Here is a 57,671-nt window from a genome sequence, read left to right as displayed (position 1 = left end):
AACGTGACAGTTGCTTCAAGTGTGACAACTGTATCCGCTTCACCAATCACCGGACGTGTCACCGTCCCGTCTGAACTAATAACGGCAGCATTTGACGATGCCCAAGTAATCATCGCCCCTTTGGTCCCCGTTGTTGGTAAGGTCACGTTTGAAATCGTCTCACGTGGTAAATCAAGCGCTAATAACGTTTCTGTTACACTCTCTTCGTCTGTAAGAGCACTCGCTGGATGCATGATGCCCCATAACGATTCCCCGTTTTCACTTAACGCCGTAAACGTCGTCAGCCACTGGGCGCTCGTTTCATCCCATTGCGTTAAGACGACACCTTTTGCTGTTAGTTCCTGTGTATCAATCGTTAAGTAAGCGCCGTCCAATGACCATGTACCCGTAAGCGTACCGGTTACCGTATAATCATCATGAAGTTCAATCAATGTTGATTCAACGATCTCGACTGCATTGTTTTTACCGTGATTCAAATATTTATATGTGCCCACAATTTCCTCTACACTGATTGATGTGTCTAATACTTCCCCAGCATAACGCAGAGGCGCCATTACACGCCAACTATCTTCATTATTAAAGAGTTGGTGCACACGCAGTTCATGTTGCTCACCACGATTCGGGAAACGCGTATGAAACACATTAAATTGTTGATTGGTCGCCTGATCGGTATAGATGGAATTATGTCCCGGTGACACATACCCATACCCTGTTCCTTCACCCGTCTCACCTGTCTCACGCGTAAATAAAAAGTTTCCTGTGAGTTTGTTTCCATACGCTGCATTACCGACACCCACGGGTAACACCGCAGGTTCACCTGCTTTATCTACATAAGGACCGGTAGGGTTTTCGGAACGGAATTGCCGCATATGATAAGCACCATCTGCGCCTAACCAACCGTACGTGACATATAAGTAATAATAACCATCATTAGCATTATACTCGACATAAGGACCTTCACCAGACTTCGTATAACCACCTGAGATTTTCGTTCCGAAATAACGGTCAATCATTCGACCATCCGCGGTTGTTCCATCCTCTCCTGGATGAATCACTTTCCCGGTTGTTTGATCTACTTCTAGCATAAAGATGCCGCCTGACCACGAACCGTACGTCATCCATAGGTTGCCATCCGCATCATAAAAGAGGTTCGCATCAATCGCATTGGTAAAAAGCGTGTTCTTGTAGCCACCAGAACTATTAAACCAACCGTCTCTTACCCCACTGATGACGCCTTGTTCAATCAGTTCAGGGATATTTGTTCCGTCTACATGTTTATTGATCTCACTCTTATCATCATACGCTTCTTTATCAGTGAAGCCTGAATAAATAAGCGTATCCACATGTTCATACGGTCCTTCAATTGTCTTTGATACGGCATAGCCAATCACAGAACGAATATAAGTAGAAGAAGCACTATAATAGATCATATAAGCACCCGTTGTGCCATCTTCCCACTGATAATCTTTATTGAAGAACGCCTCCGGTGCCCATACTGCATAACCGCCAGCACTATCGGCATCATCTTCACCTGCCCATAAGAACGCTTCAGCTAAATTCTCACTTAAGTCCCCGTACAAAGCATTACCCGGTGTTTGATAGCCGTTAGTAAACGTCTCCCAGTTCATTAAATCAGTTGATTTAGCTGCTTCGCCGTGCGTCCCGAACGCATAGAAATAACCATCACTAGCGATAATGGATGGGTCATGCACACTGACATTCGTAAATGTTGGGACGTTTTGTTTTTCTGGTAATGACGGTATGTCCTCATTTGATATAGTGACATCACCCGGTTGTTCCGGCGTCTCTTCTGGTTCTTCTATACTATCATGACCAAAGCTAGGCGCGGTTGTTGCATAATACGATTGAATCATTGACTCGGTCACGTTCGTGCCATCATAGAATACCAACTCATCCATTAATCCATGATAATAAGCATCTGGAAAGGGATTAAATCCGAGTAAAAATTCATTGTGTCTCCCCGTAAATAAGTCGGGTATACCTGACATTGTTCCTATTGCTTCACCATTAACATAGACGGTTGTGACACCACTATCTGATGCGATAAAGAAGTGATTCCATTCATCATGGTTAAGCTCTGGTAAAGGCTGATAGTGATAACTAGCTGGTAAAGGATCTGTTTCACCTACTTGAAAAATGTACTCACCCTTACCACCAATGGCTGGCGACAAGCCCATTCGTGATAGACCCATGCCTGCATAAAAAGCACTCGTGTAATCAGAAATCTCACCGGTTTGCTTAAGCCAGAAGCCTACGCTATAAGTATCTGATGTAAGCAAATTATCCGGCAGCTTGATCCCGGTTGTGCCGTCAAATCGTACAGATTGATTCACCCCATTCTCCTCATACGTGAATGTATAATCTGATTGTTCTCCCCATTCCGACACACCCTCTTCATAACGTGTCCAAGCTGTGCCTGTTTTTTGACTATCGGTTTGATCGGCTAAATTCCCATCAAACGGGAAATAAGCCGTCGGTGAGACGGTTTGTCCACCCTCTTCATCTGGTACTGTCGTTTCTGCGATTAACCTTAAAGTTGACGTTGGAAGCAACAAAGAGATAATTAAAATCATCGACATTAAACGCTTCATCTAACATTCCTCCTGTGAGTGATCTATACGTATAAGAAAATGAGAACACACACTAAAAAAATCCAGCTCCTTTCCTCGATAGTTCAATCGTTTTAATCAAGTCGATTCGAGTAGTAAGCGTTTTCATTTTACTTAATTATACGTACATAATTATAATTATAATATACTCTATAAAAGTTATCAGTACAAGTTGTTTAGCATTTATACAAGTTCAATCAATATTAATATAAACATCAATATGACATATGTATAATACAATAACATTTACTTTTTAGTTAACAAAAGTGACAATCATTGATCCATCCTAAGATACCCAGCCACAGATGTATGTCCATGTCTGAAATCGATAAAAAAACAACCTACTAAACACTGCTTATGCAGCTTAGTAGGTTGTTTAAAAGTTATTTATTGCTCAATAACTTAGGCGGTCACAAACGCGTCCACTCTTTTCATGACGGCTTGTTCAATCGCATTGAGTTTTGATTTTGTTTCAAGTTCTGCTTTACCAGTCACACCGAAATAAAACTTCACTTTCGGCTCTGTACCAGATGGACGCACACAGAACCAAGACCCATCATTTAAGAAATATTTCAATACGTTTGATTTTGGTAGATCAATCGTAGACGCTTGATCTGTTTTTACTTCTTTTCGTTGACTTGTCTGATAATCTTCAATCGCCGCAACAGTAAACTCACTTACCTCAGTAGGAGGTGTTTCTCTAAAATCACGGATTAATGCGTCAATTTTTTCAGAGCCTTCTTTACCTTTTAACGTGAGTGATCGCAGTGATTCATAGTAAAAACCATACTTTTCAAATAGTGCTTCTAGCCCTTGGTAAAGCGTCTTACCTTGTTGTTTATAGTAAGCAGCGACTTCAGCCGCTAGCATCGCTGCTTGGACGGCATCTTTATCACGGACAAAGTCACCAACTAAATAGCCATAGCTTTCTTCATAACCGAATAAGAATTCACGCTCATCTGATTCAAAGTTATAAATTTGTTCACCAATAAATTTAAAACCTGTTAAGGTATCGATTGTCGTTAGTCCATGATATTCAGCAATATCACGGCCAATTTCACTCGTGACGATTGTTTTTAACACCGTTAAGTTTTTATTGAAATGGTTCGTTTTCTTTTTCGCTTCAATTAAGTAATCAAGCATTAGCGCACCGACTTGGTTACCCGTTAAGACGACAAACTCACCGTCATTATTTTTAGTCGCCACACCCACACGGTCAGCATCTGGATCCGTTCCTATTAAAATATCCGCATCCGTTTCCATTCCTTGTTTAATAGCTAAAGTGAACGCTTCACTTTCTTCTGGGTTAGGTGATTTTACGGTACTAAACATTGGATCAGGTAATTCTTGTTCTTTTACGACATCAACATGGGTAAAGCCCATATTTTGAAGCGCTTCTCTAACCGGTAAATTACCTGTCCCGTGAAGAGGTGTGAAAATAATTTTCAATTCATCCTGGACAGATGCAATCATATCTTTATCTTGTACAATCGATAATAAAGCCGCTTGATAAGCACGGTCAATATTTTCTCCTACCATCTCAATCAAGTTTGCTGCCTTCAGTTCCGCTTCGTTACCTGCTGAAATCGTTAGTTCATTTTCAACCGCATTTACTTCAGCAACGATTTGTTCTGCCTCATCAAGTAACACTTGGCATCCCTGGTCGTTGTAACTTTAAAACCGTTATATTCTGGTGGATTATGACTGGCAGTTACCATGATGCCGCTAAAGCAATTGAGATGACGTACCGCATACGATAACTCTGGTGTTGGTCTGAGTGCATCAAACACATAAGCCTTAATCCCGTGGGTTGCGAGTACTTTTGCTGCTTCCATAGAAAATTCCGGCGATTTAAACCGTGAATCATAAGCAATCACGACGCCGCGTTTTTTCGCTTCTTCACCATTTTTCTCAATGTAGTTACTTAAACCTTTCGCCGCTTTACGGATTGTATAAATATTTAAGCGATTCGTTCCTGGTCCTAATTCCCCGCGCATACCGCCGGTACCAAATTCAAGGTTTTTGTAGAAACTGTCTTCTAACTTCTTCTCATCATCTTTCATTTCATCTAACTGTTGTTTTAATTCTGCGTCAAGCTGTTCTGCTTGTAGCCATTTTTCATAAGCTTGTTTATAGCTCATTTGTTTCGCCCCCTAAACAATTGATAGTGCTTACACGTCTTTATTATACCAGAAATAGCTAACTTGTGAATAAAAAAACGAAAAGAGTTACCGATAAGGTAAATTCTTTTCGTTTTTACTTTATTTGATGATCAACATGCATGATTGTTCGTGTTTTTTTACTTTTCTTGTTTCAATACCGCAACACCAAATGGTGCGAGGTTTAAGTTGTCTGTTACTGTTTCATCCGTCAACAGCTCCACATACGCTTGGTCGAGTCTGACTGTCACCGCAGTAGGGTTAAAGTTCATCACAAAAATATAAGCCGCTTCATTACTTTCACGTTTACTTACCTGAACACCCTCAGGTAGCTCACCTGAAAAAGCAGGTGTGATATTCAGTCTATCGATTAACGACCGGTAAAAATCTTGTTGGAACCTAAGCTCAAATCGAGCCGCTTGATAATAAGCTTGACCTTCACCGAGCGTATTAACCGTCAGTGCTGGGTAGCCTTGGTAAAAGTCTTGATCATACGTCATCAACGTAGCTGCTGTTTCAGTATGGGCCAGGTCACATAATTCTTTAATGCGATATGTGCCATTTAAAGCTAACGCATTACCGACTAGTGTCGTAGCAGCATTGTATTCCCCGTCACTTAACGCATCGATTTCTTCTGACCAAATACCTAACGTCGTTCTTAGTGGTCCTGGGAACCCGCCTAAATGGGTCAAGTCTGTTTCATTCACAATCCCTGACCAGTAAGTGGAGACAAATGTGCCACCCTTTCTTACATAGTCTTCAATTTTCTCACCGACTCCACTTCGAACCATATACAACATCGGAGCAACAACGAGTGTATAAGGCGATAAATCACGTTCTTCGCTAATCACGTCAACATTAATGCCAAGCGCGTGTAAAGCACGGTAATGTTCTAATACAGTTTCCTCATAGTGGACGCCGATATTACGCGGACCTTGACTGTCGTTAATAGCCCAGCGGTTTTCCGTATCAAAAATAAGCGCCACTTTCGCATGAATCCGTGTGCCAACCACTTCTTTTAAAGCTTCAAGTGAGTGGCCCACTTCCGTCACTTCTTTAAACACACGGGTATGTTCATGACCCACGTGGTCAACGACCGCCCCGTGGAATTTTTCACTGGATCCTCTACTTTTACGCCACTGGAAATATTGGACCGAATCAGACCCATGGGCGACTGCTTGAAGTGAACTTAAGTGATGCATGCCTGGCTTCTTTAGCTTACTAATGTCTTGCCAGTTCGTTAGACTCGGTGTAGATTCCATTAATAAGAACGGTTTCCCATCTTTTAATGACCGGAACCAATCATGATTCATTGCCGTATAGCTCGCCACCGTTAAATCATCTTTAGCCTCGTGCCAAGTAGGATAAGAATCCCATGACACGATATCTAAATCATCTTTAAATCGGTCATAGTTTAAGCCATCAAATAATTCCATAAAGTTTGCGGTGACTGGAATCTCTGGATTTTTCGCCTTAAGCGGTTTGACTTCATGACGATAAAAATCTAGCGTTTGATCGGTGACAAATCGCTTCCAATCAAGATTTTGGCCGTGGACAAAGGTTTCGCCGTGCGGCGCTGGTGATTCGACTTGAGTAAATGATGTATACGTATGACTCCAAAACGTTGTCCACCATGCTTCGTTCAACTGATCAAGTGTGCTATATTTTTCTTCAACCCACTCGCGGAAGGCTTGTTGGCAATAATCGCAATGACAATCGCCACCATACTCATTGGAAATATGCCAGCCTAACACTGCCGGGTGGTTGCTATAGCGTTCTGCTAACTTTGTATTCATGATCGTTGTTTTCTCGCGGTACACAGGTGAGGTGTAACAATGATTATGACGCATGCCGTGTAAGTTACGCTTACGGTGTTCGTTTACCCGCAACACTTCTGGATATTTTTCTGACATCCACGTTGGACGAGCACCGGTCGGTGTCGCTAAAAAGACGGACACGCCATTGTCGTATAACCGGTTAATCACTTCATCTAACCACTCAAAATCAAATACCCCTTCTGTCGGTTCTAATTTAGCCCATGAGAAAATCCCGACCGACATGACATTGACTTTTGCTTGTTTCATTAAGCGTAAATCTTCCTCAAATATTTGCGGATCATGGGCCCATTGTTCTGGGTTATAATCCGCCCCGTGTAACATCACAGGTTTTTTTGTTACTGATTGACACATATTATTCACCTTCATTTTCTTATATAATTAACTCATTGACAAAACGTCAGTTATTCCGTTCACTTTTAGTATAAAGCGCTTCCTAACTGATTAATAGGGGGAAAATAATCTACTCAAGGTTCAGATTATTAAACTTTTTCATCCCATTAATCTTTTTTGTGTGTATCACGGTACTGTTTCGGTGTCATCCCCGTCTTCGTTTTAAAGGTTGAGACAAAATGACTGACCGCATTATAACCGACCATCTCGGCAATTTCTCTTAACGTGAGCGTGACATCCGTCAATAAGAGTCGTTTGGCTTCACGCATGCGCAGTTGAACTAAAAAGGCATACGGACTAAGACCGAAGGTCTCGTGAAATAACTTATTGATATGTTGCGGACTTAAATGCGCATGGGCACTCATTTCTTGCAGGCCGATATTGTCCTGGAAGTGCGCTTCTAAAAAGTCAACAATTGGCCTGACCCGGCTAAACGATTGATTCTTTGTTAGAGCTGATTCAATCTCTCCGTATTGTTTAATGGTCATTAAAATGTCATACATATAACTCGAGCGAATAAAACTTTCACTGATCGTCTCTTCATGTTGATCCTTTAAAAAGCGAAACACGCGGTCAATACTTGTTTTAAAGACACCGGGAGTCTTTTCTTGATAAACGGCCGCTTGATTCATGGCAAGTACGTCTAAAATTTTATCAACAGCTTCACCACCAAACGTTGCATACACGGTTGACCACGTCTCTGTTTTATCATAATTCGGATGATAACTATGCGCTGTATACGGCGGCAGCAACAACCCTTCTCCTGGTTTTAGCGTAATCGTTTGATCGATACACGTAATGACCCCTTCACCTTCAATTGTTTGAAGCCAGTGATAGTAGGGGTAACCTTCCGGGCGTTCAAAGTCCAGTTCTTTCGGGTTATACCCAATCGAATCTAGATAAATCGGTACGTTATGATGATCGGTATACGTATACCTAATTTTCTTCTCCATCGTTCACATCCTCATCCCTCTATTAGGTTGACCCATACTGTCTATTTTTTAAATTTTGCTAGATGGGGGTCACATAGATGCCCCTTATGTTCTTAGTATAACTTATTAAGTTATTTTAACAAAGACCTTTGGCTCTAATCGCTTGTTTCAACACCATTTGACCATTAATTCGATAATCTTCTTAAAACAGCCTAGTCAAACGTGTGAATATGTTTTAAAATAGACATGTTAAAGACCGAAACATAAAGGGAGCGAATGTGGTGACAAATAATCAATTGAAAGATGAAGTAAAAGTATTTAGTTTAAGTTCAAATAAGCCATTAGCTGAGGCGATTGTTAAAGAACTAGGCATTGACTTAGGGGATTGCACAATTAAGACGTTCAGCGACGGCGAAATACAAATCAATATTGAGGAAACCGTACGTGGATACGATACTTACATCATTCAATCTACTAATGATCCGTCGGATCAGCATTTAATGGAAACGTTAATTATGTTAGATGCCTTTAAGCGCGCATCAGCCAAAACCATTAACGTTGTTATGCCTTACTTTGGTTACGCGAGACAAGACCGTAAAACGCGCTCACGTGAACCGATTACCGCTAAATTGATTGCTGATTTAATCGAAAAAGCAGGCGCTACTCGTGTAATGGCGATGGATTTACATGCGACACAAGTACAAGGCTTTTTCGATATTCCAGTGGACCACTTAAATGGGCAACCGATTTTAGCTGATTATTTTATTGAGAAAAACTTAGAAGATGTCGTTGTCGTGGCACCGGATCATGGCAGTGTTAAACGTGCGCGCTCATTTGCGGAAAGACTCAACGCACCAATTGCGATTCTTGACCGCCGTGGACCACGTGACACAGTTGAACATGGTCACTTATCGGTCGTAGGTGACGTTGAAAACCAAACGTGTATCCTAATTGATGACATTGTCGATACTGGCCGACGCATTTCTACTGGCGCTGAAGTCCTGATCAAAACAGGCGCAAAAGAAGTCTATGCGACCTGTACGCATGCTGTTCTATCAGGTATTGCCAAACAAAATATTGAGTTGTCTCCGATTAAAGAACTCGTTGCAACAGATACGATTAATATCTCAGAAGACAAACGCTTTGATAAACTAACCGTTCTTTCAACCGCTGAACTATTCGCCGAAGCGATTCGTCGCGTACACTTTGAAGAACCTGTTAGTCCATTATTTAATTACTAATTCATTTTAAGAGAAGATGCCCCAGCATCTTCTCTTTATTTAACTATATTGTAAGCGCTCTATTATTTGTTTGTATGTTTATTTTTTTATTCTTGTCCAACTTTTTTATCGCCCACCACTTAAGCCGTCGCACACGTCTCAATAATACAATTATATCCAAAATGTTATATATGATTTCTTTACTTTTTCATACTGAGAATCCTTTTTGTTCTTATTTTATCGCTTTCATGTTAGAATGACATTAAGACATAATACGAGGAGAGATTACATGGACAAGAAACGTTTAATTATTTATCCGCTATTATTTTTAATTACCCTCGCCATTGCCACCCTTGGCTTTACTCGCTTTGGTTTCGATGGTCTGATTCTACCGATGGGGGTTACCTATCTCTATTTCACAATGATCTTCCTCATTGCGACCGCTATTAAAAACAACTCCATCGTTGATATCGGTTGGGGTATGGGTTTTGTGATTGGAAGTTGGGTAACATTACTTACGACAGAGTCTCCCACAACGTTATCTTATATCGTCGTTGCTTTTATCACATTCTGGGGCTTAAGGCTAAGTATTAGATTGTTACGTCGTAACTACGGGAAACCTGAAGATTTCCGCTATCGTCAGTGGCGCGAGGAATGGGGAGACAATGTTGTCCTGATTGCCTTCTTCCGGGTATTCATGGTTCAAGGCATTATTAATTTCGTCGTTGGCTCTGCCGGTTACGCGGTTATAAAATATAATACGTTTGATTTTACTGGTGTTGGTCAGTGGCTTGTTTATATTGGCTTAGCCATTGCTTTTACCGGACTATTCTTTGAAGTTGTTGGCGATGAACAGTTACGTCAACATATTAAAAAGGGCACACGGACGTTGTTACAGTCTGGCCTTTGGTCAGTGACCCGACACCCGAACTATTTCGGCGAGATTCTCATTTGGATTGGCCTTTACATCGCTGGTCTGTCCATGCTTGTGGCGGATGAGATTTCCGTTATCTTCTATGTTTCACTCATTCTTTCACCTGTGATTATGAGTACGGTTCTAATTAAAATCTCGACACCGCTCCTAGAAAAAAACATGGAAAAATATGATGGCTGGGAAGACTATAAAAAACGCGTACCAATGATTTTCCCTTGGGGGAAAACGGACGCTTAAATACGATGACAACAGATGACGGTCACAGTGCCGTCATCTTTTTTTGTCTACCTTCGTCTGTTTATAATGCGGGAACATTAACGACATAATACCTTGCCTATTTTTTCACATTTTAAACAGGTTACTTTTTTGCTTGAAAATCAGCGTGAATCCGATATAATAGGAACGTTGCACAAAAATGTGTACACGTGGTTCGCAATCATCCCACGTAAAAAAACTAGCAGGAGGAATAAAAATGTTGAAAACAAAATCTTTAGTCACCAATGCGGTGATCGCAGCTCTTTATATAGCGATCTCGCTCGTACTCGAACCACTCAGTTTCATGAGTGTTCAGTTTCGTGTACCAGAAATGTTTAACCATTTGGTCATCTTTAGTCCAAGATACTTTTTTGGGATTGTTATGGGGGTTTTTATCACCAACCTCTTTAGCCCACTTGGCGTGTATGACCTGTTCTTTGGCGTGGGTCATTCCATCATATCACTCGGCTTACTCATTCTCATTCGCCGTTCAGTGAAAAACGTGAAAGCTTTGCTTGTCATTAATACGGTGATTTTTACTGCGACGATGGCGATTATCGCGCTTGAGTTATATCTCGCACTAGAATTACCTTTCTGGGCTACTTATTTAACGACAGCCCTTGGCGAATTTGGTGTAATGGCGATTGGTGCACCAGTGATGTACACCTTAAATAAATCACTAAACTTCAACAAAATTATCGAACAACCCTAATGATTGCCTTGTTTCTATAATAGAAATGAAGATTGGCTTGATGATGATCATAAAACCATCCGTTTTTTAAGTTAAAGCGGGTGGTTTTTACTGTTTATAAACAAAAAAAGCCTCCCCTGGCACAATACCATCACCGATCACCTCTTGTTAATCGGATGACGACATGTTAAGTACCTAGGGAGACTTCTTTAATGATTATACAATTTTTTTCAATGGGACCACTTAATTGCTGTTAAAAAACAAGGCATTAATCCACTTTTGAAAAATCCCCTCGTCTTCTGGTTCTAAATCTTCTAACCCTTCGTGATACACCTGGTAATGATTTTTCCCATCATGCTTAGCCGCATACATCGCCTGGTCTGCCCGGCGAATGAGAGCTTCTTTCGTTTCACCATGTTCAGGATATAGACTGATGCCAATGCTGGCGGACACTTTTAGTTCATGTGATCGAATAAATACCGGTGATTGTAAGCTGTCAAGAATGCGTTCGGCAATGGTTTCGATTTCTTGTTGTTCTGTCTCTTCAAACACAACGATAAACTCATCTCCACCGAAACGCGCAATCAAGTCTTCTTCCCTGACACAGTCATCCAGTCGCTTAGTAATCTCGACGAGATACAAATCACCCACCTCATGGCCAAGTTCGTCATTAATCGCTTTAAAATCATCTAAATCTAAAAACATCATAGAGAATGGATGACCGTGACGTTTAGAGCGTGCGAGGGCTTTTTTAATATGACGATCCAACATTTTACGATTCGGTAAATCCGTTAAATCATCAAAATACGCCATTTTTCTTAACTGATGTTCTAACGTTTTTTGTGCCGTCACATCAACAAACTTCCCGTAAATTTTAATAATCCTACCTTTGTCATCGGCGATCGGCTTGGCGATTTTTTGAATCCACTTCTCTCCCTCGGTCGGATGAGTGATCCGGAAAGTGTGATCAACACTGACGCCTTGAAATAATAACCGGTGATGGTCGACAACATCAGCTAAGTCATCTGGATGAACAAGCTGATGCCATAAGCGCCCATCTTGGTTAAACTGTGCTTGCGTATAACCAAATAACCCTTCGACACCAAGCGAGTAGTAAAACGCGAGTTGTTTAACATCTTCAATATAAAGCGTTGCCCCGTCAAACGCATCAAAGAAAGCTTCATACTCCGCTTTATCGCGTTCTGCTTCTGATAAAGTTTCCCTTAAGAGAGCAACATCGTTCGTTTTTGCACTAAGGGCTTGACTCATGTCATCGATCTGCTTCGTCTTTTCACGGTGATAATAACCGCTTAAACCCAAAACAATGAGTGATAGTATCACGGTGACAATTGATGATATAAATGTTGATATCGCGATGAAACAAACTAACCCGATGATACTTTTGTAAGCGTATTGATTTAACCATGGTTTCATGATGTCTATCTCCTTCATCGTATATAAAATGAACAGGTTAAATAAGAAAAGTTTCCTTTCTTTTCTCTCTTTCTTTTGTCAATATTAAAATTTTATCAGCAAATAATGAAAATGCAAACAAAATCGTTAAAAAAGTCCCCATTATTTTAAAGATTATTCTTTTTAGCCGTTTGGATCACAATAAGCCCTTTCATCCCATTTACAATTGTGTTTAAACTCGCTACAATAGGGAACGTTAAAAGTATAAACATCCATACGATAACGGCAAAATATTTGAAAAAGTATGACGCAAAGCTACGGATCTAAGGAGTCTCCCACTCTATGACCGCCGAGCTACCTATGGAATGGTAGGATGATTTATCTTTTGAATCACATTATCGGAAGAAGGGATTCAAATGCCAACGATTTTAATCGTTGATGACTCTCGTTTTATGCGACAATGGCTAAGGCGAATCATTCAACAACAGAAAGCGTACACCATCATTGAAGCTAGTAACGGAAACGCAGCCGTTCAACTATACAAAGACAATCATCCCGATCTTGTCTTAATGGATATGATCATGCCACAGATGACAGGACTCGTTGCTTTACAAGCCATCATTGATTATGACCCTAAGGCAAAAGTAATGATGTGTTCCTCTATGGGGACAAAACAGCACGTACGAGAGGCCCTTCATATCGGTGCTAAAGACTTTGTCGTTAAGCCCTTTTTTGATGCCCTCCCGAACGGGTTCATAAACTTCTTTATCACTCAAGTCATTAATTTTTTCCACTAATCGCTAAGATTAGTGGTTTTTTACACATAACAATTAGTCATATCCACCTATCTGTAGTATACTTATACGTAACTATTCTAACGAGATGCGAGGTGATACCCATGCCGAGTCAACGTTTTCACTCCCTTACTAAACATGAACTGTTAGCGCTTTATGATTTAAAAGATTTTGCGATTATTATTTTTGACGAGACACTCACTTTAACATCTATTTCACATACAAGTCCACCAATTAAACAGTGGTTCTTAAAACATAACCTGTCGAGCCCTATCCATATTCAGGAGGTGCTTGACTTAAATGATACGGCTTACGATATGTTAACGACTTCTCTACATACAGATGGTAAGTACACCTTAACAGCTCCAGCCATACATGAACATGACACATGGGTGACGGTTCAATTGGAAACGGTCCAATTAAAAAATACCGTCGCTATTATCGGTACTTTCCATCTCTATCAAGACGTGATGACACTTCATTCACTCGCTAAAAATGTGCTCTATCACGAAACACCTAACGGTGTATTCACTTTGAATAATGAGGGTCACTTGATTTATGCGAATGCGATTTCGAAAGAACTTTTTCATCATACCGACGCATCAAGTGAAGGGTTACATTTTCTTGATATCATTAGTACCAAGGACCATAAAAAAGCACAGTTAGCTTTTAATAAAGTGATAAGTGGTAATACAACGGAACTTGAATTAACTGGTCTTACGAAAGACCACCAACAAAAACAGCTGCACATAAAAGCCATGCCACTGTCAAAACACGGTGAGATCTATGGTATCGTTGGACTGTTACGTGATACGACCGAAACGTATCGTATGAAAGAGCGATTAAAACAGTCAGAAGTCGAGTACCAATCGTTGTTTAAAGAAAACGTGGATGCGGTGATGACCTTTGACTTAGACGGACATTTTACTGCCTTAAATGAAGCTACCACTAAACTCACCGGTTATCACCGAAGCGATTTACTTGGTCGAACATTTAACTTTCTTATTGAACCAGACTTACTTGCCCGAACACTCACGAACTTCCATGCGACCGCAAACGGTCACTCGATTGAATATGAAACAGTCATTCAAACAAAACAAGGCACAAAACGGACGTTGAATATCACCTTGATTCCGATGGTGATTGATGATCATGTGCACGGCATTAACTGTATCGCTAAAGACGTGAGCGAAAAGAAACGTCTGAATGAAGAGTTACGTTATTTCGCCTATCATGATCATTTAACGGGGTTAAAAAATCAAATCGCTCTCTCCAAAGATATTGATCAACTCATTAATGATCCTATCATCACATCCTTTGGGCTTTTGTTCATTGATTTGGATCGCTTTAAACTGATTAATGACACCCTCGGTCATGCGAAGGGTGATGAGTTATTAAAGAAAATCGCGAAGCGGATTCTCACGACTCAAGTAGACATGCGCCAATTTTACCGCTATGGTGGTGATGAATTTATTATTGTCTATCAAAACGCACACATAAAAGATGTCGAGCGCTATGCGAACGAGTTGATTCACTTAATGAGTCAGCCGTATGTGATTGATGGCATTGATATCGTCAACACACCCACCATCGGTGTGAGCTTTTATCCAGACGATGCATTAACTTCTGAACAACTCGTGAAAAAAGCTGATCAAGCGATGTATCATGCCAAAAATATTGAACGGGGCACGGTTCAGTTCTATCAAACGAATCTTCCCGTTCAAATGGAAGGGATATTAGAAATAGAATCATCTTTGCGTAAAGCGATTGAACACGATGAGTTTGTCTTACATTATCAACCACAAATCGAAACAAAAACAGGTGTCATCCACGGGGCGGAAGCTCTTATTCGCTGGGAATCACCAACACGTGGATTAATTCCACCGAACGTCTTTATTCCACTGGCGGAAGAAACAGGACTGATTATCCCAATTGGGGAATGGGTGATTGAAGAAGTTGCCCGAACGATCCGTTCATTAAAAAAAGCTGACATTATCCTTCCCATCAGTATAAACTTATCTATTCGTCAGTTTTACCAGCGTAACCTTGTCGAACGGATAGAAACAATTTTAAAACGTTACGACGTGGACCCTTCACTGATTACGATTGAAATTACTGAATCGATGGCGATGGATGCCGCAACGGCCCTTGTGATTTTACAAGAGTTAAAAGCGCTTGGTGTAAAGATTGCCATTGATGATTTTGGGACTGGTTATAGTTCATTAAATTACTTGAAGCAATTTCCGATTGATTATTTAAAAATTGATCAGTCGTTTATCTTTGATATTTTAGATGACCGTGACGACCGGGATATTACTGATTCGATTATTTTACTTGGTCATCGTCTCAATATGTCACTTGTCGCTGAAGGCGTCGAGACCAAAGCCCATGTTGAATTATTACGCGGGATGCACTGTGATATACTGCAAGGCTATTACTTTAGTAAGCCAGTACCTAAAGATGCCTGATCGACTTTATCACAACCTATGAACACACTTAACCATCCCCCTCTTTTTTTATCATTTTAAACGATTTTAAAAGCACTGCCTGAGTCATCAGACAGTGCTTTTTGTTTGGGTTATTTTAAGCTTTTTCTGTCATTGTTTTTTAACGTGCTACTCGATCTTAATAGAAGAGTTCATCAAGTGCTTGTTGGTGATATTGATTGATTTTTTCTGTTAAGTCAGCAGAAATATCATATGGATTCACATCACCATTAATTGCTGCAGCTTCAATATCTCCATATTCACCACCGAAGTAAACTTCATCTAAGAACGTTTGGAATCCTGCATCGCCGCGCCACCTAATGGAACCGGTGATTTCGCACGTGCTAAGAAATCATCATAATATTGTTCTTCAGGAAGTAATTGACGTAAGCGATCCCATGTTGCGGCATCATCAACGATTGGTAAGCCGTCTGGATGAGTAAATACTTTCGTACCGTCTTCTCGCGTTAACGTTTCAAATGCTTCTAACTTCGCATCCCAACCTTCTAGACCCCAACCGAAGAATTTAAGTAATTCATAAGCTTCACGTGGGTGTTCTGTCGCGGCTGAAATCGAACCAAAGTCAACAAAGGCTGGTTTGTTTTCTGTTGAAGCTTCGTCACCTTTTGGCACAACGTAAGGGACCCATTTGATCCCTTTATCGACAAACTCATCTGTCTTAAAGAGGTCCACTGTCCACCATGCATCCATTTGCATCGCTACGCGACCTGATGAGGCAGCCCATAGTAAACGGTCACCAAAAGCAGCTTCTGCTTCATCTGTATCAAAGAATGGCGAGTGGTTACCATTACGCACAAGTTCAGCATGGAGCGCTAAAGAATCATCCACCAACCAGTGAGGTCATACTTTTCTCCGTCCCAACCAAATTCACCAATATTGTCACCGTTCACAATCGGTCCCATTGTGACAAGTTTAGTGAAAGTATTGTATCCAAAGATGCCTTCTTCAGGCACGGTCATTGTTTTAATTAAGTCAATCATTTCATTCCATGTCCAATCCGGTGATGGCATCTCAACGTTTTGTGCTTTGAAGAGATTTTCATCTAAGAAGATTGTGTACGGTAAGTAACCGGCAGGTGCGGCCATTTTACGTTCACCATCAAAATATCCTTGATCTTTCAATGTATCTAAGATCATATCACTTTCTGGATCACTTTCAAATAACTCAGTAAAGTCACCTAACCACATGTTTCTAATGGGCACATCGACGTTACCTAAGTACCAGAACACATCTGGTAAGTCACCTGTTGATGCGAGGTTTGTTAAATGGTCATTCCAACCTTCTTGTTCAAGTTGATGCAATTCTACTGTGATGTTTGGATATTTTTCCATAAACTTCTCAGCTAAGAATTGTTGCAGTTCAAAGTTTTGCCATGACGCATACGTTAACGTAATGTCCTCTTCTGTCATTGGCGGTAAGCCAGCTGGTTCATCTGTTCCTTCATCGTTACCTTCATCACTGCCACCATCTGTTTCAGCATTCGAATCGTTACCACCATCATCGGCAGCACCATCATCTCCACACCCTGAAACTACTAACACTAAAGCCATCAATACCGACAAGATCAAAAGCCATGATTTTCTCGTCATTTTTACTTCCCCCATTCTTTAATGGAATTTAATTTATATCACAGGGCGAAATTATTCGCCCGTAATACCAGTGTTGTCGACACTTTCAACGAAGTATCGCTGTAAAAAGAAATACGTAATAAGGAGTGGTAAAATGCTGACCATCGTACCGGCCATCTTAATCCCCTCATTAATCTTGTTTGGTCCTGCTTCTGTGGCAGGATAGAGTGTTTCATAGTTTTGACTAAACGACTGTAACTGTAATAAAATCGTCGTTATATCTGTGCTCGAACTCGTTAAATACAGCGAGGTTAAATACGTTTCATTCCAATACCAGACAAATGAGAATAAGAACGAGACGATAAAGCTGGTACAGCCATTGGAATCGCAATTTTAAAGAAGTTAGTAAATTGACTCGCCCCGTCAACTTCAGCCGCTTCATAGAGCGACTTCGGTGTTTGTTTAAAGAACTGATAAAAAATCAGAATGAAAATGGTACTGTTTAACCCTTGCCCAAGTCCGGCGGGAATAATAAAGGCTAAGATTGAACCCGTTAAACCTAAATCACTAAATAACCGGTAAGTCGGCATCATGGTAATTTGCGGCGGGACGATAAAGCTAAAAATCATCAGTCCAAACCAAAACTTTTTAAGCGGAAAGTCAAAACGACTAAATCCGTATCCAACAAGGGACGCAATCATCACTTGTAAGATGGTTGGAAACAGCGCAATCTGTAAACTTCCAAGTAAAGCCGGTCTAACGTTTAAGACTTCATACGCTTGTTTATAGTTAGTCATGTAGACGCTGGAAGGAATCCAGTTAATCGCCGTATCAAGTAAATCATTTAATGACTTCATACTCGTCACAAACATATAGAGAATCGGATATAAGTACACAAAGCCAATCCCAAGCAGTAACGTATAAATCACAAATTTTAGTAAGAAACCTTTACGATCATTAAACCCGAGGAAGAAGTGTTCCATTCTCAGTTTAATTAAGCGCAGTTTTTGTTTGGTGTTTAGTGTGTCATTCTTAAGAATAGTGACAACACTGGTTGCGTTTTTTGCTGACAAGTGAATCTCCTCCTCACGCTCGTGTTGATTTCTTTTCTCTAAAGACTAAGAATATAATCAGTAACATTAACGCAATAATCACCGCATACATCCAAGCCATCGCAGAAGCAAAGCCATACCCTCTTGTTGCATTAAACATATTGGCATAAATCAAATCAATGATCGGATTCTGCCCACTGTTCGCCAGTGAAATAAGTGTATACACAAGATTAATTAATATAATCGGCTTGATTGTTGGTAAGGTAATCTTCCAGAAACATTCCCAACTCGAGCCCCCATCGATCTTCGCTGCTTCATAAAGATTCGGATCGATTTTTTGTAGCGAGGCTAAGAATAACAGAATCTGTACTCCTGAATACCAAAGAATCGTAATGATTTGATTAAACAAGTTACCAACGACTTCCGCAAAGAAGTTTGGTAAGAAACTTGTTAGAATGCTCATAATCACGTCTTGGTCTAACATCGGTATCGCAGTAGCTCCCTGATCAACCAGTTGGTTGATCACCGGGCCACTAGCGACAATAACCGGTAAGAAAAAGATGGTTCTAAATAGTCCTTTAAATTTCACGTCTTGATTCAGTAACATCGCAATGACTAACGCAAAGACGACGATGACAGGAATCCGAATCAATGTATCCACACCAAAGCTAAATAATTCCGTAATGAAAAACATATCTTGTAGCCACACATCACGGTAGTTATTAAAGCCGACATAAATGAACTTTAATCCGAGTGGGGTAATTCGCATATTGTTGAGACTATAGTAGAAACTTTGAATCATTGGGTACAAGACTAAGACTAAAAACCCGACGAGCCAAGGTAAAATAAAGAGATACCCATAAATTGTTTCACGTTTTAATTTCATTGTCCTGTCACCACCTTGTAACTCATTGCTTCAATCGTTTCTGATCCACTGTTTAAGGTTTGATCCGCATAGTTCACATAAACAATGGTGCCGTTATCATACGTCACTGTTGTTAATTTACCTTCACGTGTGTAATCATCAATCATCGCGCCACTTGTCGCGTCATGTACCGCACTTAATTCATCATAATAGTGTTCAATCGTTTCTTTATAACGATCATACTGCGAACTATAAATCCATGATGAATTTGTATTAATCAATGCTTGCGGTGACTCTGCCGTTAATAAGAAAGATGGATTCAAGCCTTGTTCAACTAACTGTAAGAAGAATTCATCTTGATTCGCTTGGAAGTTAACATACTCTGAGTAGAGCGGCATCGTTCCACTTAACACGAGTGACAAGAACGGGATATCTTCGTCTGTGAACACATAGTTTGACGATTGGACCGGTGTATTCATAAACGCATCCGTGCTACCCCACAGGTAACTAAACGGTTGATCTAATACTAAGTCAAGTGATGCACTATAATCTTCTACAACCGGTTGATACGTATTTTTCGTCGTCATTCGGTCGAATTCTTTGCTGCCTTCACTGTAGCTAAATAATGTATGGGTAATGCCTGACAACATCACACCGCTTAATTCTTGATCAAGATAATCCTCTTTTAAATCGGTTAGTAAGTCAGCACTTGTTTCTGGATGTAAGTAATGGAAGATATCGTACACATTGCCGTAGACTTCTTCTTCATACCGACGTTTATTGAATTTACGCATGACTTTAAGCTGCGTATTTGACAACTCTTCTGTATTAATGCGTAACCCGTCGTGTTTCAAGTACAACGCAATCCCTTTATCCTCGAGTGATTGCTGAAAGGCGGTAAGTGATAGATCATCATCTAACGCATTGTTTGCTGCTACATGTCGAATCGGTAAGCCGCCATAAGGGCCACCGTCTTGCCAACCAGTAAAGACAGACATCAATTGATCGCGACCGTTCGCCTGAATATCTGAAAGAATCTCTTCTGCCTGTTTAAACGTCGTCATCGGAATGGTTTTCTTAAACAGTAAGCCGTCTTCAAGTTCGGCACCTAAAAAATCGGTACGCAGTTTAAAGTCACTTTCTGTCACGTTAAGTAAATCATTTTCTAGTAAATACTCACGGTATTCTTTCGCCAGTCCGACATAATCAGCCGCATCACCAGAGACAAAATTAAAATGCACTTTAACATTAAAGTCATTACGCGTCCGTTGACGGACGACCATCGTCCCCGACTCTTGTGAAGTCGGTTGGTTGTAGACTTGACGGTAAATGAATTTTGACGTGATCCAGTTGTACGGTAAAATGGCGCCGTTTGGATAACTTTCAAGCTTGGCACTATATTGACCTTCTTCAATAATGCCGATATAACCCATTTCAGTATCGGTGTGTACCATACCATAAACTGGCATCAAGATTTTTTCGGTATCGTTAAATGGGTTCATCCCATTAAAGAGCGATAACACAAACGGATCGTCTATTCCCACATTTTCACCATAAATCATTTTTGAGTACGGTTGAGAGAACTTTCCGTTGTTATCATCCAAGTGAATCAGCGCCCCGGAACCATCCGGAATCATCATGTATCCTTCACGTTCTCCGAGAAGACTAGACCCTAGAAACGGATACACATAGATACTTGAGATTTTATATTGATCGGAAGACTCAGTAATGGATTCTTTCGGAATATCAACGGTAATACCTTTATCTGTTAAGGTAACTGACACGTCAAAACCAATCTCTAAATCAGGGTAATCTACTGAAGCCGTAAAGCCATCGGCCCTTGTTTCAACTGTTTTCTCTGGATTTTCAGAGTACATGTCGGCTTGATAAACGACAATGTTTGTCCCAACTAAATACTCCATGACGATGCCGGACTTCATAAAGTTCGTCCAAGACTCATTCCCACCAATGGGTTCTTCTACGGTTGAGTACATCACCGCACCTGTTTGTTTGTCTCTTAAAATAACCGAGAGATTTTCTTTCTTTTAAATACAATTCATAGTAATTATTTTCTGTTAAGACTGATGTCCTTGAATCGTTGCTTGTTTTTTTTCGTAAACATGTTGAAGTTCTTTTACTTCATCCAGTTCCTCATCATCCACCTCAACAGCAGGTGGTGGCGTATTTTCTCCTGGCGGTGCTGGTTCTTCTGTCGGTGCTTCTGTATCAGGTTCAGCAACAGGTGGTACACCAGGGGACGCGACATCCCCACCCGGCGCATCACTTGAGAGGAAGGTGTACAGTAACCCGCCGAAAATGACGAGAAACAACACGAGCTTGATGATTGTTTTTATTTTCATTTCTTTTAAACGTTTACCTATTTTCAAAGCGATACACCCCCTCATTAAAGACTGACACGACGAACTGAATCATTTGGACAACAAGGATATAAATGATAAACAGTGAGAGCAACGTAATGATCATCATAAAGATCGTAATAAAGATAATCTTAATCGTTTCTCTAATCGTATAGTCATTCATTTCTTTAATCATCATAAAGATTAATACCGCGACCCACGCATAAATGAGCGTGTTAGCTAAGCTAAGTAAATACTGTTCATTCAAGGTTAAGACATTGCTGATCAAAATCGTCCACGGTTTGAATAAGAAGTATGGCATAAAGCTATAAACAAAACCGATAAAGACGTGTTTGAATTTCCCTTCCCCGTCATTGATTGTTGTAATTAAATAATTCGATCCAACAACGAGTGCAAACAATCCAAAGAATAGAGCAGTATCCATCCCTAATGCATATTCACCTTCGATAACATTACGGAAAATAAACCCAGTATAGTAACGATCGATAATATATATCACATAAAGAATGATTAACCAAAAGCTGGCCGAGAACACACTCCCTTTATTTTCATACTGAATACTATAAAGTGTATCTAAAGGATGTTTGATCATATGGCGAATAAACGCGACATCTTGGAAGAATTTCAATCGATACTTTTGTGTTAACTTATCCAACAATGTTTTCACAGTTTTCGTCTTACATTCAAAGTATCCATAGACTTTGACGAGAACAACGATCAGACAATGATAAAATCAAGGTCATAATATGTTCTCTCATCCATAAATTCCGCACTTCCCAAAAAGCATTACTGTAACCGGTAATATACTTAGCCTGACGGAAAGCGGTCAGCGCTTCACTGTATTGTTCTTCTTTATACAAAGCTTCGCCAAGTCCCTGATAGGCAAAGTCAAACAAACCATTTAACCGAATAACTTCTTCCCACGGACCTTTACTCGCTTCATAATCCCCGTTTTGATATAAGTACAAGGCTTCATGAACTAAGTCCGCAAATTCCGTCGGTCTAAACAATTGAATTTGATTACGATCACTATCAAGGCATAAAGATGGTCATTGTCATCCACCGCAAGGGCTGATAAGCGTCTGAATAAACCGACGCGCTGCCGACCATCATCTTGGCCACCAAAAACAAAGAGTAAATTTCCTTCGGATGTGTATTCATAAATAAAGCCATCTTCAGCCCCAACAAAGATATTTTCTAGACTGCCGATTTCAACTGAGACCGGAAAATCATCTTGGACCCGTGTGTCAAGAATATTACGTCCGGCGACGTTTAATTTACGCAAGGCTTGTACACGCTCACCTTGTGAGACATTGTAGACGAGGCCTTTCTCATCGATGTTAATATTTGTTGATGTGGACGGGACAACATCTAACATTTTATCTAACTGTTCTTCTGTAAAGATTAATTTTCTAAAGGCGGTTAGCGGGGAGACCGCTGTGGCATTCGGTGCATAGTACCCTAAAAATTGACCCGTATTCGCATTAATTTGAATGATCCCATTCGCATTTCCGCGTGAAATAATATAGACATTATCACGCCGGTCAACGGCAACTTTTTGCGGAACAAAGTTTGCTGTTTCACCGAATAGAATCCCTTCTGGTCGACCAAATTCATTGACGAGTTCACCGTTTTCAGTAAAGACAAACACTTTCATTTTGTTTTCGTCTGCGACATACACGAGGTCATCATGCGAAATAAATAACCCGGTCGGTTTTTGTAAAACATCTTCACCGAACGCACGAACAAACTCACCTGATTTGGTACCGACTAATATTCGGCCATTACCGGTATCGGCGACGTAGATAAAACCACTTCGACTAATTTTCATATCTTGTGCTTGTGTAAATAACTCATCACCAAACCGCACGATTGTTTCACTCACGGTATAGGCTGTTTGCGTTTCAACATAACGACCGTATCCGTCTTCGGTGAATGTTTTATAAGCTGTATTCGCCTGTAAAACATCAGCTGATTGAATGAAAACAATGAGACTAAGGAGAATGAGCGCTACTATCTTTTTCATCGTCATCATCTCCTTTATTTTAGTCCTGAGTGCGCCATCGTGTTCATAACCTTACTTTGTAAGAACACAAAGAGAATGAGGTTTGGAACAAACATAATCATCGAAGCAACAGCTGCCATCCCTTGACCAACGACCACGTTTGTCTGTGCCGCTAGCGTATTCATGAAAAAGGCCAGTGTCCGCATATTTTCACTTGTCGTATAAAGATTTGATGTCTCCATATCGTTCCATACAAGTTGAAAGGCTAAAATCGCCGCTGTAGCGATGGCCGGCTTAATCAATGGTAAGATGACGCGCCAGTAAATTTTAAAATCGGTGGCCCCGTCAATAACCGCCGCTTCAATCAATGAATCTGGGATTTGATCAATAAATTGTTTGATCAAAAACAATCCGACCGGCATCGCGACAAGTGGTAACACATGTGCAAAATACGTATCTTCAATGCCAATCGTTGTGACAGTTAGAAAACGCGGAATCATCACGCAATCGGCACAAACATGAGCGCCGTGTTATTCACTTCTAACAACATCTTCTTCCCGCGAAACTGTTTTTTTGATAACGCGTAACCCGCAAGGGTTGATAGTGCCAGTGATAAAAACACGACAATGACGGTAACAAAAAGACTGTTAAACACATAACGTGACAACGGAATGCCAGACTGTTCAGCGAGTTGTGCCAAGTTTTGAAAGTTTTCCAAGGTTGGATTACTTACAAAGAACCTTGGTGGGAATGCATATAATTCATCGAGCGGTTTAAAGGCATGATTAAAGATAAATATAATCGGCAAGGCCATAAAAATCGCAAAAGGTACTAAGAATATATAGAACTTCAATTGACTGACGTCAAATTTTTGTGGGTTAATCCCACTGCTTTTAAATGCCATACTATCCTTCCTTTCCTATGCCTCACTAAAGAGTTTTTTCGAGATGGTCGCAAACAGATAAATGATGAGTAAGAGCACGACCGATAAGGCAGCCGCATAACCCATTTCAAATCGAATGAAACCATAATCTTCAATGTGGTTAACCATTAACTGACCGGCATAAGACGGTGTTGGATTGGCGCCCGTCAACTGGACCCCAATCGCACCAGCATTAAATGTACCAACGATCGCCATCACTGCCCCAAACAACATTTGCGGTTTCATCGATGGAATCGTAATATAAATGAGTTCTTGAAAACGATTTTTAATCCCATCAATCGCCCCTGCTTCATATAAGGTTTGATCAATGTTTAAGACACCGGACATCATCGCTAAGAATCCGACACCCATACTACTCCACAAAGCAACGACAATCATAATGACTAAAATATAACGGGTGTCTTGTAACCAAATAATCGGTTCATTAATGACACCTAACGTCATTAAAATATGATTCGCATAGCCTGATTGGTTCCCACTAAAAATGACCCGCCAAACAACAGCCATCGCAATCCCCGCCGTCATAGATGGCGAGTAAAAAATAAGCGCAAATACTGTCCGTGGTAATTTCGGCAATTGGGCTAACACCCAGGCAAGGAGGAACGATAAAATGTAGCCGCCAGGCCCGACAATCACCGCAAATAAAATCGTATTAGGAAGCACATACTGCATAAAGATTTCATCTTGTGTTAATAAGTTAATGTAATTCATAAACCCTACAAAATTAGGTGTTTCAATCGTGTTAAAGTTCGTAAACGATAGAAAGATCGCCATCACAACTGGCACGACAATAAACAAAGTAAATAGTGTAAGGTAAGGTGCTAAAAATAGATAGGGACTTTTTTTATTTCCTTTCATATCTTAGATCCTCCTCCCTTAGTCTCGAATCGAAAGTTCTGGATTGGGATAAGGTTCAACAATAACCCCATCCACCATAAAGCCGAACTCCTCGAGTTTTCTTTCTGTTTCACGATTTACCCGTTTACTCGCAAGGTCGATCGCGGTTCTTAAATTCTCACCATCAAGAACGATGGCATTGTAAGCATTACTTAGTTCACGTTCGAGTAAATAACTACCTGGTACACGTGGTACTTCGGCAATCCACTCGGCTTGGTCTAAAATCACTTGTTTATGATCATGTTTCCACGGCAATTCTTGATAAGCTGAAAGATTCGCTGTATTCCACATATATTCTGGTCCGTAAGTGGTCTGAAGCGTATTACCAAAGGCGACTTGCGTATCCGCATTTGCCCACCATTTCATAAAGGCCCAGGCGTCATCAGTTTTTCCAGTATCTTTAAACATGATGTTACTTTCAGCGCCACCCGTTGACCAGCGCTCGATGTCACCCGATTCATTTTCAATTCCCGGAATAAGGCAATATCCCAGACGTTCTTAATTTCTGGTGCCGCATTTAAAATTAAGTTATACATATAGTAATCACTGATCCCAATCGGAATTGAACCATCTCTAAACTGTTGATAAAAACTTGGCACATCATACGGGACGTTATAAATGGTAAACATTTCGGTTAATAAGCGTACCCCTTCAATCGTTTGGTTATTATTCAATTCCGTTCTGTGAATCGTATCACCATAGAGTTGTCCACCGCTTTGATAGATGAGCGGCATTGTTCCCGCAAAGATTTTCATCCCCGGCATACCGGCCGTTGGATAGAAGAAGTTCATGCCTAAACGTTGCAGTCTGGTAAGTACGAACGTACGTCACTAATCGTATTTGGAATCGGTAAGCCCATGTCTGATAAAATATCTTCCCGGTAGAACATGACCCAGAAGTTCATTGTATCTGGAAGCGCATAAACCCCACCTTGAATTGTCGCTGGGACAAGCATACCTGGCGCAAAATCACTGGCCACGTCCTCGTAACCTTCTAACTGCGATAAATCTTCTAGTGCCCCGCGGATCCCTATTTCAAATGGTAACGCGTAGTTCACACCAAGCGCGACATCTGGTGCTTCACCTGCGGCATTAGCCAAGATGAGTTTATTTTGGTCAGGCATCATCGATAGGTCAACTTTCACACCGGTTTCTGATGTGAATGTTTCATCAATCAGTCGCTGCATAATTTCTACATATTGACGCGGACGATTGACCCATACTTGTAAGTTTTCATCATCTGTATTTGATACGTCATAGTCTTGTTCCCCAAAGGTATTCACAAATCGTTTAATACTGCCCCATGTTTTTTCAAACCACGAAGCCGATTGAGGTATCTCAACATCTTCTTGATAGAAGTAGAAACGATCAATGCCCATTCCGTTGTTATTCATCTCTTGCATCAAGTTTCCTAAGTAAGCGGTCACCGAGTTTGTTCCGGTGGCGAGCTCACCTTTTCGTTGAGCGAGTTCTCTTGGGTTAGCGATGAGACTTCTTAATTGTTCTTCTGCTACGCGTAAACCACTAAAGGCACCGACCTCTCCTGATGACGGGTTATACGACTTCATCTCTTCGTATAGGTTATTCATCCGATCAGCCCAGTCAGTCATTAATTCAAACACACCAGGAATGTAGTCATTAACATCAATATCACGGAACCGGTCAACATCTGGTCCGACGAGATTGGTGAGTTCTAATGATAACGCTTGAATTTCACGCGTAAGTTTCTCAATTTCTTCAAGCGCTGATTTAATCGGCGCAATCGAAATTTGAAAACTGACATCATTGACGCCTTCTTCTAAGTACACCGTTAACAACTCATCCGCATCATCGACTAATGAGACATGTTGATAATTATTTTGATAAAAGAACGGATAATCTTTTAGTAACTCATGTGGGAATTCACCGTTAATCTGAATATTCATGAATACGGGAAAGTCCGCTTTTGCATCTTGTTGATAATTTAGTCCTAGATGATAAAACCCTGCTTCTTCAACCTCAACTTTGTAGTGAATCGTATCACCCGGTGTTTTAAATGAATCCGGATCGATATGATTTAGCACCCGTTTATCGCTGCTATAAGGAATTAAATTAACATTATAAGAACTGTTAGCACGTATAGCCGAATTGTTGCGTAAGTCAAGTTCATTGGCCGCTTCTACTTCGATAAAAGCATCACCTGTGACCGTCCCTCGTTCATACGATGGGACTTCTATTTGACTACTGATTTCAACTGATTTAATTAACAGGTTCCCCTCTGAAATGGTTAAAGCTAAATCATTGTTACCTCGTTCAAGTTTTACCATTAATGGTAAACTTGTCCGATAACTTGAATCAATCACGTATTTCATTTGCCAATCCTCGTATTTCATTGGCTGTGGAATAATCTCATTCCCGTATTTATCAAGTGGAATCTCCTCTGGATTTTTCCAGCCGTGTTCAAAAATAAGATTTTGCATTTCATAAAAGGGTGTCTCACCATTGACTGTCATCGAGAGCTGCGTAGGTAACACATTCTCTCCCTTAATTTTGTATTCGAAACCGATAATATAATACGCGGTTTCTGGTACGTCAACGGTCAGGGTACCGGTCTGGTCTTGATCAATAAAAATCACCGGTTCACCTTCGTAAGTGTCTTGTTGCTCACTGTTAAGCGCACTGACGTCATCAATGATAATTGGTGCCCCGCTATAATGCTCGCTTTCCGTTCCTTCTATATAACGGCTATAACGACCTTCTCTTACATCTTCTGTGATTAACGACTCCGCCGACGCGTCCCCCTCAGCTTCTACATGATGGATCGGTTGTAGTAAACCAAGGCCTAACCACACCATCAAGACACTACTGATGATGACACGGCTATCTCTTCTTCTTTTCAAAACCATCACCTCTAACTCATTCATAGTCTTTTACGATAATTCCGATAGGTTATCCGTATCTTTTTTTTCTATCGCTTATTCACTTATAAATATATACGTATATGTAAGCGGTGTCAATGATATATTAATAAATTATCTTAATTTTTTTTGATTTTAATTAACCTTTATGTTAATATGTTGGTGAAATAACTTATATAAAGTACACAATCACCCCATATTCAATTTTTTTATGTTAACTCACTTATTAACTAACTAAAAACGTAAGGAGAATAATTCTATGCAGGCTCAAATTGATTCCACCTCTTTACCGCTGTATGAAGCGCTGGCCAGTGAGGTTCGTTTAAACATTATTCGCTACTTATCCGAACAGCAACTGAATATTAAACAACTTGCCGAACGCTTAGACCTATCAAGTGCCATCGTTACCCGTCACGTCAGTAAGCTCGAAGAAGCTGGCCTTATCCGGACGGAAAAAACCAAAGGGAAATCAGGCATTCAAAAAATCTCAACGCTTGTCGTTGAGGATATTTATATTAGTTTCCCTAAGAAAGTGCAGGCCGCTTATGCTACCCATGTTGTCTCAGTCCCGGTCGGACACTTTACTGATTTTAACGTCTCACCGTCATGTGGTCTTGCCTCTACAAAAGACTTCATCGGACCGGTTGATCAACCGAAATACTTTTTATCACCGGACCGAATGGATGCGGGAATCCTTTGGTTCACCAAAGGTTTTGTTGAATACAAACTACCGAATTATTTAGAAGCGCATCAATCGCTCCAACAAATTGATATTTCATTTGAAATATCGTCTGAGTTTCCATTCGCTAATCCGCACTGGCCAAGTGATATTACTTTTTCACTAAACGGCATTGAACTAGGTGAATGGCAAAGTCCCGGTGACTTTAATGATGAACGCGGCCGACTGACACCAGACTGGTGGCCAGAGACAATTAATCAATATGGTTTACTGAAAACGTTACGGATTACCTCACACGGGACGTATATTGACGGAGATCCGATTTCTGAGATTACCACCAAAGCTTTTATGGACATCTCCGATGCGTGGTCCTTAAAATTCGAAGTCAAAGAAGAGGCGAATCACGTGGGTGGGTTAACGTTGTTCGGGAAATCTTTTGGTCATTTTGAACAAGATATCGTTGTTAAAACCTATTATCTCTAAAGAAAAACGATTAATCGGGCAACTTGTCTATACTTGTACGGTTAAGTCCTCCTAATAAAGTTGACTATGATGCTCGGTCCATACTACCCTATTCAAATCGTGACTGAGACGAAGGAAAATAATCCACTAAAAAACGTACAGCGAGTCGATCGCGGTACGTTTTTCTCATTGTTAAAGGTTACTCAAAATAGTCATTCAGTTCATTTTTAAATTGACGAATGCCCTCATCACTTAAGATCACTTTGCCATCAAAGAACACATGATTATCTTCGCTTACTTCGCCGGTAATCATACATTGCTTCGTTGGTTTGTATTTACTTAAGATCACACGTTCACCATCAATAAAAATTTCTAGCGGATCTTTCGGCTCAATATCCAACGACCGTCTTAATTCTTTTGGTAAAACAATTCGACCTAAATGGTCTGTCTTACGGACAATACCTGTACTTTTCACATCGATCACTCCACTTCTTTTGTTTGTTTTTCATATGTTTGAGCATTTTTTAACAATGTTTACAGTTAGTTTTTCCCTTTTCCTCATTTTTAAAACCTTTATCTCAAATTTAAGATATTTTTTTATTTTTTGCTTTTTCTATCTCTCCTATATCGTTTCATTCATGACTTATCCTAACTGGACACGCGCGCCTTGATGGGATAGTCTATCTATGTTACAGTTATTTTATGAACATGTTCATAAAACAAACACGTTTTTTAGGAGTGGATGGCAGGTGGATAAAAAAGCACTACAAAGAAAACGCATGTGGCAATATTTCATTGATGCGGCTGTCGATATTATTGAAGAGGATGGATTAGAATCATTAACGATCCGTAGAGTCGCTGATTTGGCTGGTTATACGTCATCTACAGCTTATAACTACTTCGATGATTTAAGTCATCTGAAGTTTTTTGCGTCACTTAAATTTACTAAGCCTTATATTGATGACATTCCAAACTACATTAATAAGAAACAACCGACACTCATCCAATGGCTTGGGTTATGGGAATGCTTTTTAAAGCATAGTTTTAATGACCCTCACATTTATTACATGGTCTTTGTCGGAGATTTAGGCGACACAGCAAAAGATTTATTTAAAAAATATTACACAATGTACCCAGAAGAACTTCTGGCTGTGCCAGATGAATTAAAGGGCATTCTTCAAGAAGAAAGCTTTTCAAAACGTAGTGCCGACTTTTTATCAAAAAGCGTGACCGAAGGCTATCTAGATGAAGCAGACCTCTCCACACTGACAGAAGTGACGCATATGATTTGGGTAGGAGCTCTTGTTCATTATTTAAATCATCGGCGCAGTTGGACAAAAGACGATGCGATTCACTATGTTTACCGTGAGGTTGAAAATGTGGTTATGCGCTACGTTAAAGAGGAGAAAAGAACAAAACTAAAAAAACAGCTGCTGAAGAAAAAATAAAACAAAACTAAGTGATACCGCTCATATAAGTGAGCAATACAATAGAGATAAAGGATGAGAGAACATGGTTTTTAACATACAAGATTCAGACACACGACGGGTAAAGACAGATTTTGACCGCAAGGTCAAAAAACTGGAGCACGTCAAAATTCCTATGCCTGACGGTAAAACACTAAGGCCCATATTTGGTTACCTGAGGACGCTTTAGAAAATCCAGTACCCGCCTTATTAGAATACTTACCGTATCGTAAGAATGATTTTACCGCGATTCGCGACTCGGCTCGGCACCCTTATTTTGCGGGCCATGGTTACGCCAGCATTCGCGTCGATATTCGTGGGTCAGGTGACTCGGATGGGATTTTACTTGATGAGTACTTAAAACAAGAACAAGACGACGCGCTTTCAGTTATTGACTGGATCACCAGTCAACCGTGGTCGACTGGTCGTGTCGGTATGTTCGGAAAGTCTTGGGGCGGCTTTAATAGTTTACAAGTCGCCGCACGTGAACATCCAGCCTTACAAGCCATTATTACTTTATGTTCGACAGACGATCGTTACCAAGATGACGTCCATTACCGCGGGGGCAATATTTTAGCTTCTGATATGTTGTGGTGGGCATCAACAATGTTTACGTATAACGCTCGCCCGCAAGATCCATCAGTCGTTGGTGACTCGTGGCGTGACAACTGGCTACAACGTGTAATGGAAACACCGCCGTTTGCGATTGAATGGTTATCTCACCAACGACGTGATGATTACTGGAAACATGGGTCGATTAATGAAGATTACAGTAAAGTGAATATCCCTGTCTTTGCGGTCGGTGGTTGGCAAGACGCTTATACGGACGCGATTTTTAGAATGGTGGAACATTTGCCAAACGCCAAAGGCTTGATTGGTCCATGGGCTCATGAATACCCAGAAGTCGCAACACCAGAGCCGACGATTGGTTTTCTTCAAGAAGCCGTTCGCTTCTTTGATCATTGGTTAAAAGACACAGATACCGGTATGTATGAGGAACCAAAATTTCAAGCTTGGATTCAAGAACCTGAAAAGCCTCAAGTGACTTACGATAAAAGACCAGGTCGGTGGATTGGGATGGATCACTGGCCAAGTGAGGACGTTACCAGTGAGAAATGGTATCCGAATAAGCAGTCGCTTACCGAGGCAATGAAAGACACCAACACTATACTTATACCAAGTGTTCAAGAACATGGATTTTATGCGGGGACGTTTTGTCCATTCGGTCAGCCTGGGGACTTACCCGCTGACCAACGTCTAGAAAACGGTAAAGCGGTTGTTTTTACATCTGACGCTTTGACAGAAGATCGTGATTACTTCGGTGAACCTGTCTTTCATGCGCGACTATCAACCGATCAAGACAATGCAATGGTCGTTGTCCGTCTGATGGATAAAGCACCGACCGGTGAGTCCACGTTAATAAGCTGGGGCATGTTGAACCTCAATCACTATAAATCGCATGAACACCCAGAAGCACTTGTTCCAGGAAACATCTATGACGTGAAGGTTAAACTGGATAGTCTTGGACAGAGGTTAACGAAAGGTCATCGATTAGAAGTTGCGATTGCACCAACCTACTGGACTAAAGCTTGGCCATCGCAAAAACCAGTGAATTTAACCCTTCATACAGGGATGGGTACGTATCTCGACCTGCCTGTTAGACAGCCGAATGAAAGAGACGAGGACGTGCGGGTGTTTGATATGGCAGAAACCGCCTCTATTATTGAGCGAGAAGTCTTGCGCAAAGAAGAGCGGTCATTCGATATCGTTCATCGTCCCATTGATTCAACGTGGCAAGTGATTGATTATTCTGATGAGGGTAGCCGTAAGCTCATGCACAATGGCGTTGAACACGGGAGTATTAATAAAAATATCTACTCTATTAAAGAGAATAATCCGCTCTCAGCGACCGCTGAATGTTACTGGGAATTAACGGTTGGTAGAGATGCGTGGCAGACGAAGGTTGAAACGTACAGTAAAATGACGTCAGATGAAGAAAACTTCTATTTAACCCATACCATTAAAGCCTTTGAACACGACCAAGAGGTCGCTTCAAACAAGTGGGAGCACACAATTCCTCGTGACTATAATTAAATTTAAAAAACCGCTAAGGCGAGTCGACTGACTGCCCTTAGCGGTTTTGTTGTTCTTTCATCTTGATCTGATATTATTTTTTAACTGATATTAATTAAAGTTATAAGCGGTCACAATTGGCGTACGGCCTTCTACTTGGTCGTTAAAGTATTCATAGAGGCATGTGCCGAGGAACGAACCTGCCACGTTATAAACATTTTCATAACCTAAGTTTGAAGCGCTTGAACCATATTGTAAGAGCGTTGCCCTGAACGACAGTGCACATATACAGGCACATCCGTTGGAATCTCATCTAAACGTTCACGGAACTGGCTTAATGGTATATTGACCGCATTGGTAAAGTGACCCCGCTTGAATTCACCCGGTTCACGTGCATCAATAATGTGGGCGTTTGATTCTACAAGTTCACGCATCTGGGTTACTTGTACTTGTTTGATGACGCCGTTAAGGACGTTTAAGCCGTTTAAAGCGGCCATGTTGACAACATCTTTAGCGGTACCAAACACTGGCGAGTAACAAAGTTCAAGCTCTTTTAAATCTTCTAAAGTTGCGTTCATCATAATCATGGACGCAATCACGTCAATACGCTTATCGACATTACCGCGGCCAATCGCTTGCGCTCCCAAAACGCGACCGGTTGGCTTTTCAAAGATTAACTTAAAGTAAACCGGGTGACTGTTTGGCATGATGCCTACTTTATCCGTCGGAATTACATAGCTAAAGTCAAAGTCAAAACCTTGCGCTTCAGCTAGACGCGCATTTAGACCGGTTGATGCAGCATTCATGTCAAATACTTGGATCGCACTTGAACCGATGACACCTGTGTTACGGTGTGGAATATTATACATATGGTCAGCCGCTGCGCGTGCTTGACGTTGCGCTGGTCCCGCAAGAGCTAAGCGAGTTTTTTGACCGGTTAGTTTATGATGGACTTCAATCGCATCACCGACCGCATAAATATCTTTATTTGATGTAAGGTAGTTGTGATCGACTTTAATACCACCAGTCACACCAATGTCAAGACCTGCTTCTTTTGCGAGTGTTGTCTCTGGACGGACACCAATCGCCATCACGACCGCTTGAGCTTTGATTGTCTTACCTGATTGTAACACGATGTGGTCGTCTTTGACTGATTCAATCCCGTCACTTAAGACAAGGCCCATGCCTTTATCGACCATTTCTTTATGAAGAATTTGAACCATATCGTAATCAAAGGGTGCCATCACTTGGTTTTGCGCTTCTACAAGTGTTACATGCTTACCTGCGTGTACTAAGTTTTCAGCGACTTCAATACCGATAAAACCACCACCAATAACGACAACATCTTCGACCGTGTCTTTTGACACGAATGTATTTAATTTTTCAATATCAACGACGTTACGTACGCTAAAGACATGCGGTGAATCAATCCCATCAAGTGGTGGCATAATAGGATTTGCCCCTGGAGATAAGACGAGCTTATCATAGGCTTCATCATGTGTCTCATCTGTTTCTAAATTTTTAACCGTAATCGTCTTGTCATCTTTATTGACTTTTATCACTTCTGTTCTGACGCGTGCTTCGATTTTATATTGTTTACGGAAGACTTCCGGATTCATTAATACTAATGTTTCACTGTTTTCAATTTCACCACTTAAGTGGTATGGTAATGCACAGTTTGAAAAGGATACGTGCGGTCCACGCTCAAACATGATCACCTCTGCTTCTTCATCTAAACGACGAACTCGTGCAGCAACAGATGCCCCACCTGCGACACCACCGACAACTAATACTCTTTTACCCATAATTTCTTTCCCCTTTCGAATGTTAAGACCTGTGTATTTTTCAACAAACTTATATAAGTGATATTGTTCACAATAATTATTATACCACTAGGGGTATGTTGAGTCAAGAGTTACCTTGCACTCTTTCTTGCCTCTCTGTTAGTATGAATTAACTTTCCCGTTATTTAGCTGAAACAAAGGGCGATTGAGATCTCGTTAGTTAAAATGAAGTAGCGATAAAAGGGAGAAAAATAAAAAAAGAGAAAGAAAAAACGTACACATCCTGTCTAAGACACCATGTGTACGTTTTTAGTATTAAATAATTTGAAAGCTGACCCACGTATCGAACGTATCTCTAGCTGGTACTTTAATTAAATCTTCTTGTCTATTTAATTCACCATTTTTTCTCGTCCATGGTTCGACACAGACAAAGCGTTGGTCTTGTTCGGTCCACAGGACAGTATAATGAAACGGTTCGTCCATTTCCATATTAATCGACTGTTGGTCCACAGTTGCTTTAACTTGTGTATGGGTATTCTCTAAAAGTACCGCTTCTTTTAAATGTGTTAAATCGATTTGACCAGTAAAGGCTTTTTCTTCTTCATCGTTATAATCATAATACGTTTTAGTTGGAATATCTAAACCGACAACCTTTTTATCTGATTTAAAGTACGGGTGTAGACCCGGATAGATTGGCATCGGTGTATCGGATAAATTTTCATAAGATTGATGAATCAATAGCTGATCACCACGAAGTGTATAAGTAAAGATTACCTTAAAATCAAACGGATACACAGCTTTTGTACTTAAGCTACTTCTAAACAGAATAGAAATAAACGCATGTTCTTCATCGCTGTACGTCTCAAGTACTTCCCAGGGATGAATTCTTGCGAGTCCATGGTTTGGCATATCATACGTCTGATTGCCCCAATGATACTGCTTATCTTTTAGTTGACCAGAGATCGGGAATAACACGGGGATCCCCCCACGAACATTTTGTTTACGGTCAAATAACGTTGCTTCATTTAAGTATAACCGTTCTTCATTGTTTGTGCCGTAACCTGTAATGATACCGCCACGTTCTGGACAAACCGTAATCCAACTGTTGCCGGTTGGGTGCTTTAATTGATACATTGTAAACATGTCTTTCTCAAATCGCTCAATCGTATACATGAATAAATCGCCCCTCGCATTAATGAATTAAATGACTAAGTTGCTCTCTCTTTTTACACAACATTTACATTATAACAGACTATCTTAAAAAAATCGTTGTTTTCAGACAATTATTCTCCACTCAAGTGAAAATAATCACATAACCTTACTCCCTTTCTAATATAAAAGAAAATAACAGAAAATTAACAGCCCACATAAAAAAAGAAGGTCGTCTCATTGTTTAGAGACCACCTTCTTCTTCATTATATTATTTTAAAAGACGTATAGCTTGAGCCAAATCGTTCAACAAGTCATCGATATGCTCAGTCCCAACAGAAAGACGCAGTAACGTATCCGTGATGCCTCTTTCCTTGCGAACAGCGACTGGCATATCGGCATGTGTCTGGGTAAAAGGATAGGTCACAAAGCTTTCCACACCGCCTAGGCTTTCAGCAAAACTGATCAGTTGAAGTGATCGAAGAAACGGGCTAATATGAGCGGCCTTTTCTAATTCAAAACTAATCATTGCACCCGTTCCAGGTAATAGACCTGTTTAATAGAAGGATGCGCACGTAAATATTGCGCGAGTCGTTTAGCTGTTTCTACTTGACGGTCTAGTCTCAGTGGTAACGTCTTTAACCCGCGCATTAACAAATAACAATCAAACGGCGCTAACGTCCCACCACTCGCATTATGACTTTGAAATAATGACGCATAGACTTTTTCATCCTTCGCCACCACAAGCCCACTTAAACAATCATTATGCCCGGCTAAATATTTTGTTGCGCTGTGAATGACGATATCCGCTCCAAGCGTTAATGGCTTTAGTAAATATGGGGTTAAGAATGTGTTATCAACAATGAATAAGATATCTCGTTCTTTAAGCAAGTCCCCTAGCGCTTTGACATCCACTTGTTTCAACAATGGATTCGTCACCGATTCTACGAAGATGGCTTTGGTTTTATCGGTAATCGTATCCGTGAAGGCCTGTATATTGAGCGGATCGACGTATGTAAATTTCAATTGAAAGCGCGCTTCATAGTCTGAAAACAAACGATACGTCCCACCATATAAATCACTTGAGACAATCATCTCATCATTTGATTGAAATAGCGATAATACGAGTTGAATGGCTGCCATACCCGAAGACGTTGCACAACACCCCGCGCCTGATTCGATTGCCGCAAAGCCTTGTTCTAGCGTATCTCGGGTCGGGTTGTTTGTCCTTGTGTAATCAAATCCTGTTGATTCATGAAGATCATTATGTCGATAAGCTGTTGATAAGTGTACAGGATAAGTGACCGCGCCTGTACTCGGTTCTTGCTTGTTGCCGAGTTGTGAAAAATACGTGTCTAATTGATACATGCGATGCGCCTCCTTTAGTTTAATACTTCTTAAAAGTCGTTGCGTTTTTGACCTAAACAGTAAAAGCGCCCTCTTAACAGTTAAGAGAGCGCCTTAGGTCTTAATCGCTCTTATCTTTAGGTCTATGCCTTTTGGATTTAGCACCTTCCTCTAAATTAGAGAGGTTGCTGAGACATCACAGGCCAAATCCCTCCGTCTCTCTTGATAAGAAGTATGTAATTGTTTGAAAAATCCATATATGGTTTATACTATATGATAACGACTTTCTGATTAAAAAACAAGTACTATTCAGAAAATTCTTTAATCTAACGGATCAAAAAAACACCTCCAAAGCATTTGCCTTGGAGATGTCTCTATAAAAGCTCGCTTATTCAATGTGAAAGTATCAATATTACGAACTAGTTCATCATATAGCTAATCGGAGAACCTGGCCCAAGATCCCAGCTAAATAACATCCAAACAATAAGCATGAGCAACCAACCGAGTGTAAAGAAGATGGTGTATGGGAACATCGTTGAAATCAACGTTCCAATCCCCATTTTCTTATTATACTTTTGCATAATGACAATGATCATCGCAAAGTAAGGCATCAGCGGTGAAATAATATTACTGGTTGAATCGGCAATCCGGTAAGCCATTTGTGTGAGTTCAGGTGAGTAACCTTGTTGCATCATAATTGGCACAAATACCGGTGCATCATCGCCCATTTAGCAGAGGCTGAACCGATAAATAAGTTAATAAAGCCTGAAATAAGAATAAACAACAGAATTAGGACAATTCCACCTAATTTTACTGAATCTAAAAATTCAGCTCCAGCAACCCCAATAAGTAAACCTAAGTTTGATTCAGTAAAGTAACTAACAAACTGACCTGCGGTAAAGGCAAGCACGATAAACATGCCCATGGAAGCCATCGTATCTGACAGCTTATTCGCCATATCAGTATCAGTATTAATCACTTTCGTTACTTTTCCGTACACAAGACCTGGAATAAAGAACATAATCATAATGATTGGTACGAGTGATGACATAAAGGGTGATGAAATGACGCCACCGTCATCCGCACGTAATAAACCGTTAGCTGGTACGACGAGTAACCCAATCACAATGACCGTGATGAGTAGACTTAACCCACTATAACGTAAGCCTTTTTTCTCGAGTGCTGACAACTCCGTTAAATCATCCTTATTGACACTACCTTTAAACGTTCCTAAGCGTGGTTCAACAATCAGTTCTGTGACCAGCGCACCGACAATCGTAAGCAAGAACACAGAGGCAATGACAAAGTAATAGTTCATCGCTACGTTCATATTATCCGCATAAGCTGGATCAATAATTGCTGCTGCTGAAATTGTCATTTCCGCAAGCATCGGGTCAAGTGATGTTAGGAGTAAGTTTGCACTAAACCCGGCAGAGACACCCGCAAAAGCAGCGGCAATACCCGCAATCGGATGACGGCCAAGCGCGATAAAGATAACCGCACCAAGTGGAGGGAGCACAACATAACCTGCATCAGAGGCAAGTGATGACATAATCCCGGCAAATACTAATCCGGCTGTAATGAGTGACTTTGGAATTGATAAAACAAATCCTCGTAAAGCCGCTGAAATTAAGCCGCTACGCTCAGCAAGTCCAATCCCTAACATACTGGCAAGCACCACACCTAATGGCGCAAAGTTAATAAAGTTATCAACCATCGCTGTAAAGATATATTGGACACCCTCACGACTAAGAAGATTTTTGGCTTCAATCATTTCCCCAGGGTTCCCTGGATGTTCGACACTGACGCCTGTCGCCGCCACAATGGCTGATGCGACTAAAACAACGACTGACAAAATCGCAAACAAGGTTACCGGATGGGGCAAACGGTTACCAGTTGTTTCGATCATATCTAAAAATCGTTGAAACAGACCTTTTTTCTTTTCTGACATAAATAAAACGTCCCTTCAAAGCTGAATTAATATAATTTTTAGATAATTTGCGACATTTCTTTTTTATCGCAATAGTGTCCATTATAGCTATCTGTATCCGTTTTGAAAAGGCTATTTCCAATAGTTCTAATGTTAAAAAAGTTCTTTTTTTTTCTGACATTTCATTCTGTTTCATTTTCTATTATCTCGACTTTAACAGAAAAAAGTAGAGCCCCTCAAAAAACTACAAGGGCTCTACTTTTACCTATGTGAACTATGCGCGAAACCAGTGACGGGTGTTGTTCGCAATTTTCACTAGCATTAACATCACAGGGACTTCTACGATAATCCCAACGGTGACCGCGAGGGCGACTGGTGAAGTCACACCAAACAAACTGATCGCGACCGCAACGGAAAGCTCAAAGAAGTTTGAGGCGCCAATCATGCCCGCAGGGGCGGCAATATCATGGGTTAAGTTCAACTTCTTCGCTACAAAATAAGCTAAGAAAAAGATAAAGAATGTTTGAATAATAAGTGGGACGGCAATTAAGACAATATGTCCGTAGTTAGAAAGAATCGTCTCCCCTTGGAACATAAAGATTAAAATCAATGTCAACAATAATCCAATCGTGGTCGTATGTTTAAACTTAGCTAAAAAGGTCTCTTCAAAATACGTTTCTCCTTTTGTTTTGACCATATGTTGTCTCGTCAAAAGCCCACCAATCAAAGGAATAACAACGAATAATACAATCGATAAAATCAAAGTATCAAAAGGTACTTCAATACCAGAGACACCTAATAAAAGCGCAACGATTGGTGTATAAAGTAGTAACACAATTAAATCATTTGTTGCTACTTGAACAACCGTATAAGCTGGGTCACCTTTAGTTAAGTGACTCCAGACGAATACCATCGCCGTACATGGTGCCGCTCCTAAAATCACCGCACCCGCGACATATTCGCGTGCTAAATCCGCTGAAATAAATGGACTAAAAATAAAGTAAAAGAACACGTAACTAATCGCATACATCGTAAACGGTTTAACAAGCCAGTTAATGACCCACGTTAAATAGATCCCTTTACGGTCTTTGGAGATGCGTTTCACACTTTTAAAATTCACCTTCATCATCATCGGATAAATCATTAACCATATTAAAATCGCAATGGGAATGGAAATCTCAGCATAGGTTAAATCTTGCAAGTAGGTGGTGACATCCGGAAATAAGACACTGAGTAAGACACCAAACACCATACATAAGAGTACCCAAACAGTTAAATATCGTTCAAAAAAACTAATCCCTGACGTTTGTTCCTTTGTCATCTTGACTATTCTCCCTTTTATCGAACAGCATTCAATTCGTTTTCCGTCTTTGGTCAATTGAAGGAGTTTCTCATGTTGGGACGGTAAGGTCGATAACACACATTTAATTAATGGATATAGCTCGTGTTTTTCATTTAAATAGTAGAACACCCACTGTTGGCGTTTGTCTTCTTTCACAAGTCCGACATCCTTTAATTTACGTAAATGTTGACTAATTGCTGGTTGACTCATGCCAAAGAGTTCGACGAACTCACACACACAACAAGAATCACCCTCTAATAACTTCAACATCGTTAATCGTGTTTTATCGCCCATTAATTTAAGAATTATTGCTGCTTCCTCTATTGGTAACATATCACTCGCTCCTTCTATTCTTAGTATATAATCATTCACTTATATAATCAATTACTTATATTGAAATTTACATCATCTTTACAAACAAGACCTAATAACTGACGTGTTTTCGCCTCTTATTACAGTTCGTTCATCTATCATCCTAACGAGATCCTAAACCTATCTTAGCCGATAATGTTTTTCCTTGCATCTCTTTTGAATCAAACTCATAATAGTAAGAGAGAGGAATGAAGAAAAAGCGGAAATAATTAAAGTAATGAAAAAGAGAACGTTCAGTGATCAAACGGTTTTTTACTGTTTTCACTGGGACACACCTATCTTCAATCAACTATATTATGGAGGAATTTTTATGGTTACGAAACATCGTTTTAGTTTAGGGGAAGAAATCGCCAATGCGGTGAGTCACGGCGTTGGCGCCTTACTGTCGATTTCTGCACTCGTGTTACTCATCGTCTTTAGTTCATTAAACGGCAGCTGGGTTCATGTCGTTAGTTTTACGATTTACGGCGTAACGATGGTATTTTTATATACTTCGTCGACTTTGTTACATAGCTTACCGAACGGTCGAGCAAAAGATGTGTTTGAAATTCTTGATCACTCTTCGATCTACTTCTTTATCGCTGGCACGTATACGCCTTACTTACTTGTGGCGGTGAGAGGAGAAGTGGGGATGCGGCTATTTATCATCGTTTGGACCATCGCCATTTTAGGATCGATTTTCAAGATATTCTTTGTCCAACGTTTTGTCCTTGTCTCAACGTTGATTTACATTTTAATGGGCTGGTTAATCGTCTTTACTTGGTCAAGTTTAACCGCCAATATTGCGCCTGGCGGGATTGTGTTACTAGCGATTGGTGGGATTCTTTACACCTTTGGGGCTGTATTTTATATGTGGCGCTGGTTTAAGTATCATCATATGGTCTGGCATTTATTTGTGTTAGCCGGTACGATCGTTCATTTCTTCAGCGTTCTACTCTATGTCTTGCCTATTACACTTAGTTAAAAAAGAGTCACAGCCTCTCCTACAAGAACAGGGAGCTGTGACTTTTTTGTTTGTGATTAACTGTAACGTCAATGGAAATTATTTCTCTCGCTTTGTTAACTGCCCATGTGATAAGTGATATTCTGTTAACGTCAACTGTAAGGCGTTTGTTAATTTTTTCAGTGACTGATACTCACCCTTAGTCACCATCGATAATACTAAGCCGTCCGTGGAACCTAGACGACCCGTTCGACCGGCGCGGTGAACATATTGATCAACTTCACGCGGAAGGTCCATTTGAACAACTTCCGTTAAGTCATCAACATCTAGTCCGCGACTACTCACATCCGTTGTCAACATCAACTGGCAATCGCCTTGTTTAAAGCTTTTAATTGACTCTTTACGCAATTCTTTTGGTAAATCACTATGCAACATTAAACTGTCGACATGATGATACGTTAAACGCTCATAGGCTTTTTCAAGTGAAGCAATATCATTAAAGAAGACTAATGTCTTTTTCTTTTCCGCATGTATCAGCTTTCTTAAATAATCAAACTTATCTCGCTTCTCGCCGAGTAAGTATCCGTGTGTAACATCAGGTAATACAATGTCTTCACGTTTAATCGTGATTACTTCAGGCGTGTCCATCCACTCAGAGACAATGTGTTTCGCTTGATCACTAATAGTGGCTGAAAAACAAGCAATCTGACGGCTATTATCTGTGCTTTGAATAATACGGTCGAGGGCTTGTTGATGTTCAGGTATAACAAGTTGATCCACTTCATCAAGAATAATTGTCGATACTTTATGCATCTTTAATTTCTTTTGATTGATTAATTCAACCATTCTTCCCGGTGTCCCAACGACCAAATGCGGTTTCTTTTTTAATTTTTCTATTTGCCGTTTGACGTTGGCACCACCAATTAAAGCTTGCACGCGAATATCTGAGCCTTCTTTTAATTGTTGGATCCATTCAAAAATCTGCATCACAAGCTCATGACTGGATGCGATGATCACGGTCTGTAAATCAAGTGTGTCTGTCTCTAGTTGGTTGATTACCGGTAAAAGATACGCCAATGTTTTGCCGCTTCCGGTTGGGGCAGTGACAAACATGTCTTGTCTTGTCTCAAAGTAAGGCAAGACTTTTTCTTGAACGGGCATCAACGTATGAATCCCTTGTTTTGCGAGTGCGTCATGTATAAATGGTTGTAAAGTTAATGTCATGTGTATTAGCTCCTTATTCTTCTCATCGAATCATTGATCCATATTAAGATCTCAATCTATGCCCCAGTATATCACATCCTCGCCCTTTAAGTCGCCCTTCATTTCTGCCGGGTGACTAGCGCTTTTAATAGCCCTGTTAACGAACGCACAAACATTTACGAACAACTACTGATATTTTTATTATTTCGATTGAGTTATACGTATATCTAAGTGTATAATGAAAGAAAACGCTTACTTAAGGAGGCACTATGCGACGTTTTCTCTCTGCTTTACTTATAACGACTGTATTTCTGATTGTATTTCCCATCACAACTTTCGCCGACAACCCGGTGATTAAAGACCGGTTCTCTGCTGATCCAGCGGCGTTAGTCCATGACAACAAGATTTACTTATATACCGGGCACGATGAGGCTACTCCTAATGATTCTTTCTTTGTGCTAAAAGAATGGCTCATCTTTTCAAGTGATGACGGTAGTGATTGGACATATGAGTCAGCTCTTCCCCGCACAACTTTTGACTGGGCGATTCATCATTCTGCCTGGGCATCACAAGCTGTTGAAAAAGACGGGACGTTCTATTGGTATACGACCGTTCATAACTCTGGTCTTTCTGCCCCTGGCTATGCGATTGCTGTGGCTTCAAGCGACTCACCGACAACGGGCTTTACTGATGCCATTAACGGTCCGCTAGTTGATTCGTCGATGACGACAGCACCAGACTTTATGGGAGATGTTCCTTGGGACAATATTGACCCAACCGTATTTATTGATGATGACGGCCAAGCGTATATGTACTGGGGAAATACACACCTTTATTACGCCAAACTAAAAGACAACATGATTGAATTAGAGGGTGATATTGAACGCATGGAGATTCAAAATATGCCCGGAAACTTTACTGAAGGGCCGTTTCTTTTTAAACGTGATGCGCTATATTACCTAACTTTTGCATACAACTATCCAGAAGAACTTGCCTATGCTGTAAGTACCTCACCAAGTGGACCATGGTATTTCCAAGATAAAATCATGGATAAAATTCCAAATAGCGGTACGAGCCACCCCGCTGTTATCGAATTTGATGGGGCGTGGTATTTCATTTATCATACTGCCGCATTACCTGGAGGCGGTGAGTATCGCCGGTCTGTCGCGATGGAACCGTTACATTTTTACGACGACGGCGCGATAGCTAAAGTGACGTCAACGGCATCAGGAATAGACACCCATAGTCTGACCATCGCGCCCACTGACTCAGAACTCATGGTGCGACAAGTCACAAATGCTTTACGGTTAGCTGATGGAAACACACACCATGTTGATTATCGTTGGCATGAAACAACCGTTCTAACAGGTGAGACTCCTACCGTTTCTTATCAAATTGATAATAACCCAGGGGTCTATTTAACCATCAATGAAGACAACAACGTTCAGTTACAGCGCTATGACGGCTCAGATACTCTCGCCTTAGCTTCGAGTTTTATTAAATCTGAAACAACGAACGGGGTCATGTTACAACCCGCGAGTGACCCTCATCTTTACTTGTCCGTCAGTGATGAAAGGTTAACCTTTCTCCCACTAACGGATGACCCGTCAGTGACGCAACAATTTGTGATAGAAGCGCAATCCCCTATCATTCCAGAACAAAGAAAACCGTTAACGTTACCAGTGGAGAACGACTCGACAGATAAAAATGAAACAACTGTTGATTCAACTTTAACGACAGAAGAAAGTACAACGAGTGATCAACAAACAGACGAAGCCCCACTCACTCTAATACTGACTCTATTCGGTAGTTTAATCGTCCTTGTTTTCGTCTTTTACTACCGAAATAAGAAGCCAAAAGCATAAAAACACTTTATATTCATGACACCGCCAGTGAACCTAAAATAACAGTGACAGTATAATTTTTAAATGACATGAGACTAAAAAATAAAACAAATACAAACACCACCTTTAGATCATTCTAAGTGGGTGGTGTTTGTTAGTCATTCGTTTCAAGTAAAGCATGTAAACCGACGGTTTTTTCTGTTTCTAAGACGAAGGCAATCCCTTTACCAGGCTTATGGAGTTCACAATCTTGTTTAATGCCTGATAAAATTTCCATTGTTTTTTCTTTTTCTATGAGTGTTAAGACGATGTCTTTTTCTGGTTCGATTAACATATTAAATAGCTTGGTTTGTTCATGCACACCGGTACCACGTCCGCGTAAAATCGTCCCACCATCAGCACCATGTCTCTTGGTTGATTCAACGACATCCTCTGCGTCTCCACTATTAATAATGGTCACAATCAAATCATAACGTTTATCATCCAACATCGACTCATCTCCTCTTCTTCTACTACAGTCCGCAATTTCTTCACCACTGAGCATGGTAATGCCTAACACGTTCTTCACATCTATTGAAATGGTCACCCCACGGGTATTCTTCCCTAAATTCGCCTGTTGACCCAACAGTTCAAACACCTCGTTAAACATCGCTTCATCAACAATGGTTAATATCACTTCTCGCTCTCGGTGAGTGGGGATTCCAAAGATGCGTAGACGTTCATTCATCCGGTAACCTTCTGCTAAAAGAATCGTACTACCTGTCGCCCCAACGGCCCGGATTTTGCTGACAAGCTTTTTTGCTTCACCTTTTTTGACTATAGTCATAATTAATTTTTGATCATTGATTCGTTCCATCAAGACGCCTCCTTGCGACCGCTAGAATAGAGCTGTCCTAAAAACAAGACGGATAAGATTGGCGCTAAAGCTACTAGAGCGATCATACCAAATCCGTCAACAAGCGGATCACGACCTTCTGTGACCCCCGCAAGCCCAACAAATAAACTCAACATAAACGTAGAAATCATTGGGCCTGTCACAATACCACCGGAGTCAAAAGCAATGGCCGTGAATAGCTTTGAACTTTTCCGCGCGAGATAAAAGCTAATAAGGTAACCTGGTAAGACAAAGTACCAAATTGAAAAACCGACAAAAATTCTCACAATCGACAACATAATCGACAGACCGACACCGATTGAAATCGTTACTAACAATACTTTCTTTGGAATCGCTCCGGCTGTGATCCGTTCCACTTGTTTAATCAACACTTGTAAGGCTGGTTCAGCATACGCCGCAAAAAAGCCTAACACAAAACCGATGGGAATAAAAATATAGCGGTACCTTAAGCCACCAATCACTTCGCCCATCTGTTCCCCAATCGGTATAAAACCGACATTCACGCCTTGTAAGAACAGTGATAAGCCAATAAAGGTAAGGAAAAAGCCGACTAACACATCTCGTACTTTACGCCACTTCAGTCGTAAAAATAACACTTGAAAGATAAAAAAGAAAACGAGTAATGGTACTAACGCATACGTCACGTCTAATAATACACCTGAAAAGCCATCAAATAAACCATTCATCCGTAAATCACTCCCAACAATAACACCGCAATCACCGGTCCAACACTGGCGAGTGCAATCAAACCAAAACTTTCACTACTGTTAGCTTTTTTACTGAGGACACTCGTCACACCAACACCGAGTGATAAAATAAACGGTACCGCCATCGCTCCTGTTGTTGCGCCCCCTGCATCTAGGCAATTGGCACAAAGGAGGGTGGTGTCACTAAAGCGAGGATAAAAATCGCCATATAACCTGCCCCAAGTAACTTTAATAGCGATATGTTAAAAATCATTCTCAACAAACTTAACGCCACAAAAATACCGACGCCAAGCGATACAAATAATAGTAACACAACCCCTGGCACGTCACCACCAGAAACAAATTCTACTTGATTACTTAACACTTGCACCCCAGGTTCAGCAATCGTGACGACAAACCCGAGCAAAAAACCAAATCCGAGAATCAATGAAAGTTTCCCCGTTTTAGATAAGCTCTGCCCGACCATCTCACCGACTGGTGATAAGCCTACTTCAATGCCAAGTAAAAATAAATAGATGCCTACACTTGCGAGGATCGCGCCTAAAATAAAATCAATAAATACGTCCATCGGTAAGAAGACGACGGTAAACTGCAAGATCGTAATTAATAACGATAACGGCACAAATGATTTGAGTACATCGATGAATGTCTCTTTTAATGTTGTCATAACCTTCTCTCCTCTATCTATCGTTCATAAGACCAACATACTTTTAAATACCTTATTCCCTAATTAGTAAATATCAAACAATTAATGAAGCTTGTTAACTAATCATAGCACGTTGCGTCAAAAAAAGCTGAAAATAAGACTTTAAGCACTTATCAATTGTGCAAACGTTTTCTTCGTTATAATATATACAACACTAGTTTAATCATTGTTTTGTTTTATACATACAAGTGTTTACATGTTTTAAAAGAAAACACTTGCATAACCTTTTGCTATCCTTTAGAATACTAGTTATCGATTTGTGCAAACGCTAGCACAAAAAATAGATAAACTAACTAGCGGAGGGATTTATTATGAAAAAATTTGGTTCATTTGACTTCTGGCAAAAGCTAGGTAAAGTCTTATTAGTGGTTGTAGCTGTGATGCCAGCTGCAGGTATTATGATTTCATTAGGAAAAGTTGTGGCCATGGCCGGCGGTGATATCACATTACTCCTTTCAATCGGTCGTGTCATGGAAGAGATGGGTTGGGCCGTCATCGGTAACTTACATATTCTCTTTGCCGTGGCCATTGGTGGTTCGTGGGCAAAAGAGCGTGCCGGCGGTGCCTTTGCGGCACTTCTATCCTTCATTTTAATTAACCGGATCACAGGCGCTATTTTTGGCGTGAATGCCGGTATGGTCAATGACGGCGAAGCTGTCGTGAACTCTTTATTTGGTCGTGAACTTATCGTAAGCGATTACTTTACGATGGTCCTTGAAGCACCTGCTCTTAATATGGGTGTGTTTGTCGGTATTATTTCTGGTTTTATTGGGGCTATGGTGTTTAATAAATACTACAATTTCTCAAAATTACCGGCAGCATTAGCATTCTTTAACGGCAAGCGTTTCGTTCCATTTGTCGTCATTTTATGGTCTGTCATTGTAGCGGTTGTGATGTCTATTGTCTGGCCATTCATCCAAGGTGGGTTAAATAATTTTGGCGAATGGATTGCGGGCTCACGTGATAGTGCGCCATTTATCGCACCGTTTGTATTCGGTACACTCGAACGTCTCCTACTACCGTTTGGTTTACACCACATGTTGACGGTACCGATTAACTATACAGAACTCGGCGGCATCTACACAATTCTCACAGGCTCTAACGCTGGAGAAATTGTGGCCGGACAAGACCCACTTTGGTTAGCGTGGGTATCTGATTTAAATAACTTACGAGAAGCAGGTGACACAGCAGGTTATGATGCGTTACTCAACAGTATCACACCAGCACGCTTTAAAGTTGGTCAAATGATTCTATCCACATCCGCTCTGATTGCGGCAGCCGTTGCGATGTATAAAAATGTGGATGATGATAAGAAAACAAAATATAAATCGATGTTCTTATCTGCGGGACTCGCTGTTTTCTTAACCGGGGTAACAGAACCGATTGAATTTATGTTTATGTTTGCTGCCCCTGTTCTTTACGGGTATATGCGGTGATTGCCGGTCTAGCTTTTGCCTCTGCTGACCTGATAAACCTTCGGGTGCATACGTTTGGTAACATTGAATTCTTAACCCGTCTACCGATGAGTATTAATGCTGGTTTAGTCATGGACCTTGTGAACTTTGTGATTGTGAATATCATCTTCTTTATCGTAACGTATGTGATCTTTAACTTCATGATTAAGAAGTTCAAGATGCCGACACCTGGTCGTTTAGGTAACTACACCGATGACAACGGGGAACAAGCAGCCGCTAAAAGCGGAACGAACAGTCAAGAACGTGAGGGTTCTAGTGAAGTGAAACAAATTGTCAACCTATTAGGTGGGAAAGACAATATTGAAGACGTCGATGCCTGCATGACGCGGTTACGTGTCACGGTTAAAGACCGTGAGAAGGTTGGCACAGAAAAAGCTTGGAAACAAACCGGTGCGCTTGGTCTTGTTTTAAAAGATAATGGTGTTCAAGCGATTTACGGACCAAAAGCCGATGTGTTAAAATCTGAGGTACAAGATTACTTAGGAGATTAATTCATGCGGCTACTCACATTAAACACGCATAGTTATATCGAAGACAATCAACAAGAGAAACTGGATACGCTCATAAAAACTATCATCGCAAATAATTATGATGTCATTGCCTTACAGGAAGTCAATCAGTTAATAGATTCTCCTCCTGTTGGTGAGACAGTAATTCATGAAGATAACTTTGCGCGCGTGATCGCTGAGAAGTTACAAGCATACGGCCTCACTTATTCCTATCACTGGGCAATGGCGCATATTGGCTATGATCGATACGAAGAAGGGGTCGCCATCTTAACGAAACATCCGGTCATTGACACATCTGTTATAACGCTAACCGAGACGACAGATAAGACCTACTGGAAAACACGGGTGGCGATTAAACTGACGCTTGATTATCATGATCAGATGATTGACTGCCTCTCTACGCATCACGGATTTTGGGATGACCCAGACGAACCGTCACAACAACAGTTTGACCGGTTACTCACGCACATAGACGCGTCCCGACCTACTTTCATTCTTGGTGACTTTAATACCGAGGCTGCTGTAAGAAAGGAAGGGTATGACTATTTAATGAGTAAAGGGTTATATGATACGTATACACTGGCTCATGACAAAGATACCGGTATGACGGTACCAGGGGTGATTGATGGTTGGAAACATGCGTCAGGTAGTAAACGGATTGATTATATTTTTATGAATCAACCTTTCTCTGTGCCTGTCTCACATGTAATTTTTAATGACGATAATCAACCCATTGTATCCGATCATTTTGGAGTCGATGTGACGGTGTCGTTAGATATATAAACCTGAATTGTAAAGTCACATGCATAAAAATGAAGGCCACACCTTTTTTAAAGGTGTGGCCTTCATTTTTTGCTTAAATACGTTTAAACTTCGCTACTCAAATGGGTACAAAACGATGATGACTCCATTCATATGGAAGCTTCTCATTCACCTATTCACTAGCTTCACTGACAAAGTGGTCAATGAGAATTCGTTGATCCAACCTTATTTCTTCTTTTAACCGGTCATGTGTTTTATTAAATAGTAGTGGCGTCATTTCTACGCCTTTGTTGATATCAAACATCGTATTGTACCAATGACGTCTGGCATATAAGTCAAGCATTGAAGGGCGTCCTGTCATACTTTCGTTTAAATAATCCGTATAATAACTGGTCAAGTCTCTTGGTCTAGCATACGGTGACTTGATTCATTGAGTACTTGATAGTTTTGATCACGCGTCATCGCTTGAAGTAACTTAAAGGCCGTGTCTTGATAATGACTTTTCTCACTCATTAAGGCGACCATTGACCCTTCCCGGTCAATACCGTTTAGCCCCAGCGGTAGCTGTGTCATGCGCCACTTCCCTGCTTGTTCTGGCACCCAACGTTCTAAATGAGCGGTGCCATACGTCGGCATTTGGAACATAATTAATTGATCATTTTGTAGTAAGTATTGGCCGTGACTAGACCAAATCGAGCTCTCTGGTCTAATATCGGCTTGATAAAATAAAGACACAACATCAATCAATTGCTCAAATGATCCGGTATCAAACTGATAGACATAGTTGTGATCGAATGGATAATGCGTCCTTAACCCAAGTTGCAGTAACGCCTGATTGGATTCGAAGATGAACTTTTCTTGATCGACAAATGTACGGGCCATCGTAAAATAATTCGCTTTTGTTTCCATGTAGGTCGCTAACGCCTCAGGTTCACTTGGAAACCCGTTACTTTCTAACAAGTCGTGCCGGTAGTAGGTAACGTATGGAAAGTAAGTCAGCGGCACACCGTAACGCTCACCCTCTACATTAATGTAGCGGTCCATTAATGGACGCGGTAAGTCTTGATACAAACTATGTTCCGTAATAAGGTCATTAAAATCAACAAGCCCATCAATTTCAGAAAACAAACCAACGTATTCATCGGGAATAAAAAATAAATCAGGCGGACGTTTATACGTCAATGCTTCATAATAACGGTCTACGACTTCTGCCGGATTAATCACTTCTAGTTCAAGTTTCATATCCGTTTCGTTCTCAAAAAAGTAATCCATTGAACCGGTCAGTATATCTGCCGTTGTCCAGATGAGTAACGTCTCATCCTCCGCTGGCATTGCTAAAGGATTAGCTGAAACGCTTATGGGTTCGTAATCTGTTGGTTTTTGTTCACATGCGGCAAGGGTGATGGTTAATAAGATAAACAAAACAAGTCGACAACCTTTAGCCATGACCGATCCCTTCCCTTCTGCCTCCAAATATAAGCTGCGTTTTATTCTTTTCCTTTAGAAACCTTTTTATCTTCATACATCGATTGGTCTGCAATATGCAGCAGTTCTTCAAATGTTGAGCCATCTTCCGGCATTAAACTCAGACCAATACTTACACTCATCTGTTGTTCTTCTCCCGCAATATAAAACGTGGTGCTAAACGTCTTTTTTAACGTCTTTGTGAAAAAGGCGACATCTTCATGATGATCACGTTTTAAAATGGCGACGAATTCGTCACCCGCTAATCGGTAAAATCGAACGGGAAACTCTGTCTCTAAACTTTTCAGACGATCACCCACACGCTTTAACAGCGTATCTCCCTCTTTATGACCGTACCGGTCATTCACTGCTTTAAAATCATCCAGATCAAGGAAAAACAAGGCGAAACTATCCTCACGGTCAATTTTTTTCTCTAGTGTATGATAAAACAACCGGCGATTCGGTAAATCCGTAAGTGCATCGTGATGAGCGACATGATACAGCTCTTTCCTTGAGGCGTTGAGTTCTGACGTTTTTTCATTGAGTTCACGATTCGTATTCGTTAATTCTTTAAACATACGCCGCAGTTGTTTATCAACTTTTGCGAGACGCTCAGCTAATATTTTCACCTCTAATATGCGGGTCGATGGTATTTGGGTCGGATGTTCATGCATCATGCGACGTGGTATTTGATCGGCCATTCGAGTAATGCCTTCAATTTGATTTAATAAGACCCGTTCACTTAAAAGACCGATGACAAATGAAGTTAGAAAGACAATCAACATCAGGATATGATAATAATAAATCGCTTTCATTTGTTCAACAACAGCATCCGCCATACGAATGAAATAATAGGCGGGTCGGTTTAATACCGTCAACTCACTCACAACATAACCGTGATACCAATCCCTCGGTGTCATGCCTCTTCGACTAAGCCAAACATGACGATCGTCATTCGGTTGATATATGACCCCTTTAGACAACGTTTGATTAAACACATCGAATTGATCAGATAGAGATGAGCGAAGAAACACTTCACCACCGGTGTTTAATATGTACATATATTCTTCTCTTGTGCCAATGTGCCGATCAATCACTTCCGTTAAACGTCCCCGATCAATAGCCGAACCAATTTCTAGCCGCTGGATTTCTGTCTCGTCAAGACGGTTGATCTGTTCTGTCAGCACAGACTCCAAGGCCTCTGTCCGGTCATCAAAGGTCATCAACATTTGATGTTCTAAAGACATTGATTGGACAATGGTGATTAAGATGAGCGGGAGGATTGCAACAAGATTGACCCCCATAAAAATAAGTTCATTAAAGCGTACGGGTTCTCTTTTGATCGGTAATCGATTAAACAATGGTAACTGAGGAAGGATTAAAAATAACACATCCGTCAACAGACTGACAAATAGGAGCATTAACCAATATGATAATACTTCTACTTTATACAATAATTCTAAACTATTCGAGTCGACAAGTAGTTGGACAGCGACATAACTCGCACCGAAACCGATGAGCGTATACGCAATCGTCCAAGTAAATAAATTGCGACGGAAGCGCTCGTAAAGCACACCAATCACAAACACATGAACAACCATCATCAAATGAAAAATGATCGGGTCTCCCATGAAGATAAATAGGATGCTTAATAGACTTGTTAAGACAACAGCATACTGAAGCCGGCATAAACGTAGAGCTAAAATCGGTACGAAGAAATAAAGGGGGAGATACAGACTATAGGATACTTGAACATCCCATTGTCTTAGCACAATCCCTAATAACAACAGCAACATAAACTTCCACATGCCCGTCATTCGCATACTGCCCACCTCTTTTCCTATTAGTTTGCATCGCTTACGCGTTAATCTATTAGATTGGCTTGTTTCACTATACTTTTTGAAGTTTTAAATGACGTCTAAAGAACTTAACACCATTAAAAAAGCCGACCCAAAGAAAGGATCGACAAAACCGGTAATGAGACTATATCGGTAACCCAGCCGTCATGGTACAATATGCACCGAAGACCTGAAGCTTTGCGTCACTATTTTTCAATAGTTTTGCCTTTATCCTAGTCTTATCGTAACATAATGTACAAAAAAATCCACTATTTTTTGGTGTTTCTTAAGTATTATGTCGCAAAATTTGTCTTAACTTGTCACACCATTGTCATAATATAATCATCTTCCGCCTTAAACACGCGTGAGTATATGCGTGAGAATCCTTTCACTCACGTCTATCCCAGTCGCATGATAAATATTCTCTATATGCGCATTTGAGTTTACTTCACATACAACCGGTTGTTCATCTTGGTCAAATAATAAATCCACACCCGAAAAATCAAGTCCCAGTGCCTGTGTCGCTTCAATGGCTAGTCGTTTAAAGTCGTCTGGTACGTCTACAACAGACATCTTTCCGCCATTAGTGACATTCGCTCTAAAATCTGTATCTGACTGACGTAACATACTGGCAACGACCTCGTCACCTATCACATGAATTCTTATGTCACGTCCATGACTTGATTGGATATATTGTTGATACAGATGTGGCGTATGTTTTAATGCTTCGCTGTATTGCTTTAAAGCCGCCATTGTTTCAACTAAATACACCCCTTCCCCAAAGGAACCAAAACTTTTTTTCACGACCAGAGGAAATCCGAGTGTCTCTTTGACTCGGTCTAAGAACGCCTCTGGAAAAGATTGACCCGTTTGAAAAATGAGCGGCGCGACGATGGTTTTCGGTTGCCGAATGCCTTTAGTCGCAAGCACATGGTGCATCAAACCTTTATTGTCACACTGCTCAATCGCCTGACTCGTGTTAAAGATCGGTAGACCTAATGCTTCTAATTGTTTGGCGAGTAACACATCTTTATCTAGAAACAAGACAAAATCAATGTTTTCTAATTGAGTGAGCGACAGATGCGCCTCTCCTAGCAACACCATCACCTCATCGTTTCGTTTTAACGTGAGCTCGATGCCTTGTTTTTTTGCCTGTCTAAGATAACGGGTATGCACTTGTTGAAACTTCTCTGTCTTTAGACTACCATTATAAATTAACCACCCATTCATTTCGATCCATCCTTTCAATATTTAACTAAACTTGTGATATTCAAGGAAAAAGAGACTGAAAAATCTGATTTATTTTCACTTTTTCAAGTCAATGTTCTTCACATTTACGCTCCTGCTGACGACATATACAGTAAAGAGATAAAAAACTACATGCAGAAGGGGAAGACCATTATGTCACGTGTTAAACAAATTAAATTTTTATTACCTGCTTTTATGATGTTACTGCTTATTTTACCCGTCGCTATTTCTAGCTTTATTTCATATCAGAACACCGCCATTATTGAACGAGCGATTATTGAAAAAGAAGAAATGGCCCAGCTCGGTTCGCGGTTTGAGGATACTTTTACTGACTACGAGAATAAAATAGAAGCCTTCAGTAACCGTGAAGACTTTCAATTGGAGGCAACAGAGGGATCGGCTGATTCATCCATTGATCTGTCTAAGTTGCCACAAGTAAATGATCCAGCCTTAACGAGCTATTACCAACAAACACTCTCAGACTTAGCTAAAGGTGACGACTACATCGTCAACTTGTTTATCGGTTCAACTGACGGTGCCCTTTATCTCCACAGCATTCCAGATGCTGACCTGTCTGAGTATGACCCGCGAGAGACCGAATGGTACCAAACAGCCGTCGCTGAAAATGATACGATTTGGACAAGCCCTTATATCGATACGGCCACAAGCCGTTCCATCATTACCGTTGCCCGTCCCATTATACGTAATGGTGAAACCGTAGGTGTTGTTGGCCTTGATTTTGATATGGCTGAACTTGCCAGTCTCGTTCGGACCGAGATTTTAATCAGTTCTTTAATTACCGTCGCTGTTGCGATTGTCATTGGTCTTATTATTGTCTTTTATTTCGTGAGAAATATCAATCATAATTTAACGACTGTCTCAAAAGAAATGGATCAGCTCGCGCATGGCGTGATTACAGAAGAGGATGTTGACATAAAGGGCGACAATGAATTTAAACAACTGGCTGTTAGTGTCAATCAAATGAAACAACACACCCGAAAAATGTTACTGGATATAAAACGCGCGACCGATCAAGTCGCCAGTCAATCTAGCACCTTATCTCAAGCGTCAGAACAAGTGCGAGAAGGTAGTGAACAGATTGCCGCAACGATGGAAGAGCTCTCAAGTGGCAGTGAAACACAAGCTAATAGTGCCAGTGACTTAGCCATGACGATGGAACGATTTAATCAATACGTGATTAATGCGACACATGATGCCAGTGACATTGATGAACGCTCAACATGTGTTAACCTTGTCTAATGATGGCACGACAAAAGTACATGATTCGATCCGTCAGATGACACATATTGAAGCCATCGTCAAAGAAGCCGTTGATCAAGTTGAAGGCTTAGAAAGTAAAGCTTCAGAAATTGGATCGATTGTTGAAGTGATTCAAGCTATTTCAGAACAAACAAACCTCCTTGCCTTAAATGCCGCCATCGAAGCGGCGCGTGCTGGTGAAGAAGGTCGAGGGTTTGCGGTCGTTGCGAATGAAGTGAGAAAGCTAGCTGAACAAGTGGGGGCGTCTGTCACGGATATTACCTCAATCATTGAGGCGATTCAAAACGAATCAAAAAGTGTCGCAACTTCCCTTCATAAAGGATATGACGCCGTAGAACAAGGCTCTAGCCAAATGACCGATACCGGTCAGGCGTTTGATACGATTAAGCAATCGATTACCGACATGGTTGAGAATGTTCATCGAATTGTCAATGATTTATCAAAAATCAAATCAGAGACCGCGGATATGCAAAAGTCGGTCGATGATATCGCGGCCGTTTCTGAACAATCAGCCGCCGCCGTTGAAGAAACGCCGCTTCAGCCGAAGAAACAAGCAGTTCAATGGAAGAAGTTTCACGTAGTGCCGACGAGTTACGTCATCTTTCTAAAGAACTGGAAGAAGATGTGAACCACTTTAAACTATAAGCGGATAAACAACCATACAATGTCGTGTGGTTGTTTTATTTTCTTTAAAAAGGGAAAGGTGTATATGAGAAAGATTCTTACTAAAGGAGTGGATCATCTATGACACAAAAGGTCAGATGGGGAGTTTTAAGTACCGCAAGTATTGCGCAAAATCATGTGATTCCGGCATTTATGCGCGCAGAAAATGCAGAAGTTGTGGCGATTTCGAGTTTAAGCGGAAGAGCGGAAGAAGTTGCTGAGGCTTTAGGGATTGAAAAAGCCTATGATAGCTATCATGAAGTACTTGATGATGAGACGATTGATGCGGTCTATATTCCGTTACCAAACAGCCTGCATAAAGAATGGGCCATACGTGCCGCGTATAAGAAAAAGCATATCCTTGTTGAAAAGCCGATGGCTTTATCAAGTACTGACGTACTAGAAATTAAGCAAGCGTGTTTAGATAATGATGTCATGATCATGGAAGCTTTTATGTATATGTTACATCCACAACACCAACGCGTGAAAGCACTTATTGAAGAAGGCGCGATTGGTGAGGTCAAACATTTCGAATCAACCTTTACTTTCTATTTAGCCGACCGCGACAGTAATATCCGGATGGAAAAAGAATTAGGTGGCGGCAGTTTGTATGATGTTGGAAGTTACAACGTTCATGCGATGCGGTATATATTAAACGAAGAACCGATTTCCGTTAGAAGTGATGCGGTGATAGATGAAGCATCAGGCGTTGACTTAACAAGTGTCAGCTATTACACGTTCAAGTCAGGCGTGACCGCTTCTTTAACAAGTAGCTTCGATCACTTCCATCAAAACGCCTATAAAGTTATCGGTACCGAAGGGATGATTACGGTCCCATACGCCTATCGACCAGATAATCACGGGGGACTTGGTGAAGTTATTCTACAGACAAATACGTATACAAAAACAGAAACCTTTATGAATGACCTATATCGAGATGAAGCAGAACATATCTCGTATGCCATTTTAAACAATCAAGAGCCCATAAACACGCTGACAAACAGTTACCAAAATATGCGTGTCTTAGAATCAACAACCGCATCATTTACACATAACGAAACCGTTACGATTGATAATGATGAGTAACCTCATTCACTAAAGACAGATAGAAGCTTTTAATCATCTTAACCAACGAAAAAGCACCGGCCACTGGCGAGGCCAC

At 40.7% G+C, this 57,671-nt stretch carries 48 protein-coding genes, 5 pseudogenes and 4 riboswitches (1 of these 57 running past the window's edge); of the genes and pseudogenes, 15 read left to right on the top strand and 38 right to left on the bottom strand.

Going from position 1 to position 57,671, the window contains the following annotated elements; all coding sequences use genetic code 11:
- The 4 genes and pseudogenes from JCM19043_RS07810 to JCM19043_RS07795 all read right to left on the bottom strand — a co-directional run.
- On the bottom strand, positions 1-2,612 hold the 5' portion of the coding sequence (locus JCM19043_RS07810; RefSeq protein ID WP_062321456.1) for a LamG-like jellyroll fold domain-containing protein. 1,810 nt of this gene lie to the left of the window's left edge; 2,612 of the gene's 4,422 nt are visible here — the first part of the coding sequence; the start codon lies at positions 2,610-2,612; the stop codon falls past the left edge of the window.
- Positions 2,613-3,032: 420 nt separating this feature from the next.
- A pseudogene (locus JCM19043_RS07805) lies at positions 3,033-4,771 on the bottom strand (phospho-sugar mutase).
- A 158-nt stretch (positions 4,772-4,929) separates the two neighbouring features.
- Complete coding sequence (locus JCM19043_RS07800; RefSeq protein ID WP_062321453.1) at positions 4,930-6,993, bottom strand: beta-galactosidase; 2,064 nt, start codon at positions 6,991-6,993, stop codon at positions 4,930-4,932.
- A 131-nt stretch (positions 6,994-7,124) separates the two neighbouring features.
- Complete coding sequence (locus JCM19043_RS07795) at positions 7,125-7,970, bottom strand: AraC family transcriptional regulator (protein ID WP_062321451.1); 846 nt, start codon at positions 7,968-7,970, stop codon at positions 7,125-7,127.
- Between the two features lie 260 nt (positions 7,971-8,230).
- On the opposite strand from JCM19043_RS07795, the gene JCM19043_RS07790 reads away from it, so the two are divergent.
- The 3 genes from JCM19043_RS07790 (at position 8,231) to JCM19043_RS07780 (ending at position 11,070) form a co-directional block, all read left to right on the top strand.
- Positions 8,231-9,190 carry a ribose-phosphate pyrophosphokinase gene (locus JCM19043_RS07790; protein ID WP_062321449.1) on the top strand — a complete coding sequence of 320 codons (960 nt, stop codon included), beginning with the start codon at positions 8,231-8,233 and terminating at the stop codon, positions 9,188-9,190.
- Between the two features lie 268 nt (positions 9,191-9,458).
- Positions 9,459-10,340 carry a DUF1295 domain-containing protein gene (locus JCM19043_RS07785; protein WP_062321448.1) on the top strand — a complete coding sequence of 294 codons (882 nt, stop codon included), beginning with the start codon at positions 9,459-9,461 and terminating at the stop codon, positions 10,338-10,340.
- A gap of 182 nt (positions 10,341-10,522) precedes the next feature.
- Positions 10,523-10,567, top strand: a riboswitch (PreQ1 riboswitch).
- Between the two features lie 8 nt (positions 10,568-10,575).
- Entirely contained in the window at positions 10,576-11,070 is a 495-nt protein-coding gene (locus JCM19043_RS07780) for a QueT transporter family protein (RefSeq protein ID WP_369813825.1), read from the top strand.
- 222 nt (positions 11,071-11,292) lie between these two features.
- Here JCM19043_RS07780 and JCM19043_RS07775 read toward each other — a convergent pair whose 3' ends face one another.
- Entirely contained in the window at positions 11,293-12,483 is a 1,191-nt protein-coding gene (locus tag JCM19043_RS07775) for a sensor domain-containing diguanylate cyclase (protein WP_062321446.1), read from the bottom strand.
- A 253-nt stretch (positions 12,484-12,736) separates the two neighbouring features.
- Positions 12,737-12,824, top strand: a riboswitch (cyclic di-GMP riboswitch).
- 54 nt (positions 12,825-12,878) lie between these two features.
- Here JCM19043_RS07775 and JCM19043_RS07770 point away from each other — a divergent pair.
- Both JCM19043_RS07770 and JCM19043_RS07765 read left to right on the top strand, forming a co-directional pair.
- Positions 12,879-13,259, top strand: a complete 381-nt coding sequence (locus JCM19043_RS07770; protein ID WP_062321444.1) for a response regulator — start codon at positions 12,879-12,881, stop codon at positions 13,257-13,259.
- Between the two features lie 101 nt (positions 13,260-13,360).
- Positions 13,361-15,724, top strand: a complete 2,364-nt coding sequence (locus JCM19043_RS07765; RefSeq protein WP_062321442.1) for a bifunctional diguanylate cyclase/phosphodiesterase — start codon at positions 13,361-13,363, stop codon at positions 15,722-15,724.
- A 300-nt stretch (positions 15,725-16,024) separates the two neighbouring features.
- On the opposite strand, the gene JCM19043_RS07760 is transcribed toward JCM19043_RS07765, so the two are convergent.
- From JCM19043_RS07760 to JCM19043_RS07695, 15 genes are all read right to left on the bottom strand, one after another.
- On the bottom strand, positions 16,025-16,591 hold the full coding sequence (locus JCM19043_RS07760) for a hypothetical protein (protein WP_062321440.1): 567 nt from the start codon (positions 16,589-16,591) through the stop codon (positions 16,025-16,027).
- Complete coding sequence (locus JCM19043_RS07755) at positions 16,576-17,352, bottom strand: extracellular solute-binding protein (protein WP_062321438.1); 777 nt, start codon at positions 17,350-17,352, stop codon at positions 16,576-16,578. Before JCM19043_RS07755 ends, JCM19043_RS07760 begins: the two co-directional genes overlap by 16 nt.
- A 290-nt stretch (positions 17,353-17,642) precedes the next feature.
- Positions 17,643-18,404 (bottom strand): carbohydrate ABC transporter permease, encoded by a 762-nt coding sequence (locus JCM19043_RS07750; RefSeq protein WP_197274785.1) that lies wholly within the window; start codon positions 18,402-18,404, stop codon positions 17,643-17,645.
- Between the two features lie 13 nt (positions 18,405-18,417).
- The gene (locus JCM19043_RS07745) at positions 18,418-19,269 is read right to left on the bottom strand and encodes a carbohydrate ABC transporter permease (protein ID WP_062321435.1); all 852 of its coding nucleotides are present in this window, start codon (positions 19,267-19,269) and stop codon (positions 18,418-18,420) included.
- Positions 19,266-21,242 carry a DUF5696 domain-containing protein gene (locus JCM19043_RS07740; RefSeq protein WP_062321433.1) on the bottom strand — a complete coding sequence of 659 codons (1,977 nt, stop codon included), beginning with the start codon at positions 21,240-21,242 and terminating at the stop codon, positions 19,266-19,268. Before JCM19043_RS07740 ends, JCM19043_RS07745 begins: the two co-directional genes overlap by 4 nt.
- Positions 21,243-21,323: 81 nt before the next feature.
- Complete coding sequence (locus JCM19043_RS07735; protein WP_062321431.1) at positions 21,324-21,635, bottom strand: hypothetical protein; 312 nt, start codon at positions 21,633-21,635, stop codon at positions 21,324-21,326.
- Positions 21,622-22,281, bottom strand: coding sequence for a YIP1 family protein (locus JCM19043_RS07730; RefSeq protein WP_231631458.1), 660 nt, complete (start codon positions 22,279-22,281; stop codon positions 21,622-21,624). Before JCM19043_RS07730 ends, JCM19043_RS07735 begins: the two co-directional genes overlap by 14 nt.
- Before the next feature lie 28 nt (positions 22,282-22,309).
- Entirely contained in the window at positions 22,310-22,636 is a 327-nt protein-coding gene (locus tag JCM19043_RS07725) for a tetratricopeptide repeat protein (RefSeq protein ID WP_062321427.1), read from the bottom strand.
- Entirely contained in the window at positions 22,606-23,652 is a 1,047-nt protein-coding gene (locus JCM19043_RS07720) for a hypothetical protein (protein WP_062321425.1), read from the bottom strand. Before JCM19043_RS07720 ends, JCM19043_RS07725 begins: the two co-directional genes overlap by 31 nt.
- 14 nt (positions 23,653-23,666) lie before the next feature.
- Positions 23,667-24,131, bottom strand: coding sequence for a carbohydrate ABC transporter permease (locus JCM19043_RS17525; protein WP_231631457.1), 465 nt, complete (start codon positions 24,129-24,131; stop codon positions 23,667-23,669).
- A complete protein-coding gene (locus JCM19043_RS17520; RefSeq protein ID WP_231631456.1) occupies positions 24,131-24,535 on the bottom strand; it encodes a hypothetical protein in 405 nt (134 codons plus the stop codon). The genes JCM19043_RS17525 and JCM19043_RS17520 overlap by 1 nt, the downstream gene beginning before the upstream one ends.
- A 15-nt stretch (positions 24,536-24,550) precedes the next feature.
- Positions 24,551-25,432 carry a carbohydrate ABC transporter permease gene (locus JCM19043_RS07710; protein ID WP_062321422.1) on the bottom strand — a complete coding sequence of 294 codons (882 nt, stop codon included), beginning with the start codon at positions 25,430-25,432 and terminating at the stop codon, positions 24,551-24,553.
- Between the two features lie 18 nt (positions 25,433-25,450).
- The gene (locus JCM19043_RS07705) at positions 25,451-25,837 is read right to left on the bottom strand and encodes a hypothetical protein (protein WP_156321365.1); all 387 of its coding nucleotides are present in this window, start codon (positions 25,835-25,837) and stop codon (positions 25,451-25,453) included.
- Positions 25,834-26,262 carry a hypothetical protein gene (locus tag JCM19043_RS07700; protein ID WP_062321418.1) on the bottom strand — a complete coding sequence of 143 codons (429 nt, stop codon included), beginning with the start codon at positions 26,260-26,262 and terminating at the stop codon, positions 25,834-25,836. Before JCM19043_RS07700 ends, JCM19043_RS07705 begins: the two co-directional genes overlap by 4 nt.
- Before the next feature lie 2 nt (positions 26,263-26,264).
- On the bottom strand, positions 26,265-28,373 hold the full coding sequence (locus JCM19043_RS07695) for an extracellular solute-binding protein (protein WP_082394479.1): 2,109 nt from the start codon (positions 28,371-28,373) through the stop codon (positions 26,265-26,267).
- 253 nt (positions 28,374-28,626) lie between these two features.
- On the opposite strand from JCM19043_RS07695, the gene JCM19043_RS07690 reads away from it, so the two are divergent.
- Positions 28,627-29,529, top strand: a complete 903-nt coding sequence (locus JCM19043_RS07690; protein ID WP_062321413.1) for a transcriptional regulator — start codon at positions 28,627-28,629, stop codon at positions 29,527-29,529.
- Positions 29,530-29,707: 178 nt separating this feature from the next.
- Here JCM19043_RS07690 and JCM19043_RS07685 read toward each other — a convergent pair whose 3' ends face one another.
- Positions 29,708-29,983 (bottom strand): AbrB/MazE/SpoVT family DNA-binding domain-containing protein, encoded by a 276-nt coding sequence (locus JCM19043_RS07685; RefSeq protein WP_062321411.1) that lies wholly within the window; start codon positions 29,981-29,983, stop codon positions 29,708-29,710.
- 274 nt (positions 29,984-30,257) lie between these two features.
- Here JCM19043_RS07685 and JCM19043_RS07680 point away from each other — a divergent pair, with 274 nt between their 5' ends.
- Positions 30,258-30,956, top strand: coding sequence for a TetR/AcrR family transcriptional regulator (locus tag JCM19043_RS07680; RefSeq protein WP_231631455.1), 699 nt, complete (start codon positions 30,258-30,260; stop codon positions 30,954-30,956).
- Between the two features lie 183 nt (positions 30,957-31,139).
- Positions 31,140-33,068 (top strand): CocE/NonD family hydrolase, encoded by a 1,929-nt coding sequence (locus JCM19043_RS07675; RefSeq protein WP_369813826.1) that lies wholly within the window; start codon positions 31,140-31,142, stop codon positions 33,066-33,068.
- Between the two features lie 90 nt (positions 33,069-33,158).
- Here JCM19043_RS07675 and JCM19043_RS07670 read toward each other — a convergent pair.
- The 8 genes and pseudogenes from JCM19043_RS07670 to JCM19043_RS16395 all read right to left on the bottom strand — a co-directional run bounded on the left by JCM19043_RS07670 (position 33,159) and on the right by JCM19043_RS16395 (position 41,236).
- Positions 33,159-34,852, bottom strand: a pseudogene (locus JCM19043_RS07670) (FAD-dependent oxidoreductase).
- Between the two features lie 294 nt (positions 34,853-35,146).
- Complete coding sequence (locus tag JCM19043_RS07665; RefSeq protein WP_062321407.1) at positions 35,147-36,004, bottom strand: aldose epimerase; 858 nt, start codon at positions 36,002-36,004, stop codon at positions 35,147-35,149.
- 247 nt (positions 36,005-36,251) lie between these two features.
- Complete coding sequence (locus tag JCM19043_RS18785; protein WP_369813822.1) at positions 36,252-36,509, bottom strand: PLP-dependent transferase; 258 nt, start codon at positions 36,507-36,509, stop codon at positions 36,252-36,254.
- Positions 36,506-37,348: a PLP-dependent transferase gene (locus JCM19043_RS07660; protein ID WP_369813821.1), complete on the bottom strand. Its 843-nt coding sequence runs from the start codon at positions 37,346-37,348 to the stop codon at positions 36,506-36,508. Before JCM19043_RS07660 ends, JCM19043_RS18785 begins: the two co-directional genes overlap by 4 nt.
- A gap of 107 nt (positions 37,349-37,455) precedes the next feature.
- A riboswitch (SAM riboswitch) is annotated at positions 37,456-37,559 on the bottom strand.
- Between the two features lie 187 nt (positions 37,560-37,746).
- A pseudogene (locus JCM19043_RS07655) lies at positions 37,747-39,278 on the bottom strand (AbgT family transporter).
- Positions 39,279-39,531: 253 nt separating this feature from the next.
- Positions 39,532-40,578 carry an ACR3 family arsenite efflux transporter gene (gene arsB / locus JCM19043_RS07650; protein ID WP_062321468.1) on the bottom strand — a complete coding sequence of 349 codons (1,047 nt, stop codon included), beginning with the start codon at positions 40,576-40,578 and terminating at the stop codon, positions 39,532-39,534.
- Positions 40,579-40,713: 135 nt separating this feature from the next.
- Positions 40,714-40,932, bottom strand: a pseudogene (locus JCM19043_RS18180) (ArsR/SmtB family transcription factor); the annotation flags it as partial.
- Between the two features lie 142 nt (positions 40,933-41,074).
- On the bottom strand, positions 41,075-41,236 hold the full coding sequence (locus JCM19043_RS16395; RefSeq protein WP_156321364.1) for a hypothetical protein: 162 nt from the start codon (positions 41,234-41,236) through the stop codon (positions 41,075-41,077).
- Between the two features lie 45 nt (positions 41,237-41,281).
- On the opposite strand from JCM19043_RS16395, the gene JCM19043_RS07645 reads away from it, so the two are divergent.
- The gene (locus tag JCM19043_RS07645) at positions 41,282-41,935 is read left to right on the top strand and encodes a hemolysin III family protein (RefSeq protein ID WP_062321405.1); all 654 of its coding nucleotides are present in this window, start codon (positions 41,282-41,284) and stop codon (positions 41,933-41,935) included.
- A gap of 78 nt (positions 41,936-42,013) precedes the next feature.
- Here JCM19043_RS07645 and JCM19043_RS07640 read toward each other — a convergent pair whose 3' ends face one another.
- Positions 42,014-43,138: a DEAD/DEAH box helicase gene (locus JCM19043_RS07640; RefSeq protein ID WP_062321403.1), complete on the bottom strand. Its 1,125-nt coding sequence runs from the start codon at positions 43,136-43,138 to the stop codon at positions 42,014-42,016.
- A gap of 248 nt (positions 43,139-43,386) precedes the next feature.
- Here JCM19043_RS07640 and JCM19043_RS07635 point away from each other — a divergent pair, with 248 nt between their 5' ends.
- On the top strand, positions 43,387-44,982 hold the full coding sequence (locus tag JCM19043_RS07635; protein WP_062321401.1) for a glycoside hydrolase family 43 protein: 1,596 nt from the start codon (positions 43,387-43,389) through the stop codon (positions 44,980-44,982).
- Between the two features lie 133 nt (positions 44,983-45,115).
- Here the strand turns inward: JCM19043_RS07635 and JCM19043_RS07630 are convergent, their stop codons facing one another.
- The 4 genes from JCM19043_RS07630 to JCM19043_RS07620 are packed head-to-tail and all read right to left on the bottom strand — an operon-like array spanning position 45,116 to position 47,230.
- Positions 45,116-45,817 (bottom strand): P-II family nitrogen regulator, encoded by a 702-nt coding sequence (locus tag JCM19043_RS07630; RefSeq protein WP_062321399.1) that lies wholly within the window; start codon positions 45,815-45,817, stop codon positions 45,116-45,118.
- Complete coding sequence (locus tag JCM19043_RS07625; RefSeq protein ID WP_062321397.1) at positions 45,817-46,542, bottom strand: DUF1538 domain-containing protein; 726 nt, start codon at positions 46,540-46,542, stop codon at positions 45,817-45,819. The genes JCM19043_RS07630 and JCM19043_RS07625 overlap by 1 nt, the downstream gene beginning before the upstream one ends.
- Complete coding sequence (locus tag JCM19043_RS18780) at positions 46,539-46,688, bottom strand: DUF1538 family protein (RefSeq protein ID WP_369813820.1); 150 nt, start codon at positions 46,686-46,688, stop codon at positions 46,539-46,541. Before JCM19043_RS18780 ends, JCM19043_RS07625 begins: the two co-directional genes overlap by 4 nt.
- Before the next feature lie 26 nt (positions 46,689-46,714).
- Complete coding sequence (locus JCM19043_RS07620; RefSeq protein WP_369813819.1) at positions 46,715-47,230, bottom strand: DUF1538 family protein; 516 nt, start codon at positions 47,228-47,230, stop codon at positions 46,715-46,717.
- A gap of 350 nt (positions 47,231-47,580) precedes the next feature.
- Here JCM19043_RS07620 and JCM19043_RS07615 point away from each other — a divergent pair.
- Both JCM19043_RS07615 and JCM19043_RS07610 read left to right on the top strand, forming a co-directional pair.
- Positions 47,581-49,235, top strand: a pseudogene (locus JCM19043_RS07615) (PTS transporter subunit IIBC).
- 3 nt (positions 49,236-49,238) lie between these two features.
- A complete protein-coding gene (locus tag JCM19043_RS07610) occupies positions 49,239-50,036 on the top strand; it encodes an endonuclease/exonuclease/phosphatase family protein (protein ID WP_062321396.1) in 798 nt (265 codons plus the stop codon).
- Positions 50,037-50,187: 151 nt separating this feature from the next.
- On the opposite strand, the gene JCM19043_RS16390 is transcribed toward JCM19043_RS07610, so the two are convergent.
- The 4 genes from JCM19043_RS16390 to JCM19043_RS07595 all read right to left on the bottom strand — a co-directional run bounded on the left by JCM19043_RS16390 (position 50,188) and on the right by JCM19043_RS07595 (position 54,547).
- Entirely contained in the window at positions 50,188-50,358 is a 171-nt protein-coding gene (locus JCM19043_RS16390) for a hypothetical protein (protein WP_156321363.1), read from the bottom strand.
- 50 nt (positions 50,359-50,408) lie between these two features.
- Positions 50,409-51,461, bottom strand: coding sequence for an ABC transporter substrate-binding protein (locus JCM19043_RS07605; RefSeq protein ID WP_062321394.1), 1,053 nt, complete (start codon positions 51,459-51,461; stop codon positions 50,409-50,411).
- 41 nt (positions 51,462-51,502) lie between these two features.
- Complete coding sequence (locus tag JCM19043_RS07600; protein WP_062321392.1) at positions 51,503-53,302, bottom strand: sensor domain-containing diguanylate cyclase; 1,800 nt, start codon at positions 53,300-53,302, stop codon at positions 51,503-51,505.
- 164 nt (positions 53,303-53,466) lie between these two features.
- Positions 53,467-53,554: riboswitch (cyclic di-GMP riboswitch) on the bottom strand.
- A gap of 117 nt (positions 53,555-53,671) precedes the next feature.
- On the bottom strand, positions 53,672-54,547 hold the full coding sequence (locus JCM19043_RS07595) for a RimK family alpha-L-glutamate ligase (protein ID WP_062321390.1): 876 nt from the start codon (positions 54,545-54,547) through the stop codon (positions 53,672-53,674).
- Between the two features lie 171 nt (positions 54,548-54,718).
- Between JCM19043_RS07595 and JCM19043_RS17510 the strand changes: the two genes are divergently transcribed.
- The 3 genes from JCM19043_RS17510 to JCM19043_RS07580 all read left to right on the top strand — a co-directional run bounded on the left by JCM19043_RS17510 (position 54,719) and on the right by JCM19043_RS07580 (position 57,595).
- Positions 54,719-55,825, top strand: coding sequence for a methyl-accepting chemotaxis protein (locus tag JCM19043_RS17510; RefSeq protein ID WP_062321388.1), 1,107 nt, complete (start codon positions 54,719-54,721; stop codon positions 55,823-55,825).
- Positions 55,794-56,474, top strand: coding sequence for a methyl-accepting chemotaxis protein (locus JCM19043_RS17505; protein ID WP_062321386.1), 681 nt, complete (start codon positions 55,794-55,796; stop codon positions 56,472-56,474). Before JCM19043_RS17510 ends, JCM19043_RS17505 begins: the two co-directional genes overlap by 32 nt.
- 116 nt (positions 56,475-56,590) lie before the next feature.
- Positions 56,591-57,595, top strand: a complete 1,005-nt coding sequence (locus tag JCM19043_RS07580; protein ID WP_062321384.1) for a Gfo/Idh/MocA family protein — start codon at positions 56,591-56,593, stop codon at positions 57,593-57,595.
- Positions 57,596-57,671 lie beyond the last annotated feature (76 nt).

This window comes from Halolactibacillus sp. JCM 19043, from assembly GCF_001310395.1.
Lineage (GTDB): Bacteria > Bacillota > Bacilli > Bacillales > Amphibacillaceae > Halolactibacillus > Halolactibacillus miurensis.
This window is presented reverse-complemented; position numbering and strand designations above follow the sequence as displayed.

Bases quoted from the DNA above. Each gene is read 5' to 3' on its own strand.
- JCM19043_RS07800 (WP_062321453.1), bottom strand. From the start codon at position 6,993: ATGAAGGTGAATAATATGTGTCAATCAGTAACAAAAAAACCTGTGATG.
- JCM19043_RS18780 (WP_369813820.1), bottom strand. From the start codon at position 46,688: ATGGCGGTACCGTTTATTTTATCACTCGGTGTTGGTGTGACGAGTGTC.
- JCM19043_RS16390 (WP_156321363.1), bottom strand. From the start codon at position 50,358: ATGCTTGACTTATATGCCAGACGTCATTGGTACAATACGATGTTTGAT.
- JCM19043_RS07630 (WP_062321399.1), bottom strand. From the start codon at position 45,817: ATGGAACGAATCAATGATCAAAAATTAATTATGACTATAGTCAAAAAA.
- JCM19043_RS07665 (WP_062321407.1), bottom strand. From the start codon at position 36,004: ATGTATACGATTGAGCGATTTGAGAAAGACATGTTTACAATGTATCAA.
- JCM19043_RS07625 (WP_062321397.1), bottom strand. From the start codon at position 46,542: ATGAATGGTTTATTTGATGGCTTTTCAGGTGTATTATTAGACGTGACG.
- JCM19043_RS07660 (WP_369813821.1), bottom strand. From the start codon at position 37,348: ATGTATCAATTAGACACGTATTTTTCACAACTCGGCAACAAGCAAGAA.
- JCM19043_RS17510 (WP_062321388.1), top strand. From the start codon at position 54,719: ATGTCACGTGTTAAACAAATTAAATTTTTATTACCTGCTTTTATGATG.
- JCM19043_RS07755 (WP_062321438.1), bottom strand. From the start codon at position 17,352: ATGACGAGAAAATCATGGCTTTTGATCTTGTCGGTATTGATGGCTTTA.
- JCM19043_RS07785 (WP_062321448.1), top strand. From the start codon at position 9,459: ATGGACAAGAAACGTTTAATTATTTATCCGCTATTATTTTTAATTACC.
- JCM19043_RS07740 (WP_062321433.1), bottom strand. From the start codon at position 21,242: ATGTACTCAACCGTAGAAGAACCCATTGGTGGGAATGAGTCTTGGACG.
- JCM19043_RS07600 (WP_062321392.1), bottom strand. From the start codon at position 53,302: ATGCGAATGACGGGCATGTGGAAGTTTATGTTGCTGTTGTTATTAGGG.
- JCM19043_RS07580 (WP_062321384.1), top strand. From the start codon at position 56,591: ATGACACAAAAGGTCAGATGGGGAGTTTTAAGTACCGCAAGTATTGCG.
- JCM19043_RS07640 (WP_062321403.1), bottom strand. From the start codon at position 43,138: ATGACATTAACTTTACAACCATTTATACATGACGCACTCGCAAAACAA.
- JCM19043_RS07610 (WP_062321396.1), top strand. From the start codon at position 49,239: ATGCGGCTACTCACATTAAACACGCATAGTTATATCGAAGACAATCAA.
- JCM19043_RS17505 (WP_062321386.1), top strand. From the start codon at position 55,794: ATGAACGCTCAACATGTGTTAACCTTGTCTAATGATGGCACGACAAAA.
- arsB (WP_062321468.1), bottom strand. From the start codon at position 40,578: ATGACAAAGGAACAAACGTCAGGGATTAGTTTTTTTGAACGATATTTA.
- JCM19043_RS07635 (WP_062321401.1), top strand. From the start codon at position 43,387: ATGCGACGTTTTCTCTCTGCTTTACTTATAACGACTGTATTTCTGATT.
- JCM19043_RS07720 (WP_062321425.1), bottom strand. From the start codon at position 23,652: ATGAAAAAGATAGTAGCGCTCATTCTCCTTAGTCTCATTGTTTTCATT.
- JCM19043_RS07690 (WP_062321413.1), top strand. From the start codon at position 28,627: ATGCAGGCTCAAATTGATTCCACCTCTTTACCGCTGTATGAAGCGCTG.
- JCM19043_RS17520 (WP_231631456.1), bottom strand. From the start codon at position 24,535: ATGGCATTTAAAAGCAGTGGGATTAACCCACAAAAATTTGACGTCAGT.
- JCM19043_RS07620 (WP_369813819.1), bottom strand. From the start codon at position 47,230: ATGACAACATTAAAAGAGACATTCATCGATGTACTCAAATCATTTGTG.
- JCM19043_RS07780 (WP_369813825.1), top strand. From the start codon at position 10,576: ATGTTGAAAACAAAATCTTTAGTCACCAATGCGGTGATCGCAGCTCTT.
- JCM19043_RS07710 (WP_062321422.1), bottom strand. From the start codon at position 25,432: ATGAAAGGAAATAAAAAAAGTCCCTATCTATTTTTAGCACCTTACCTT.
- JCM19043_RS18785 (WP_369813822.1), bottom strand. From the start codon at position 36,509: ATGATTAGTTTTGAATTAGAAAAGGCCGCTCATATTAGCCCGTTTCTT.
- JCM19043_RS07645 (WP_062321405.1), top strand. From the start codon at position 41,282: ATGGTTACGAAACATCGTTTTAGTTTAGGGGAAGAAATCGCCAATGCG.
- JCM19043_RS17525 (WP_231631457.1), bottom strand. From the start codon at position 24,131: ATGATTCCGCGTTTTCTAACTGTCACAACGATTGGCATTGAAGATACG.
- JCM19043_RS07705 (WP_156321365.1), bottom strand. From the start codon at position 25,837: ATGAAATGGTGGGCAAATGCGGATACGCAAGTCGCCTTTGGTAATACG.
- JCM19043_RS07700 (WP_062321418.1), bottom strand. From the start codon at position 26,262: ATGAACTTCTTCTATCCAACGGCCGGTATGCCGGGGATGAAAATCTTT.
- JCM19043_RS07595 (WP_062321390.1), bottom strand. From the start codon at position 54,547: ATGAATGGGTGGTTAATTTATAATGGTAGTCTAAAGACAGAGAAGTTT.
- JCM19043_RS07775 (WP_062321446.1), bottom strand. From the start codon at position 12,483: ATGAAACCATGGTTAAATCAATACGCTTACAAAAGTATCATCGGGTTA.
- JCM19043_RS07795 (WP_062321451.1), bottom strand. From the start codon at position 7,970: ATGGAGAAGAAAATTAGGTATACGTATACCGATCATCATAACGTACCG.
- JCM19043_RS07695 (WP_082394479.1), bottom strand. From the start codon at position 28,373: ATGAATGAGTTAGAGGTGATGGTTTTGAAAAGAAGAAGAGATAGCCGT.
- JCM19043_RS07605 (WP_062321394.1), bottom strand. From the start codon at position 51,461: ATGGCTAAAGGTTGTCGACTTGTTTTGTTTATCTTATTAACCATCACC.
- JCM19043_RS07770 (WP_062321444.1), top strand. From the start codon at position 12,879: ATGCCAACGATTTTAATCGTTGATGACTCTCGTTTTATGCGACAATGG.
- JCM19043_RS07745 (WP_062321435.1), bottom strand. From the start codon at position 19,269: ATGAAATTAAAACGTGAAACAATTTATGGGTATCTCTTTATTTTACCT.
- JCM19043_RS07765 (WP_062321442.1), top strand. From the start codon at position 13,361: ATGCCGAGTCAACGTTTTCACTCCCTTACTAAACATGAACTGTTAGCG.